This is a genomic window from Saccharopolyspora sp. NPDC049426 (assembly GCF_040676935.1).
Lineage (GTDB): Bacteria > Actinomycetota > Actinomycetes > Mycobacteriales > Pseudonocardiaceae > Saccharopolyspora.
This window is the reverse complement of sequence record NZ_JBFAPZ010000007.1, coordinates 341,094-398,764: the sequence shown is the minus strand read 5'-3', so window position 1 is coordinate 398,764 and position 57,671 is coordinate 341,094. Positions and strand designations below refer to the sequence as shown.

General features: G+C 70.1%; 49 protein-coding genes, 1 tRNA gene, 1 pseudogene and 1 CRISPR repeat array (1 of these 52 only partly in view). Of the genes and pseudogenes, 26 read left to right on the top strand and 25 right to left on the bottom strand.

Annotation, left to right across the window (positions count from 1 at the left end; all coding sequences use genetic code 11):
- Positions 1-653, bottom strand: the 5' portion of a protein-coding gene (locus tag AB0J78_RS18305) for a PspC domain-containing protein (RefSeq protein WP_363790381.1). 550 nt of this gene lie to the left of the window's left edge; the window shows 653 of its 1,203 coding nt (coding positions 1-653); it begins with the start codon at positions 651-653; its stop codon lies beyond the left edge, outside the window.
- 107 nt (positions 654-760) lie between these two features.
- On the opposite strand from AB0J78_RS18305, the gene AB0J78_RS18300 reads away from it, so the two are divergent.
- Together AB0J78_RS18300 and AB0J78_RS18295 are read left to right on the top strand one after the other, a co-directional pair.
- Positions 761-2,098 carry a PspC domain-containing protein gene (locus AB0J78_RS18300; protein WP_363790379.1) on the top strand — a complete coding sequence of 446 codons (1,338 nt, stop codon included), beginning with the start codon at positions 761-763 and terminating at the stop codon, positions 2,096-2,098.
- Positions 2,099-2,138: 40 nt separating this feature from the next.
- On the top strand, positions 2,139-2,825 hold the full coding sequence (locus AB0J78_RS18295; protein WP_363790377.1) for a response regulator transcription factor: 687 nt from the start codon (positions 2,139-2,141) through the stop codon (positions 2,823-2,825).
- Between the two features lie 89 nt (positions 2,826-2,914).
- On the opposite strand, the gene AB0J78_RS18290 is transcribed toward AB0J78_RS18295, so the two are convergent.
- Entirely contained in the window at positions 2,915-3,871 is a 957-nt protein-coding gene (locus tag AB0J78_RS18290; protein ID WP_363790375.1) for a DMT family transporter, read from the bottom strand.
- Between the two features lie 111 nt (positions 3,872-3,982).
- On the opposite strand from AB0J78_RS18290, the gene AB0J78_RS18285 reads away from it, so the two are divergent.
- Complete coding sequence (locus AB0J78_RS18285; protein WP_363790373.1) at positions 3,983-4,882, top strand: LysR family transcriptional regulator; 900 nt, start codon at positions 3,983-3,985, stop codon at positions 4,880-4,882.
- Here AB0J78_RS18285 and AB0J78_RS18280 read toward each other — a convergent pair whose 3' ends face one another.
- From AB0J78_RS18280 to AB0J78_RS18260, 5 genes are all read right to left on the bottom strand, one after another.
- Complete coding sequence (locus tag AB0J78_RS18280) at positions 4,883-6,415, bottom strand: serine/threonine-protein kinase (RefSeq protein WP_363790371.1); 1,533 nt, start codon at positions 6,413-6,415, stop codon at positions 4,883-4,885.
- A gap of 245 nt (positions 6,416-6,660) precedes the next feature.
- Positions 6,661-8,061 (bottom strand): serine/threonine-protein kinase, encoded by a 1,401-nt coding sequence (locus tag AB0J78_RS18275; protein WP_363790369.1) that lies wholly within the window; start codon positions 8,059-8,061, stop codon positions 6,661-6,663.
- A gap of 425 nt (positions 8,062-8,486) precedes the next feature.
- Positions 8,487-9,218: a hypothetical protein gene (locus AB0J78_RS18270; RefSeq protein ID WP_363790367.1), complete on the bottom strand. Its 732-nt coding sequence runs from the start codon at positions 9,216-9,218 to the stop codon at positions 8,487-8,489.
- 109 nt (positions 9,219-9,327) lie between these two features.
- Complete coding sequence (locus AB0J78_RS18265; RefSeq protein WP_363790365.1) at positions 9,328-10,323, bottom strand: hypothetical protein; 996 nt, start codon at positions 10,321-10,323, stop codon at positions 9,328-9,330.
- 265 nt (positions 10,324-10,588) lie between these two features.
- Entirely contained in the window at positions 10,589-10,903 is a 315-nt protein-coding gene (locus tag AB0J78_RS18260) for a hypothetical protein (RefSeq protein ID WP_363790473.1), read from the bottom strand.
- A gap of 131 nt (positions 10,904-11,034) precedes the next feature.
- Here AB0J78_RS18260 and AB0J78_RS18255 point away from each other — a divergent pair, with 131 nt between their 5' ends.
- Entirely contained in the window at positions 11,035-11,796 is a 762-nt protein-coding gene (locus tag AB0J78_RS18255) for a 3-hydroxybutyrate dehydrogenase (RefSeq protein ID WP_363790363.1), read from the top strand.
- Between the two features lie 48 nt (positions 11,797-11,844).
- Positions 11,845-13,161 (top strand): MFS transporter, encoded by a 1,317-nt coding sequence (locus tag AB0J78_RS18250; RefSeq protein ID WP_363790360.1) that lies wholly within the window; start codon positions 11,845-11,847, stop codon positions 13,159-13,161.
- Between the two features lie 48 nt (positions 13,162-13,209).
- Here the strand turns inward: AB0J78_RS18250 and AB0J78_RS18245 are convergent, their stop codons facing one another.
- Entirely contained in the window at positions 13,210-13,515 is a 306-nt protein-coding gene (locus tag AB0J78_RS18245; protein ID WP_363790358.1) for a chorismate mutase, read from the bottom strand.
- Between the two features lie 464 nt (positions 13,516-13,979).
- Here AB0J78_RS18245 and AB0J78_RS18240 point away from each other — a divergent pair, with 464 nt between their 5' ends.
- Positions 13,980-16,454, top strand: a complete 2,475-nt coding sequence (locus AB0J78_RS18240; RefSeq protein WP_363790356.1) for a UvrD-helicase domain-containing protein — start codon at positions 13,980-13,982, stop codon at positions 16,452-16,454.
- A gap of 80 nt (positions 16,455-16,534) precedes the next feature.
- On the opposite strand, the gene kynU is transcribed toward AB0J78_RS18240, so the two are convergent.
- The 3 genes from kynU to AB0J78_RS18225 form a co-directional block, all read right to left on the bottom strand.
- Positions 16,535-17,776, bottom strand: a complete 1,242-nt coding sequence (gene kynU / locus AB0J78_RS18235) for a kynureninase (protein WP_363790354.1) — start codon at positions 17,774-17,776, stop codon at positions 16,535-16,537.
- Between the two features lie 187 nt (positions 17,777-17,963).
- Entirely contained in the window at positions 17,964-19,589 is a 1,626-nt protein-coding gene (locus AB0J78_RS18230; RefSeq protein ID WP_363790352.1) for a class I SAM-dependent methyltransferase, read from the bottom strand.
- 108 nt (positions 19,590-19,697) lie between these two features.
- Complete coding sequence (locus AB0J78_RS18225) at positions 19,698-20,345, bottom strand: M23 family metallopeptidase (protein ID WP_363790471.1); 648 nt, start codon at positions 20,343-20,345, stop codon at positions 19,698-19,700.
- 681 nt (positions 20,346-21,026) lie between these two features.
- Here AB0J78_RS18225 and AB0J78_RS18220 point away from each other — a divergent pair.
- The 7 genes from AB0J78_RS18220 (at position 21,027) to purH (ending at position 30,104) form a co-directional block, all read left to right on the top strand.
- A complete protein-coding gene (locus AB0J78_RS18220; protein WP_363790350.1) occupies positions 21,027-22,748 on the top strand; it encodes a hypothetical protein in 1,722 nt (573 codons plus the stop codon).
- A 255-nt stretch (positions 22,749-23,003) separates the two neighbouring features.
- Positions 23,004-24,170 carry an ADP-forming succinate--CoA ligase subunit beta gene (gene sucC / locus AB0J78_RS18215; protein ID WP_363790348.1) on the top strand — a complete coding sequence of 389 codons (1,167 nt, stop codon included), beginning with the start codon at positions 23,004-23,006 and terminating at the stop codon, positions 24,168-24,170.
- 7 nt (positions 24,171-24,177) lie between these two features.
- Complete coding sequence (gene sucD / locus AB0J78_RS18210; RefSeq protein ID WP_363790346.1) at positions 24,178-25,062, top strand: succinate--CoA ligase subunit alpha; 885 nt, start codon at positions 24,178-24,180, stop codon at positions 25,060-25,062.
- 226 nt (positions 25,063-25,288) lie between these two features.
- Positions 25,289-26,176 carry a DUF5336 domain-containing protein gene (locus AB0J78_RS18205; RefSeq protein ID WP_363790344.1) on the top strand — a complete coding sequence of 296 codons (888 nt, stop codon included), beginning with the start codon at positions 25,289-25,291 and terminating at the stop codon, positions 26,174-26,176.
- 194 nt (positions 26,177-26,370) lie between these two features.
- On the top strand, positions 26,371-27,777 hold the full coding sequence (locus tag AB0J78_RS18200; protein WP_363790342.1) for a DUF6350 family protein: 1,407 nt from the start codon (positions 26,371-26,373) through the stop codon (positions 27,775-27,777).
- Between the two features lie 177 nt (positions 27,778-27,954).
- A complete protein-coding gene (gene purN / locus AB0J78_RS18195) occupies positions 27,955-28,542 on the top strand; it encodes a phosphoribosylglycinamide formyltransferase (protein WP_363790340.1) in 588 nt (195 codons plus the stop codon).
- Positions 28,539-30,104 carry a bifunctional phosphoribosylaminoimidazolecarboxamide formyltransferase/IMP cyclohydrolase gene (gene purH / locus AB0J78_RS18190; RefSeq protein ID WP_363790338.1) on the top strand — a complete coding sequence of 522 codons (1,566 nt, stop codon included), beginning with the start codon at positions 28,539-28,541 and terminating at the stop codon, positions 30,102-30,104. The genes purN and purH overlap by 4 nt, the downstream gene beginning before the upstream one ends.
- Positions 30,105-30,173: 69 nt before the next feature.
- Here the strand turns inward: purH and AB0J78_RS18185 are convergent, their stop codons facing one another.
- Together AB0J78_RS18185 and AB0J78_RS18180 are read right to left on the bottom strand one after the other, a co-directional pair.
- Positions 30,174-31,004: a hypothetical protein gene (locus AB0J78_RS18185; RefSeq protein ID WP_363790336.1), complete on the bottom strand. Its 831-nt coding sequence runs from the start codon at positions 31,002-31,004 to the stop codon at positions 30,174-30,176.
- Positions 31,005-31,006: 2 nt separating this feature from the next.
- Positions 31,007-32,050 carry a helix-turn-helix domain-containing protein gene (locus AB0J78_RS18180; protein ID WP_363790334.1) on the bottom strand — a complete coding sequence of 348 codons (1,044 nt, stop codon included), beginning with the start codon at positions 32,048-32,050 and terminating at the stop codon, positions 31,007-31,009.
- 398 nt (positions 32,051-32,448) lie between these two features.
- On the opposite strand from AB0J78_RS18180, the gene AB0J78_RS18175 reads away from it, so the two are divergent.
- From AB0J78_RS18175 to AB0J78_RS18165, 3 genes are all read left to right on the top strand, one after another.
- The gene (locus tag AB0J78_RS18175; protein ID WP_363790332.1) at positions 32,449-33,156 is read left to right on the top strand and encodes a hypothetical protein; all 708 of its coding nucleotides are present in this window, start codon (positions 32,449-32,451) and stop codon (positions 33,154-33,156) included.
- Complete coding sequence (locus AB0J78_RS18170; protein ID WP_363790330.1) at positions 33,153-34,808, top strand: DNA polymerase Y family protein; 1,656 nt, start codon at positions 33,153-33,155, stop codon at positions 34,806-34,808. Before AB0J78_RS18175 ends, AB0J78_RS18170 begins: the two co-directional genes overlap by 4 nt.
- Positions 34,809-34,884: 76 nt before the next feature.
- Positions 34,885-38,157, top strand: coding sequence for an error-prone DNA polymerase (locus AB0J78_RS18165; RefSeq protein WP_363790328.1), 3,273 nt, complete (start codon positions 34,885-34,887; stop codon positions 38,155-38,157).
- A gap of 209 nt (positions 38,158-38,366) precedes the next feature.
- Here the strand turns inward: AB0J78_RS18165 and AB0J78_RS18160 are convergent, their stop codons facing one another.
- Positions 38,367-39,641 (bottom strand): ArgE/DapE family deacylase, encoded by a 1,275-nt coding sequence (locus tag AB0J78_RS18160; RefSeq protein WP_363790326.1) that lies wholly within the window; start codon positions 39,639-39,641, stop codon positions 38,367-38,369.
- Positions 39,642-39,748: 107 nt separating this feature from the next.
- On the opposite strand from AB0J78_RS18160, the gene AB0J78_RS18155 reads away from it, so the two are divergent.
- Positions 39,749-40,210 (top strand): universal stress protein, encoded by a 462-nt coding sequence (locus tag AB0J78_RS18155; RefSeq protein ID WP_207918820.1) that lies wholly within the window; start codon positions 39,749-39,751, stop codon positions 40,208-40,210.
- 33 nt (positions 40,211-40,243) lie between these two features.
- On the opposite strand, the gene AB0J78_RS18150 is transcribed toward AB0J78_RS18155, so the two are convergent.
- Entirely contained in the window at positions 40,244-40,600 is a 357-nt protein-coding gene (locus AB0J78_RS18150; RefSeq protein WP_363790323.1) for a VOC family protein, read from the bottom strand.
- 42 nt (positions 40,601-40,642) lie between these two features.
- Between AB0J78_RS18150 and AB0J78_RS18145 the strand changes: the two genes are divergently transcribed.
- Complete coding sequence (locus AB0J78_RS18145) at positions 40,643-41,233, top strand: pentapeptide repeat-containing protein (protein ID WP_363790321.1); 591 nt, start codon at positions 40,643-40,645, stop codon at positions 41,231-41,233.
- 65 nt (positions 41,234-41,298) lie between these two features.
- Here the strand turns inward: AB0J78_RS18145 and AB0J78_RS18140 are convergent, their stop codons facing one another.
- Positions 41,299-43,794: a glycohydrolase toxin TNT-related protein gene (locus AB0J78_RS18140; protein WP_363790319.1), complete on the bottom strand. Its 2,496-nt coding sequence runs from the start codon at positions 43,792-43,794 to the stop codon at positions 41,299-41,301.
- Between the two features lie 277 nt (positions 43,795-44,071).
- Between AB0J78_RS18140 and AB0J78_RS18135 the strand changes: the two genes are divergently transcribed.
- Genes AB0J78_RS18135 through AB0J78_RS18125 form a run of 3 tightly spaced genes read left to right on the top strand, consistent with a single transcriptional unit; the run spans position 44,072 to position 46,525 of the window.
- Positions 44,072-45,352, top strand: coding sequence for an MFS transporter (locus AB0J78_RS18135; protein WP_363790317.1), 1,281 nt, complete (start codon positions 44,072-44,074; stop codon positions 45,350-45,352).
- 6 nt (positions 45,353-45,358) lie between these two features.
- Positions 45,359-46,210, top strand: a complete 852-nt coding sequence (locus AB0J78_RS18130; protein ID WP_363790315.1) for a bifunctional methylenetetrahydrofolate dehydrogenase/methenyltetrahydrofolate cyclohydrolase — start codon at positions 45,359-45,361, stop codon at positions 46,208-46,210.
- A 24-nt stretch (positions 46,211-46,234) separates the two neighbouring features.
- Positions 46,235-46,525 (top strand): DUF3017 domain-containing protein, encoded by a 291-nt coding sequence (locus AB0J78_RS18125; protein ID WP_363790313.1) that lies wholly within the window; start codon positions 46,235-46,237, stop codon positions 46,523-46,525.
- Positions 46,526-46,712: 187 nt separating this feature from the next.
- On the opposite strand, the gene AB0J78_RS18120 is transcribed toward AB0J78_RS18125, so the two are convergent.
- From AB0J78_RS18120 to AB0J78_RS18100, 5 genes are all read right to left on the bottom strand, one after another.
- Positions 46,713-47,549 carry a DUF4253 domain-containing protein gene (locus tag AB0J78_RS18120; protein WP_363790311.1) on the bottom strand — a complete coding sequence of 279 codons (837 nt, stop codon included), beginning with the start codon at positions 47,547-47,549 and terminating at the stop codon, positions 46,713-46,715.
- A gap of 82 nt (positions 47,550-47,631) precedes the next feature.
- Complete coding sequence (locus tag AB0J78_RS18115; protein ID WP_363790309.1) at positions 47,632-47,826, bottom strand: hypothetical protein; 195 nt, start codon at positions 47,824-47,826, stop codon at positions 47,632-47,634.
- 159 nt (positions 47,827-47,985) lie between these two features.
- Positions 47,986-48,186 carry a DUF1918 domain-containing protein gene (locus AB0J78_RS18110; RefSeq protein ID WP_132677523.1) on the bottom strand — a complete coding sequence of 67 codons (201 nt, stop codon included), beginning with the start codon at positions 48,184-48,186 and terminating at the stop codon, positions 47,986-47,988.
- 57 nt (positions 48,187-48,243) lie between these two features.
- On the bottom strand, positions 48,244-48,672 hold the full coding sequence (locus AB0J78_RS18105) for a hypothetical protein (protein WP_363790306.1): 429 nt from the start codon (positions 48,670-48,672) through the stop codon (positions 48,244-48,246).
- A 126-nt stretch (positions 48,673-48,798) separates the two neighbouring features.
- Complete coding sequence (locus AB0J78_RS18100; protein ID WP_132684852.1) at positions 48,799-49,632, bottom strand: metal-dependent hydrolase; 834 nt, start codon at positions 49,630-49,632, stop codon at positions 48,799-48,801.
- A gap of 232 nt (positions 49,633-49,864) precedes the next feature.
- Here AB0J78_RS18100 and AB0J78_RS18095 point away from each other — a divergent pair, with 232 nt between their 5' ends.
- From AB0J78_RS18095 to AB0J78_RS18080, 4 genes and pseudogenes are all read left to right on the top strand, one after another.
- Positions 49,865-51,085, top strand: coding sequence for an NADP-dependent isocitrate dehydrogenase (locus AB0J78_RS18095; protein ID WP_363790304.1), 1,221 nt, complete (start codon positions 49,865-49,867; stop codon positions 51,083-51,085).
- 225 nt (positions 51,086-51,310) lie between these two features.
- A tRNA-Val gene (locus AB0J78_RS18090) sits at positions 51,311-51,385 on the top strand.
- 573 nt (positions 51,386-51,958) lie between these two features.
- Positions 51,959-52,039, top strand: a pseudogene (locus AB0J78_RS18085) (phosphohydrolase); the annotation flags it as partial.
- A gap of 49 nt (positions 52,040-52,088) precedes the next feature.
- A complete protein-coding gene (locus tag AB0J78_RS18080; protein WP_363790477.1) occupies positions 52,089-52,481 on the top strand; it encodes a phosphohydrolase in 393 nt (130 codons plus the stop codon).
- Between the two features lie 85 nt (positions 52,482-52,566).
- Here AB0J78_RS18080 and AB0J78_RS18075 read toward each other — a convergent pair whose 3' ends face one another.
- From AB0J78_RS18075 to AB0J78_RS18060, 4 genes are all read right to left on the bottom strand, one after another.
- Positions 52,567-52,704, bottom strand: coding sequence for a hypothetical protein (locus AB0J78_RS18075; protein ID WP_363790302.1), 138 nt, complete (start codon positions 52,702-52,704; stop codon positions 52,567-52,569).
- 68 nt (positions 52,705-52,772) lie between these two features.
- Positions 52,773-53,045: direct repeats of the CRISPR family, unit length 29 nt; unit sequence CGGACCACCTCCACGCGGGTGGAGAGCAC.
- Between the two features lie 66 nt (positions 53,046-53,111).
- On the bottom strand, positions 53,112-53,570 hold the full coding sequence (locus AB0J78_RS18070; protein ID WP_363790300.1) for an NUDIX domain-containing protein: 459 nt from the start codon (positions 53,568-53,570) through the stop codon (positions 53,112-53,114).
- Positions 53,567-54,826 carry a DegT/DnrJ/EryC1/StrS family aminotransferase gene (locus tag AB0J78_RS18065; protein WP_363790298.1) on the bottom strand — a complete coding sequence of 420 codons (1,260 nt, stop codon included), beginning with the start codon at positions 54,824-54,826 and terminating at the stop codon, positions 53,567-53,569. Before AB0J78_RS18065 ends, AB0J78_RS18070 begins: the two co-directional genes overlap by 4 nt.
- Positions 54,823-55,797, bottom strand: a complete 975-nt coding sequence (locus AB0J78_RS18060; RefSeq protein WP_363790296.1) for a Gfo/Idh/MocA family oxidoreductase — start codon at positions 55,795-55,797, stop codon at positions 54,823-54,825. Before AB0J78_RS18060 ends, AB0J78_RS18065 begins: the two co-directional genes overlap by 4 nt.
- Before the next feature lie 204 nt (positions 55,798-56,001).
- Between AB0J78_RS18060 and AB0J78_RS18055 the strand changes: the two genes are divergently transcribed.
- Complete coding sequence (locus AB0J78_RS18055; RefSeq protein ID WP_363790294.1) at positions 56,002-57,552, top strand: peptide deformylase; 1,551 nt, start codon at positions 56,002-56,004, stop codon at positions 57,550-57,552.
- Positions 57,553-57,671: the final 119 nt, after the last annotated feature.

Sequence of the window (57,671 nt, the reverse complement as noted above, 5' to 3'; positions counted from 1 at the left end):
ATGACCGTCGTGCACACGAACGTGACGAGCAGCGCGGCCGGGTTGTACCAGCGGAAGCGCCGGTCCTCGGGTTGCGGTGGTTCGGGCTCGTGCGGTTCCGGGAGGTCCCACGCGAACGGCGCGGCCCCCAGCGGGTCCCACGCGGGCGGGGTCTGCTGCTGCGGGGCCACGCCCGGGTAGACCCAGGTGTTCTCGCCGGTCGGCGTCGCCTGCGGCGGTGGGTTCTCGGTCCCGGTGACCTGGCGGTCGCCCTGGTTCCGGTGCAGGAAGTACAGCGCGATCGGACCCGCGGCCAGCCCCAGCACCGCCATCGAGTTGATCATCCACAGCATCCCGGGGAACAGCAGGACCACCAGCACGGCCGCGATCCAGGTCCGGGTGGGTTCGCGGCGCGGCGTCGTCTGACCGGGCAGCGGCGCGGCCTCCTTCGGGAACAGCAGCCAGCCCAGCATGTACATGACGATCCCGGCGCCGCCGTAGAAGGTGAGCACCACGAAGGAGACGCGCACGAGGATCGGGTCGACGCCGTAGCGCCGCGCGATCGCCGCCGACACACCGGCCGCCTTGCTCCCGGCGGTCGGCCGGACGGGCCTGGTGGCCCAGAAGTCGCGCACGGTGGCCTCGACACCACCGGCTTGCTGCGTGCTGTTCATACCGACCACTATCCGATCCGGCGCGGTTCGCGGGTATCGGGGACGCCCCTGAGTGCGACCCGGAACCGGGCCGTTTCCGGGTTTGTCAGGGCAGTCCCTGATGCCTGGTGGCGCCCGACCGTGTGACCATCGATGACGTGATGGCCCCCGACGAGAAGACTCCGCGCGCTCAGCACAAGGTGAACCCGCTGCGGACCGACCGGCTGAACGTCGTGAGGCCCGGCGACGAGGCGCACCCCGCTCAGCCGCAGTTGCGGCGGACCCGCGACGGGCGGCTGCTGGCCGGGGTGTGCGCGGGCGTGGCCGAGCACCTGGGCGTCCGGGTGCTGTGGGTGCGGATGACCTTCGCGATCCTCTCGGCCCTGGGCGGTGCCGGAATCCTCGCCTACGCCCTGCTGTGGGTGTTCGTGCCGCAGGGCGGCGGCTCGCGCCCGGCGACGAGGCAGGAGTGGCAGCAGGGCTTCGGGATCGTCCTGCTCGGCGTCGGTGCGCTGGTCGCCTTCGGCGCGGTGCTGTCGATGCCGGCCTGGCTGACCGTGCCGCTGGTCGTCGCCCTGGTGGGCGCGGCCGTCGTGTGGCGGGAGGCCGACGACTCGCAACGCCGCCGCTGGCGGCAGGGAGCCCGTTCCGGGGTCGCGGGCGCCCTGCTGGGATCGGGTGCGCGCAGCGCCTGGATCCGCGTCCTGTCCGGTGCGGTGCTCGTGGTGCTCGGCATGGCGCTGCTGGTGGGCAGCACGACCTCGCTGGACGCGCTGCCGACGGGGCTGCTCGCCTCCGGCGCCACGCTGGTCGGGGTCGCCGTGCTCACCGTGCCCTGGTGGGTGCGCCTGGTGCGCGACCTCAACGTGGAGCGGGCCAGCCGCATCCGCTCCCAGGAGCGCGCCGAGATCGCCGCGCACCTGCACGATTCGGTGCTGCAGACGCTGGCGCTGATCCAGAAGCAGGCCGATTCAGAGCGCGAGGTCCGCAGGCTGGCCAGGGGGCAGGAGCGCGAGCTGCGGGGCTGGCTCTACGGCCCGGACGGCTACGGAACCGAGACCGAGGTGGCGAGCAAGGGGACCTTCGCCGCCGAGGTGGCGCGGATCTGCGGTGAGGTGGAGGACCACTTCGCTATCACCGTGCAGCAGGTCGTCGTCGGGGACTGCGAGGTCGACGACCGGCTCAGCGCCCAGCTCAACGCGGCCCGGGAGGCGCTGGTCAACGCCGCCAAGCACGCCGGGGTCAGCGAGGTCAGCGCCTACGCGGAGGTCGAGCCGGAACTGGTGTCGGTGTTCGTGCGCGACCGCGGCGCCGGGTTCGACCCGGACGCCGTTCCCGACGACCGGCACGGGCTGTCCGATTCGATCCGCGGCCGCATGCAGCGGCACGGCGGCAAGGTCAAGGTGCGCACCTCGCCCGGTCAGGGCACCGAGGTGGCCATGGAAATGCCCAGGTCGGCGGCGTGAAGCGTAGCCTGCCAGGGGAAACGACGTTGCGGAGGATGTTGTGACCGGTGAAGCCACCGAGGAGTCCGGCCCGGTCCGGGTGTTCCTCGTCGACGACCACGCGCTGTTCCGCGCCGGGGTGCGCGCCGAGCTCGCCGCCGCCGACGCCGTCGAGGTGGTCGGCGAAGCGGGCTCGGTCGCCGAGGCGGTGGCCGGGATCGGCCACTACCGGCCCGAGGTGGTGCTGCTCGACGTCCACATGCCCGACGGCGGCGGTGCCGAAGTCCTCCGGCAGGTCCGCGCCCAGTCCGGTGACGACAAGAGCGAGATCGTCTTCCTGGCCCTGTCGGTCTCCGACGCGGCCGAGGACGTCATAGCGGTCATCCGGGGCGGCGCCCGCGGTTACGTCACCAAGACCATCTCCGGACGCGAGCTGGTGGACGCGATCTCCCGGGTGAAGGCCGGAGACGCCGTGTTCTCGCCGCGCCTGGCCGGTTTCGTCCTCGACGCCTTCTCCGAGGGCCCGAACGCGGCACCCGTCGGTGACCCCGAGCTGGACCTGCTCACCCGGCGGGAGCGGGAGGTCCTGCGCCTGCTGGCGCGCGGCTACGCCTACAAGGAGATCGCGTCCGAGCTGTTCATCTCGGTCAAGACCGTGGAGACCCACGTCTCCAGCGTCTTGCGCAAGACCCAGCTCTCCAACCGCTACGAGCTCTCCCGCTGGGCCTCGGACCGACGCCTCGTCTGAGGCCTGGGTGATTCGAATTTCGCGCGAAATTCGAACGCGAACTTCGGCACTCGAATTTCGCGCGAAATTCGAATTGAGCGGCGGGAGGGTCACTTCATCGGGTGGTTGGTGGCGAGGTCCGCGTGGAGGCGCGAGGCTCGGTTGAGGGCCGTCCAGAGACGGCCTGCGATCGACGGGCCTGAGCTCTTGCGGTGGGTCAGGGCGACGCCGATCAGGACCACGGCCATGCCGAGCAGGACGCGGAGCGGGAGCTGCTCGCCGAGCAGGAGCCAACCGAGCAGCACCGAGAAGATCGGCATGACGTAGGTGACGGTGGACGCCGTGGTGGCTCCTTCGTCGCCGATCAGCCGGTAGTTCAGCGCGAAGCCGATGCCGGTGCCGACGACGCCGAGGGCGAGGACCGCCAGCAGCGCCACCGGATCCCAGTGCACCATCCGCAGCCCGTCGATCGGCAGCGCGAGCAGCGAGAACCCGATCGCGGCGGTGAGCTGCATGCTCGCCAGGACCAGCGGTGGTGTGCCCCGCCCGGCGATGAACCGTCCTGTGTAGACGAAGCCGATGCCGTAGCTCGCCGACGCGGCGACGCACGCGAGCACGCCCCAGCCGAGCATCGCGCCGCCCTGCCAGGGAGCGAAGATGACCAGCACGCCGAGGAATCCGATCAGCAGCCCCGCGGCGCGACGCGGTGGCAGCGCCTCACGTCCGGCCAGCAGCCCGAAGAGCACCGTCCACAGTGGCGTCGTCGCGTTGAGGACGCCGGCCAGCCCGGACTCGACGCTCTGCTCGCCGATGGCCAGCAGCACCCACGGCAGCGCGTTGGCGAAGACGGCGGCGACGGCGATGTGCCGCCACAGGTTCCGGTCACCCGGGATGCGCAGGCCGCGCACCGCGCAGATCGCCAGCAGGGTCAGCGCGCCCAGGACGATGCGGCCCAGCGCGATCTGGGTCGGCGACATGGCTTCGAGCCCGAGCTTGATCAGCAGGAAGCTCGCTCCCCAGAAGAGCGCGAGCGCGCCCAGTCGCAGATAGCTGGTCGGGTTGTTCATCGCCGCTCCCCAGTGCCGTCGCGTTGTCAGGACCAGCTTGCAAAAGCCGAGGCGTAAGAACAAGCGAATTAATCTCAACGAACCTTTAAGCAATCCTGTAGCATCGGCCTCATGCTCGACGTCAGGCGGATGCAGGTCCTGCGCGCGGTGGTCACCAGCGGTTCGGTGAGCGCCGCCGCGTCCAACCTCGGGTTCACCCCCTCGGCCATCAGCCAGCAGCTGTCCACGCTGGAGAAGGAGGCCGGGACCCCGCTGCTGGAGAAGGTCGGTCGTGGCCTGCGCCCCACCCCGGCGGGCACGCTGCTGGCCGAGCGGGCGGGGCAGATCTCCGAGGTGCTCAACGAGACCGAGGTCGAGCTCGCCGACATCCGCGCGGGCCGGACCGGGCTGCTGCGCGTGCGGTTCTTCACCACCGCGGCGGTCGGCCTGATCCCGCAGGCGGTCGCCAAGTTCCGCGCCGAGCATCCCGAGGTGCAGCTGGACCTGCAGCTGCAGGAGGAGGGCCTGCTCGAGGACGTCGTCGCCGGCGAGGCGGACCTGGCGGTCATCGTGCTCGACGACTCGGTGCCGCAGCGGCACGGCGTGCGGTTGGTGCACCTGGCCGACGACCCGTACCGAGTGGTGCTGCCCCGCTCCCACCCGCAGGTCGAGCAGGACAGCGTCGACATGGCGAGGCTGGCCGACGACTCCTGGATCAACAGCGCGGTGACCAGCGGCGGGATCTGCTCGCGGCTGCTGCGGGACGCCTACGCCAGCGCCGGTTTCACCCCGCGCGTCGCGCTGGAGACCGACAGCACCTACTCCGCGCAGGGTTTCGTCGCGGCGGGTCTGGGCGTCGCCCTGGTGCCGCAGCTGGGCCTGGACGTGGTGCACCCGGACGTGGAGATCCGCGCGGTCACCAACCCGGAGCCGGTCCGCGGCCTCCACGTCGCCGTCCGGGAGGCCGTCGCCGACCTGCCTGCGGCGAGATCCCTGATCGACTGCCTGACCGAGATCGCGGTCGCGGCCTGATCAGCTCCGGTTGTCGGTGTTGATGAGAGCGTCTCCGTCGGTGTTGGCGACCATGCCGAGGACGTGCATCTCGGTGCTTCTCTTGCCGTCCTTGGTGAACTGCAGGGTGACCACGACGTTGGCGCCGGACTGCACCGGCTCACCGATGATCTTGACGTCGTCGATCTGCTTCCAGAACGCCTCGTAGCGGTCCTTGCCCTGCGACTGCAGGCTGGGGCCGAGCAGCTTCCAGGACTCGTCGAGGTTCTCGGGCACCAGCTTGTAGTACCTCTTGACCGTGGAGACCAGCTCTTCCTTGGTCACCTGCTTATTGGTGCTCGTCGGGGCGTGACTGCTCGTCGGTGCCGTCGACTTCGTGGACGTCGGCGTGGCCGAGCTCGTCGGCGCGGGCGGAGCGGCCGGCGGTGGCACGGGGGCGGACGACGGAGCGCCCTGGTTCCGCGAGCCGGAGCCGAAGGCGTTCGCGGCGAGCACGCCCACCAGGATCGCCACCACGATCGCCACGATCCACAGCGCGACCTGCTTGCCACCGCGACGCGGCGGAGCGGCGGCGGCCACCGGACCGGCGGCACCCACGCGGGTGGGCGGGTTCGCGCCGCCGCCCATGCCCTGGTGCGCCATCATCGCTCCGCCGTGCGGCGCGGTCGGCGCGGGAGCCTGCTGCTGGCGCTGCCAGCCCGCACCGGCGCCCGGGGCCGCGTTGGGCACCGGACGACCGTCGAGGACGGCCTGCAGCAGGTCGCGGGTGTGCGCCATCGTCGGCCGGTCGACCGGGTCCGGGCACAGCATCTGCATCAGCACCGGGGTCATCGGCCCGGCCTGGCGCGGCGGCTCGAACTGGCCGCGCGCGACCCGGTGCAGCAGGCTGATCGCGTTCTCGTCGGTGCCGAACGGCGGACCGCCCTCGATCGCCGCGTACAGCGTCGAACCCAGCGAGAACACGTCCGAAGCGGGTGCCGGGTCGCGGCCCAGCGCGACCTCCGGCGCCAGGTAGGCGGGAGTGCCGGCGAGGATGCCGCTCTTGGTGACCGCGACGTCGCCGATGGCGCGCGAGATGCCGAAGTCGGTGATCTTGGCGAGGTCGTTCTCGCCGAGCAGGATGTTGCCCGGCTTGAGGTCGCGGTGGACGATGCCGGCCATGTGCGCGGCGGCGAGCGCCCCGGCCACCTGGACGGCGATGCGGGCCACCCGCATCGGCGGCTGCACGCCCTGCTCGTCGATGACCGCGGCCAGGCTCGTCGAGGGCAGGTACTCCATGACCAGCACCGGCTGGCCCTCGTCCTCGGCCACGTCGAACACCACGATGGCGTTCTGGTGCTGGAGGCGGGCGGCGATGCGACCCTCGCGCATCGACCGCTGACGTGCTTCCTCGGTTTCTTCGGGGGTGTAACCGGGCTGCAGCAGCAGTTGCTTGACGGCGATCGTGCGGTGGAGGCGCTCGTCCACGGCCTTCCACACCACGCCCATGGCGCCGCTACCGATCTTTTGCTGCAAGCGGTACCGGCCCGCGATCAAACGACCTTCGGCGCTCACCGGTGTCTCCTGGTACTGGCTCGCCCGACGGGGCTCGCCTGTCTAAGGACTGCCTGATTTTCGTTTGCACTGAGGACGGAACGACTCCCCGCTGCCGGCTTCACCCGACGGTGTCACGCCCGCGACCACGTTACTGGGCCACGCCTTCCAGGCGGCACCCCGGGGCCGAAATGCGCCTGCGGCCGGGGCGCTCACCTGTCGATGAGCACTCCGGCCGCGGGACGTTGACCTTGATCGGGTCTACCTCACTGCGTGGTGACGCTGCCGCTCGGGCTGGTGCTGGTCCGGGTCGGCCGCTGCGAGGTCGGTTCGCTGCCGGTCGACGTCGGCTCGCTGCCGGTGGACGTCGGCTCCTCGGCGGAGGTGGGGGCCTCCTCGGACGAGCTCTGCGTCTCCCGCGTGGAGGTGCGGGTCTGCTTGGTGGTCGTCTCCTGCTCGCTGGTGGTCTCCGGCGGCGGGACGGGGACCTGCGGGGCCTCCGTCGGCTGGTTGGCGGGCGGCTGCGGCGCCGGTTCCGGGCCGCGCAGCGCCGAGGTGACCAGCACCGCGATCACCGCGACCGCGACCAGCGCGATCGCCGAGATGATCACCGGGCGCTTGCTGCGCCGGGGTTCCTCGTAGGCGGCCGAGTCGGCACGCGTGTCGGCGCCCATGTAGGACGTGGCGTCCTCGTACGGCCGCTCGGAGTACGGGTCGTCCTCGTAGTAGGCGACCGTGGTGCCCGCTGCGGCGCCCGAGCCCATCACGCTCGTCGCGTTGTCCGGGGCCTCCGGCACCAGCGCGGGCGGGATCGGCGCGGCCATCGTGGGGATGGAGTTCACCGAACCGCCGTCGGCCACGGCCTGCAGCATCTCGCGGGACTGCGCCATGTCCGGCCGGTCCTGCACGCGGGCGGCCATCATCGCCATCAGCGGCTGGGCCATCGGACCGGCCTGCTGCGGCGGCTCGATCTTGCCCGCGGCCACCGCGTGCAGCAGCGCCAGCGTGTTCTCGTTGAGACCGAACGGCGGGTGGCCCTCGATGGCGGCGTAGAGCGTGGCTCCGAGGGAGAACACGTCCGAGGCCGGGGTCGGCTCCTGGCCCATCGCCACGTCCGGCGACAGGTAGGCGGGCGTCCCGGCGAGCATGCCGGTCTTGGTGACCTGCACGTCGCCCTGGGCCCGCGAGATGCCGAAGTCGGTGATCTTCACCTGGCCGTTGTCGCCGAGCAGGATGTTGCCCGGCTTGATGTCGCGGTGCACCACACCGGCCGCGTGCGCGGCACCGAGAGCCGATGCGACCTCCGCACCGATCCGCGCGACCTCGCGCGGCGGCAGCGGGCCGTGATCGGACATCATCGCCGCGAGGCTCGTCGACGGCAGGTACTCCATGACGAGGACCGGTTGTCCCTCGTCCTCGGCCACGTCGTACACCGAGATCGCGTTCGAGTGCTGGAGCCGGGCCGCGATCCGGCCCTCTCGCATTGCCCGTTGCCGCGCTTCCTCGGCTTCTCCCGGATCAAGACCGGGCTGCAACAGCAACTGCTTAACCGCAACGGTGCGGTGCAGGCGCTCGTCAACACACTCCCACACCACGCCCATCGCGCCACTGCCGATGCGTCGCTGCACCCGGTAGCGTCCGGCGACCAGGCGACCTTCGTCGCTCACCGACGTCTCCCCGTACTGCTATCGATGCCCAGCGGCGGCCGCCCCCCGGGGATCCCGGACGTTGCCCCACCGAACACCGGCGGATTAGGCGGACCGGCTTTGGCCCCCCACAAGTACACGTTCAAAGCACGACTCGGGTTGCTACCGAACCGCGATACGGCAGCCTAGCCGACGCCGTGTGGGCGTAGGTCCGAAGTCGAAAAGATCGGTAGGACCGGTTTCGAGGTTACGCCGACCGCGCCGGAGGCCACGGTGATCCGGGCCCTTCTCACAGGCGTTTTCGCTGGTGATCGGGTTCCGGGCCGTCGGGCGCTCCGGGTTCGTGACCCTCAGCACCTACCGGCTCACGTCACGGTACCGGCGGTGGCGTTCCCGATGGGAGCCGGTCGGCATGGGTGAGGGTCGTTGCCGCATTGTTGTGCACCTCAGCCCGGCTGGAGCTGCCGTGCGCTGCGCAACTCGGCGGAGACGATGCGCGGCAGCGGGCCCGGCGAGACGTGCAGGTGCTGGTCCAGCAGCACCCCGCGGCCGCCCGGGTAGACCGCCTCCACCTGGGCGTGCACCGAACCGTCCGGCTCCATCCGCAGTTCGATGAGTCGCACCGCGTCGACCGCGCTCCAGGCCCGGGTGAGCTCGGTCGCCTGCCCGAGCTCGGGTGCGAGCAGCTCACCGATCCGGTCCGGGGAGTCCTGCGCGCGACCGTAGAAGTCCTTGACGACGCCCAGGGTGGTGCTCGCGCTGCCCGCCGCGGGGTTGGCCAGGTGGGCGTCGTCCGGTTCGGCGGCGGAGGCGTTGCCGCCGCTCTCCCCGGCCGCGGCGAAGCCGCCGTTGCCCTCGAAGGGCCAGGTGGCTTCGAGCACCAGGTCGGGGCGCAGCGCGGGGACTCCGCTGATCGCGGCGGCGGAGTGGGTGGGACGCGGGGCCTGCGCGGGCTTGGCCATGATCAGCGCGGCGGCCCCGGCGGCGGAGAACAGCAGCAGCACGCCGAGCGCGATGAGGACGACCAGTCCGCCCTGCGGACTGCGGGTGGGCGCGGCGTCGGAGCCGGCGAGCTCGTCGGCAAGGCCGACCTGCTCGGGGGTCTGCGGGCCGCGCCGGATCAGCTCGGCGACCGTGACGGTGTCGTCGAAGGTCGTGCGCTCTCTGGCGTGCTCCACGGCGTGAAGAGGTACTCGCCTCCCGCTCGAATGGGAAGGTTTTTCAGATAGATCACCGGAAGGGATGGCCCCGAAGATCACGAACGGACCAGTGAATCACGGTCCGTGGTCAGGAGATCCGCTCGTCCGACGAGACCATCGGGCTCTCGGCCATCTCGTAGCGCAGCACGCGGCGCTCCTCGCGCTCCGAGCCGTCCGGCAAGGTCAGCCGCAGCGCGTGCGCGGTGCTCGTCGGCGTCACGTAGACCTGCAGGACCTCGATTCGCGTCGCGTAGGAGTAGCGGGCCGCGAAGGACTCGTAGCCCTCGGCGCGCAGCGCGCCGGTGGTCATCGCGTACGCGCCGGGCAGGTCCCCGCTGGAGATCGCGTCGTAGTACTGCTCGCTGGTGCGCTGCATCCCCTCGGTGTCGGTCAGCTGCAGCAGCTGCGGGGCCTCGGTGGTGGGCGGCCTGCTCGTGCCGGGAGGTGTCCCGTCGCCGGGCGATCCACCGCCGGGCGTGCCGGGCTCCTCGTCGTCGCCGGGCTCGTCACCGGCGTGCTCGCCGGGCTCGGCCTGCTCGGGCGTTCCGGTCGGCAGCACCCCCGCGACCAGCTGGTTCGGACTGCGAGGCGGTGTGGCGGTGCTGCTCGCGACCGACGGCCGCGTCGGGTCACCGGTCAGGAAGTAGGGATCGCGGGGCAGCGGCGGGTACGCGCCGCCGCGCGGCATGCTCGGCAGCTCCAGGCCCTCGATGCGGGGCGTGTGGTGGGCCACCAGCGTCGTGGCGAACACCAGGCCACCCAGCGCGGCCACCGATGAGGCGATTGCGAACCACGCCGCGCGGCGCCAGCTCGGAGGCGGGGTGACCGAGGCGGGCACCATGCCGAGGTCGAACTTGTGCAGCCCGCCCACGGGTGCGGTGTCGGTCAGCGGATCGATCACCACGCAGGACGAGGACTCCTCGGGCCCGGTCCGCTGCGGTGGGATCTGCGCCCACGCAGCGCCGGTGGCGGTCCTGCGGTGCCGGCCCGGGGCGGGGTACTGCGCCGCGGACGGTGTGGGTGTCGGTGCCGGCGGCGGCCAATCGAGTCGGCCGCTCCAGCCGATGGTTCTGCCGCTGTGCATCGGAGGTCTCGACTTTCTGCAACCCGCAAGTGGTTCACGGCGAGCTTCGCGTCGGTGTGATCGGTACTCCGAACGGCGCTCTTGATGCACCGAAAGGGTGATATCACCGCGCGACCACTCGAACGAACGTCGCCGAAAGACGGACCGAGGATGCGGAGGCGTCCCCGAGCCGCACGAATCCGTTCGAGCGTGCAGAAGGACCGGCTCCCGGAGCCGGACGGCGGGCCAGGTTTCCGCTACCCGCACCGCCGAGCGAAGCGAGTTGTCAGAAATCGCCCTTGCGGAAGCGGGACTGCGTGCTCTGGAGCGCCTTGAGCGAACCGACACCACCGCCGAGACCGAGCAGGGTCGCGAAGACGTCCGCGCTGACCGACTCGCCATTGCTGATCAGCAGCGCCAGCAGCGTCACGCCGAGGCCGACGCCGGCGATCGGGTAGCGCTTCTTGGCGAAGTCAGCAGCCGGCTGCCCGCCCGGACGCTTCTTCGCAGCAGAGGTCAGCATCGCCAGATAGCCGGCGTGCCCCGCTGCCGCGATCACCGCGGCGAGCGTCACCAGGAGTGCGACCAGACCGATAACCATGCCCATGGCACCAGTCTGCTCCTTGACGAGCCCTGTCCGATATGGGGGATCCCCCTGATTTGCCGATCGGTTCGAAAAGGTTGTGGATCAAGTCTGGTTCGAGACCGTCGTCACGCCTAGGTTCTGTCGCTATGAGCGAGCGAACGGGTCTCGATCTGGACGGCAAGAGGGTCCTGGTCACCGGGGCTGCGAGCGGCATCGGAGCCGCTCTGACCAGGCGATTCGTCGCGGCGGGAGCCGAGGTGATCGCCGCCGACAAGGCCGCCGATGCCGTCACCGCGCTCGCCGACGAGCTGGGCGCGACGGCCCGGGTGGTCGATCTCGGCGAGCCCGACGCCGCCGACGACCTCGGCGAGGGCGCCGACGTCGTAGTGAACAACGCCGGGTTCCAGCACGTCGCGCCGCTGCAGGAGTTCCCGCCGGAGGTCTTCGCCGCGATCCTGCGCGTGATGGTCGAGTCGCCGTTCCGCATCGTGCGGTCCGCGCTGCCGGGCATGTACCAGCGCGGCTGGGGCCGGGTCATCAACATCTCGTCGGTGCACGGGCTGCGCGCCTCGCCCTTCAAGAGCGCCTACGTCACCGCCAAGCACGCGGTCGAGGGCCTGTCCAAGACGATCGCGCTGGAGGGGGCGCCGCACGGCGTCACCTCCAACTGCCTGTGCCCGGGATTCGTGCGCACGCCGCTGCTGGAGCGCCAGGTCGCCGAGCAGGCCCGACTGCACCGGGTGCCCGAGGCGCAGGTCACCGAGGACGTGCTGCTGGCCCGGACCCCGGTGAAGCGGCTGGTCGAACCCGACGAGGTCGCCGAGTTCGCTGCCTGGCTGTGCGGGCCGGGCACCACGTCGATCACCGGAGCGTCGCTGTCCATGGACGGAGGCTGGGCGGCGAACTGATCAGGCAAGTCCCGAGGTGAACACCGGCACGTCAAGGAGGACGCAGCCATGACCACCGAATCCGCTCCCAGCAGATCGTCGACCACCCGCGTGGTGGTGGCGAGCCTCGTCGGCACCACCGTCGAGTGGTACGACTTCTTCCTCTACGGATCGGCTGCCGCGCTGGTGTTCAACCAGCTGTTCTTCCCGGCCGGCGATCCGCTGATGGGCACCCTGCTCGCGTTCATCACCTACGCGGTCGGCTTCGTCGCCCGCCCGTTGGGCGGCCTGGTCTTCGGCCACTACGGCGACCGGATCGGCCGGAAGAAGCTGCTGGTCCTCAGCCTGGTGATGATGGGTGGCGCGACGTTCGCGATCGGCCTGCTGCCCACCTACCAGTCGGTGGGCGTGCTGGCTCCGCTGCTGCTCACCGCGCTGCGTTTGGTCCAGGGCTTCGCGATCGGCGGCGAGTGGGGCGGTGCGGTGCTCATCGTCTCCGAGCACGGCTCCAGCGAGCGCCGCGGCTTCTGGGCGTCGTGGCCGCAGGCCGGGGTGCCGCTGGGCAACGTCTTCGGCACCGCCGTGCTGGCGGTGCTGGCGGCGGTGCAGTCCGACGAGGCGTTCCTGGCCTGGGGCTGGCGGATCGCGTTCCTGCTCTCCGGCGTGCTGGTGCTGATCGGCCTGTGGGTGCGGCTGGCGGTCTCGGAGTCGCCGGTGTTCCTGGAGGCGCAGCGCAAGGCGGCGGAGAGCGGCGCCGAGCAGAAGCCGCCGATCCTGGAGGTGCTGCGCCGCTACCGCAGCGAGGTGCTCACGGCGATGGGCGCCCGGTTCGCCGAGAACGTCGTCTACTACGTGCTGACCTCGTTCGTGCTCACCTACGTGGCCACGTTCCTGGACCTGCCGCGCGGGGTCGCGCTCAACGCGGCGCTGATCGCCTCGGTGCTGCACTTCATCAGCATCCCGATCTGGGGCGCGCTGTCGGACCGGTTCGGCAGGAGGCCGATCTACCTGCTGGGCACGGTCGGCACGGGCGTGTGGGCGTTCTTCTTCTTCACGATGCTCGACACGAAGTCGTTCTGGGTGATCACCTTGGCGACCACCATCGGCCTGGTGTTCCACGGCGCGATGTACGGGCCGCAGGCGGCGTTCTTCGCGGAGCTGTTCGGCACCAGGGTGCGCTACTCGGGTGCTTCGATCGGCTACCAGCTGGCGTCGATCGTGGCGGGTTCGCTGGCGCCGATCATCGCGACCGCGCTGCTGGCCGCGTTCGACTCCTCGCTGCCGATCTCGATCTACGTGGCGCTGTGCTCGGTGGTCACCCTGGTCGCGGTGTTCCGCGCACCGGAGACCCGGGAGCGCGACCTCGCCGCCGACCACGCGGTGTGACGGGACCGCGGGCGCCTTCGACCAGGCCGAAGGCGCCCGCGGCGCACGTCAGGAGTGGCCCAGCCGACCTCGGCCGAGGCGGAGCAGGATCATGGCGATCTCGCGTCCCTCCGGGCCGAGCTCGCGGTAGCGGGCGAGCACGTCCATCTCGCGGTTGTAGACGATGCGCGGGCCGCCCGCGGCCATGCGGGCCTGCCCGACCTGCTGGGAGATCTCGGCCCGGCGCTTGATCAGGCGCAGGATCTCGGCGTCGAGGTAGTCGATCTCTTCGCGGAAGTTGCTGATGGCCTCTGCAGCCCGTTCAGTCGAGGGCTTCTCGGACTGCGGTTGGTCACCGTCCACAGTGGCGTTCATCGGACGTAATCCTCCGGCTCCGGCCCCGTTCCCGTCCCGGAACGCGAAACGCCCCGAGTCCGAGGACCCCGGGGCGTCGTAGTGGTTTTCGAGCTCACGCAGCTACGGGCGCCGGAGTCCCGGGCCCGTAGAAAAACTCGTACTGCTGCGTTCGCACACCACCAGTCTGCCACAACCCCGACCCCCGATCCACTGCCTGGTCACCGCGTCCCACAAGCTGGACGCATTCAACGGCGGAGCCGTTTCTCCTCACCCCACGTGAGCAACTCTCACCGCCGCGGGTTCTGAGACGTCGTCTGGTAAGGACAGCCGTGACGCCGATGTCCACCCCTGGGGTAAGCGGCATACAGAAGGAGCGGATCCCGGAGCCAGACGGCGTCTCAGGTTCCGCTACCCGCACCGCTACGCAAAGTGAGCTCACACAGAAAAGTTCTGTCCGAGGGGTTCGGTAACGTGGTTCGACGATGAGCACCCCTCTCGATCTCGAATGGCAGGGCGACGAGCCCCGGCCCGCGCAGCCCTCCGCACCTCAGGCCCGGTCGGGCCCGGACCCGGAGGCGCTGCTGGCTGGGCTCAACCCGCAGCAGCGCGACGCCGTGACGCACACCGGCTCGCCGCTGCTGGTGGTGGCCGGCGCCGGATCGGGCAAGACCCGGGTGCTGACCAACCGCATCGCCCACCTGCTGGCCAGCGGTGCGCACCCCGGCCAGATCATGGCCATCACCTTCACCAACAAGGCCGCGGCCGAGATGAAGGAGCGCGTCGCCGACCTGGTCGGCCGCCGGGCCAACGTGATGTGGGTGTCGACGTTCCACTCGATGTGCGTGCGGGTGCTGCGGCGCGAGGCCAAGACGCTCGGCATGTCGTCGAACTTCTCGATCTACGACTCCGACGACTCCAAGCGGCTGATCACCATGATCGCCCGCGAGCAGGACCTGGACTCCAAGCGCTACCCGGCGCGGACGCTGTCGATCAACATCTCGAACCTGAAGAACGAGCTCATCACGCCGGAGGACGCGGCGCAGCAGGCGGGCAACGACGTGGAGCGCAAGGTCGCCCAGGTCTACGCCGCCTACCAGCGCAGGCTCGTCGACTCCAACGCGATGGACTTCGACGACCTGATCATGCGCACGGTCGAGCTGCTGCAGCAGCACCCGGCGGTCGCCGAGTACTACCGCCGCCGCTTCCGCCACGTGCTCGTCGACGAGTACCAGGACACCAACCACGCGCAGTACGCGCTGGTCAGGGAGCTGGTCGGCACCGGTCCCACCGAGAGCGGCGTGGACCCGGCCGAGCTGTGCGTGGTCGGTGACGCCGACCAGTCGATCTACGCGTTCCGCGGCGCCACGATCCGCAACATCGAGGAGTTCGAGCGCGACTACCCGCAGGCCCGCAGCATCCTGCTGGAGCAGAACTACCGGTCCACGCAGACGATCCTGTCGGCCGCCAACGCCGTGATCCGGCGCAACCCGAACCGTCGCGACAAGCGGCTGTGGAGCGACGCGGGAGACGGTGAGCCGATCGTCGGTTACGTCGCCGACAACGAGCACGACGAGGCCGCCTTCGTCGCCGGTGAGATCGACAAGCTCGTCGATCAGGGCGACGCCACCTTCAACGACATCGCGGTCTTCTACCGCACCAACAACCAGTCGCGCGTGTTCGAGGAGGTGTTCATCCGCCTCGGCCTGCCGTACCGGGTCGTCGGCGGTGTCCGCTTCTACGAGCGCCGCGAAGTCCGCGACGCCCTCGCCTACCTGCGGGTCCTGGACAACCCGGACGACACGGTGAGCCTGCGCCGCATCCTCAACGTGCCCAAGCGCGGCATCGGCGACCGCGCGGAGGCCGTGGTCGCGGTGCACGCCGAGCAGGAGCGGATCTCCTTCGGCGCCGCCCTGCGCCGGGCCGCCGCCGGTGAGGTCCCGCTGCTCAACACCCGCGCCCGCAACGCGATCTCCGGTTTCGTCGAGCTGCTCGACGAGCTGCACAAGGTCGCCGCGGACCACGACGTCGCCGAAACCCTCGACACGCTTCTGGAGCGCACCGGGTACCGGGGTGAGCTGGAGGCCAGCGACGATCCGCAGGACGCGACGCGGCTGGAGAACCTGACCGAGCTGATCACCGTCGCCCGCGAGTTCACCGAGGCCCGCGCGGGAGCTCCGCTGCCGGTCGACGCCGAGGTCTCGCCGTCGGCGGAGGCCGTGGTGTCCGGTGTGACGCCCGCGGCGGAGGACGACGCGGACGACGTCCTCGAAGACCCGCTGGCCGACGACTCGCTGGCGGCGTTCCTGGAGCGGGTCTCGCTGGTCGCCGACGCCGACTCGCTGCCGGAGACCGGCGACGGCCTGGTCACGCTGATGACCCTGCACACCGCCAAGGGCCTGGAGTTCCCGGTGGTGTTCTCCAGCGGCTGGGAGGACGGCGTCTTCCCGCACAACCGGGCCCTGGGTGATCCGACCGAGCTCGCCGAGGAGCGGCGACTGGCCTACGTCGGCATCACCCGGGCTCGCCAGCGGCTCTACCTGTCGCGCGCCATGATGCGCTCGGCGTGGGGGCAGCCGATGACGAACCCGGCCTCGCGGTTCCTCACCGAGATCCCCGAGGAGCTGATGCACTGGCGCCGCATCGAGCCCGAGCGCGCGGCCCCGCAGGTCCGCAGCACCTGGGGCAGCCGAGGAGGCGGTTTCGACCGCACCGGCGGCGACTCGGCTCAGGCGGGCCTGGCCGAGCGCGGCATGCGCAGCACCAGCATGAAGGGCTGGAAGGACACGGTCGCGCTCAAGCTCGAAGCGGGCGACAAGGTCACCCACGACAAGTACGGCCTCGGCACGGTGGTCGCCACCGACGGCGAAGGCCCCCGAGCCACGGCCACCATCGACTTCGGCACGGCAGGCACGGTCAAGCTCATGCTCATCGGCACCGTCCCCCTCACCAAGCTCTGACCAGCTGCGGGAGGTGCTGCGGATCAGGTTCCGCAGCCCTTCCTCCACACCCTCACCGGAGTTCCGGGCCCCGCCCCGGATCAGGTCACGGTGCCCGGTTCCTGGGGCGCCGGGTCGTAATCGCCTGCGGCGGTGGTGCGTTGGAGGCGAGTGGCGGCGGCGAGGACGTCGTGGTGCGAGGTGTAGAGGGCGTTGACGCCGAAGCGGAGGATGTCGGGCGCCCGCATGTCAGCGACGACGCCGTGCGCCGCGAGGGCCTGGATCAGACCGTAGGCGTGCGGGTGGCGCAGCGACACCTGGCTGGCGCGGGCCTCGGGTTCCGCCGGGGTGATCGGCTCGAAGCCCTCCGCGGCCAGCAGCTGCTCGGCGCAGCGGAGGAAGAACCCGGTCAGCGACAGGCTCTTCGCGCGGACCTGCGCGAGGTCGACGCCGTCGAAGGCGGTCAGCGCCGCCTCCAGGGCCAGCAGCGACAGGATCGGCGGCGTGCCGATGCGGGCGCGGGCGATGCCGGGCGCGGGAACGTAGTCGGTCTGCAGGCCGAAGGGCTCGGCGTGGCCGGTCCAGCCGTGGAGCGGTGTGCGCCAGGAATCGTGGTGCCGCTCGGCGGCGTACAGGAAGGCCGGGGCGCCGGGCCCGCCGGAGAGGAACTTGTAGCCGCAGCCGACCGCGAAGTCCACCCCGAGGTCGTCGAGGTGCACCGGCATCGCCCCGGCCGCGTGGCACAGGTCCCACAGCGCCAGCGCGCCCACCCGGTGTGCGGCCCGCGTCAGCGCGGCCATGTCGTGCAGTTCGCCGCTGCGGAAGTCGACGGGTGAGTAGCTGATCACCGCCACCTGGTCGCCGTGCTCGTCGAGGAACGCCGGCAGGTCGGCGGGAGCCACCCGGCGGACCTGCCGCCCGTGCGCTCGGGCGACCGAGTCGGCCAGGTAGCGGTCGGTGGGGAAGTGCTCCGGGTCGGTGACCAGCAGCGGGCGGTCCGGGCGCAGCTCCGCCGCGGCGCTGAGCGCGGTGAACAGCTGCACGCTGGTGGAATCACCGGCGACCGTCCGCCCAGGCGCGGCACCGATCAGAGCGCCGATGGTGTCGCCGACCCGCAGCGGGGCCTGCCACCAGTCGTGGGTGTTCCAGGAGCGGATCAGGTCGGTGCCCCACTGGCGGTGCACCACGTCCTCCAGCACCGGCGGCACTGCGGCGGGCAACGGGCCGAGGGAGTTCCCGTCGAGGTAGACCACGCCCTCCGGCAGTAGAAAGCGCTCCCGGACGTGCGCGAGCGGGTCGGTGGCGTCGAGGTGGTCGGCGAGGTCGGTGAGGTGTTGTGTCATCGCGAGCACTCTCCCGCAGAGTTGTCGTCCCACTCGCCGCACAACCGCCGCAGCACGGCGGCCACGGCCAGGGTGTCCGGTCCCGGGATCCCTGCGCCTGCCGGTGGGCACGGCCCGCTCCCGCATCCACCGAGCCCGCCGCTGCTTCCAGGAGGCCTGGTACCCGTCCGCGGCCTGACGCCGGAGGTCAGAAGCGGTAGTGCAGGAGGCGGCCGAGTCGGTTGAAGGTGGGGACCTTGGCGGCTGCGCGGAAGGCGAGCCTGGCGGGCAGCGGGTACCTCGCCAGTTCCGGCGCGTCCAGGAACGAGATCTCCGAGACCAGCTGGAGGCCGGGGATTCCCAGCCCGTTCGGGTCGTCGATGCCCCAGTGCAGGCGCGAGCCCGAGCGCGTCACCGCGGGGTTGGCGACGTTGTTGAGGTGGATGCTCGGCGTGTTGAACGCGTCGAACAGCAGCTCGCCGCTGGGGAAGTGCGCGACGATCCGGCGCAGCAGCGACAGGCCGTCCGGCTCGGTCAGATACATCGTCAGGCCCTCGGCGACCACGAGAACGGGCCGGTCGGAGGGGATTCCGGTCAGCAGGTCCGGATCCGTGACGGAGCGGCCGGTGGTGTGCCGGTTGCTCGACGACGGGAACAGCTGCTCGCGCAGTGCGATGACCTCGGGCTGGTCGACGTCGTACCACTCGACGTCCGCCGGCGGGTTCACCCGCTCGAAGCGGCTGTCCAGCCCGCAACCCAGGTGCAGCACGGTCATCCCCGGGCGCAGCGCGGCGCGCACCCGGTCGTCGAGGGCCTTGGCGCGGACGGCCACCGAGATCGCGTTGTTCGCGCGCATTCCCAGCCTGGTGAAGTCGTAGTCGAGCCTTCGCACGGCATCGTCGGCCCACCGGTCGTGCAGCAGCGGCTCCGCTGACCGGTTGTCCAGGGCCCGCAGGTGCAGCGTGGCGAGCATGGTCGCCGCCGGTCCGGTCAGCTCGACCGGGATGCGGCTCTCGCGCTCGAAACCGAAGCGCACCACCCGCATCGCGTCGCGCACCGGCGGCACGGCGTTCATGGCGCGGGCGATGAAGCGGTCGCGCGGCGCGACCTTCGCCACCCCGGGCAGCGTGGTGACCGGCACCGCCCCGCGCAGGTGCAGGCCCGGGACCTTGATCTCCAGGTCGTGCGGGTCACCGACTCCCCAGTGGAAGCTCGCTCCGGTGGTGCGGAGGAAGCCCGAGAACTTCGCGGCCCGCACGGTCCACGGCGCGACCACGTCGAAGAGCATCTCGCCGTAGCCGAAGCGCTCGACGAGCCTGCGCAGCAACGCGATCCCGTCCGCCTCCGACAGGTAGGGGGTCAGCCCCTCGGCGATGACCAGCGTCGGCCGACCGGTCGGGATGTCGTCCAGCCAACCGGTTTCGGTCACCGAGGACGCGATCGTGCGGTGGTTGTCCGGAACTCGCGGGTAGAGCCGGTCGCGCAGCTCGACGACGTCGGGCAGGTCCACGTCGAACCACCGCGCCTCGGCGGGCAGGTCGAGCCGGAACGCCCGGGAGTCCAGACCGCACGCCAGGTGCAGCACGACCGCGTCCGGGTGCTCGGCGAGGAACTCCCCGGCCCGGTCGTCGATCTCCTTGGCGCGCAGCACCACTGCCATCATGTCGCCGGAATCGAGCCGGAGGCCCGAGAAGTCGAAGTCGATGCGCGACGCCAGCTGAGCGGCGGCGTCGTCGCCCAGCACCGGGTCGGTGCGGCGGCTGTCGAGGGCGCGTGCGTGGAGCGGACCGAGGAGCGTCTGCTGCGCTCCGGTCAAGCGGATCTGTTCGGCCACGGGCGCCACGCTACTGCGAGCCGGCGCCGGAAGTGCGCTAACGACGCGTAAAGAAATGGGTTCGGCGACCACGGTATGGTCGCCGAACCCGGTGCGAAGAGTCGGGGATCAGGTCGGCGAGATGCCGCGCTCGCGCATCCACGGCAGCGGGTTGATCTTCTTGCCGCCGGCGTTCCACACCTCGAAGTGCAGGTGGGTGCCGGTGGAGAAGCCGCGGTTGCCCATGGTCGCGATCTGGTCGCCCGCCTTGACCTTGTCGCCCTCGTCAGCGGTGATGGTGTTGACGTGGCCGTAGACGGTGATGGTGCCGTCCTCGTGCTGGACCCGGACCCACATGCCGAAACCGCTGGCCGGACCGGCTTCGATGACCACGCCGTCGGCGACCGCCATGATCGGCGTGCCCTTGGCGTTGGCGATGTCGATGCCGTAGTGGGTGGTGCCCCAGCGGCCACCGAAGCCGGAGGTGAAGTTGCCCAGCGCCGGAACGTGGAACTTCGGCTGCTTGGCGGCTTCTTCGGCCGCGCGCTGAGCCGCTTCGCGGGCCTCGGTGATCCGCTCGCTCTTGGTCAGCTTCTCCATCTCGGAGCTGACGTCGGAGCTCTTGGCGACCGGGAGCATGGCGGGCGCTGGAGCGCTGCCGCCCATGCCCTTGTAGGAGGTGGTGTCCCCGGACATCGCGGTGTTGTACGAACCCGCGGCGTCGGAGGCGTTGAAGTCATCGCTGTCGGGGGAGGCGTTTCCCTCGCCCGCTGCCAGCGACTGACCGGCCGCTGCGAATGCGCCCGCCGCTACTGCTGCGACGACGACGCGGCCGCGCCAGGCCGATGCTGCTGATGCACCCCGGCTCCGATCCCGATTGCTGGAGGAGTCGTCGGGGGACACCTCCGGATAACCGGGAAAGGGTCGTTCGCCGCCGGGGGAGCGGTGGTGAGCCAATGCCTGCCCTTCCGTCTCGGGGAGCCTGATCTCCGCGGGCCCGGAACGGGGATTTCCGGGTGGCCGGTCGGGGAACCGGTCGAAGGTTGTCCTTCGTGATCAGACCGTGACAACGGACCGGGGGACAGTAACCAAGCTGATCCCCTAGGGGCAAATCCCGATCTGTTACGCGTCGGCCACCGCGTGTGGTCGAAAGAACCTTCGTCAGGCGGATCGTCGGGCCTTCGCCGATACTGCGCGTGGTCGTCGCACAGCGGAGCCACCTGCGGCTTCGTGATCGGAACCAGCGGTTCCGAACGGACCAGCGCCCCGGGTCTTCGGAACCGATCCGGACACCCCGGAGTGTTGCTCTGTGCTGCAAGTCACACTCCAAGAGCGTCTTGTCGGCGCGTCGAAAATGCTCCGTTCGGGCGCTCCTCGGGCGTGTCGGCGCGCACGGACCCCCGAACAGCGCTGCGGGTGGTGTCCGGAAACGGTCACCCGGTTGCTAGCGTCTGCGCGGTGACTGCGCGGCCCGACCTTCCGTCCGGTTCGTCTGCCTCGGCGGCTTCCGCCAGGGCCACGGACCCGCAGCCAACGCTCGGCACGTCGGCCCGCCTGCGTGCCGCGATCGTGCTCGCAGCCCTCGGTGCCGTGCTCACCGGCGCAGGCCCGCTGCTGGGGTTGACCAGCCCGGCCGTTCCCGCCGCGTACCCGGGTTGGCCGCTGCTGCTGGTGCTCGCGCTGCTCGCGCCGGTGGCCGCCGCGCTGTTCGCGCGGGCCGGAAAGCCGCTGGCCGCCGCCGCGGTGCTCGTCGGCCCGGCCGCCTTCGCGCCCGGAAGGCTCGGGCAGGACGTCCAGTTCGCCGTCGAAGCGGGCATGGCCGCCCGCCCGGAACTCCTCCGCGCCTCCTCGCTGATCAACTTCGCACCCGCCGTCGGCTGGTGGCTGCTCGCGGCCGGTCACGTGATCGTGCTGGTCGCGGGGATCCTGGCCACCTGGGGAACCCGCGAGTCCGGCGCCGGAACGCAGCGGCAGGGCCTGCTCACCTCGGCGCTGTGCGCCGGAGTGCTGGGCGGCGTCGCAGTGCTCATGGCGCCGTTCTCCTCCGACGACCCCTACCTGCCCGCCGAAACCGCGCTGGACGGGCCGCTGCCGGTGCTCATCGGCAGCGCGCTCCTGGCCGTCGCGGTGCCCTGCGCCGCCGGTCTGCTCGCCGGTTCGACCGACCTGGAGTTCGCGCGCGGCGGGCTGCTGGGCGTGGCGCTCTCGCTGGTCGCGGTCGTCGTGCCGCCGCTGGTTTCGGTGCTGGTGCTCGACGAGGTGATCTTCGCCTGGGGGCCGCTGCTCGGACTGCTGGCCGCCGTGGTGCTGCTCGTGCTCGCGGCGCGGGCCGGTCGCGGCGAGCAGGCCGAAGACGTCGGCGAACTGCGGCTTCCCGCGCTGACCCGACTGCTCACCCTCGCCGGTGCGTTCGCGCTGCTGGCGGGTGCCGTCGCGGTGCTGGCCGCGCTGGCCCCGCACGTGTCCATGCCCTACGGGCTGCGCGATCCGTCGGAGTACCCGGCGCGGATGCTGCTGCCCGCCGGAATCCTGCTGGCCCTGGTCGGTGCGGGCATGCTGCTGCCGAAGTTCGCGCTGCTGCTGCGGCTGGTGCTGACCGTGCTCTGGGCGGCGGTTCCGCTGGCCGCGGCCGGATCGCTGGACGCGGTGTTCACCGCCGTGCAGGCCGCCGGTGCCGGTGCCGGTCTCGGAGCCTGGGCGGCCGGTGCGTCCGTGCTGCTCGCCGCGATCGCGGCGGTGCTCGCGGTGATCGCCGGAGCCGTGGAGCGCGACGACGTCGACCTGACCGAGATGGCGATGCGCCGCCTGGTCCTGATCCCGTCCCTGGTCGCGCTCGTCCTCGGCGCCGGTGCGTTCTCGCTGCCGGTGCTGACCGCCCCCGGCTACAGCGCTCCGGGCGTGTTCGCCGACTTCGGCACCACCTCGTGGGGTCTGGTGCTCGCGCTCGCCGCGGTGGTCGGCGCGACCGCGCTGGCCCCGATGTGCCGTCCCGGTCAGGCGGCCGCGCTGCTGTGCGGTGCCGCGCTGCTGGTGGGCGTGCGCGCGCTGGAGTTCCCGCTGACAGCCGAGCGCCTGCCCGGCACCGCTCCCGGACTCGGCCTGTGGTTCGGGCTCGGGTGCGTCGTGGTCCTGCTCGGCACGGCGCTGGCCGCCCGCACCACCGCTGAACCGACCAACTGAGTTCACTCGCCCGGACGTCTTGTGGGCGGCGTTCCGGTGCCCGAACATGGGCGCAGCGCCGTCACGGCGTCTGTTCCGTTCGTCACGCGAACGCAGATATCGCTCCTGCCGCACAAGGCGATTCCCCGTGTTGGACGGGTCGACCCAGGCAGACGCCCTACCTCAGGTGAGGCAGTTCACCAGGTGCGCCGCCCCATGCGTCATCGCAGGTCGATATCGTCACCGAGTCCGACACCGACGTCGCAGGAGAGTCGAGTGGACCTGTACGAGTACCAGGCGAAGGAGCTCTTCGCCTCCCACGACGTGCCGACGCTGCCCGGCACCGTGGCGACCGATCCGCAAGGGGCCAAGGCAGCAGCCGAAGAACTCGGCGGGCCCGTAGTCATCAAAGCCCAGGTCATGACCGGTGGCCGGGGCAAGGCCGGCGGCGTGAAGCTGGCTGAGAACCCGGATGAGGCCCAGACCAAGGCCGAGGCCATCCTCGGTCTGGACATCAAGGGCCACATCACCAACAAGGTGCTGGTCACGACCGCCTCCGACATCGCGGAGGAGTACTACTTCTCCTTCCTCCTCGACCGCGCGAATCGCAACTTCCTCGCGATGGCCTCGGTCGAGGGCGGCATGGAGATCGAAGAGGTCGCGGCCACCAAGCCCGAGGCTCTGGCGAAGATCGCGATCGACCCGATCGAGGGCGTCGACCTGGACAAGGCGAAGGAGATCGTTTCCGCCGCCAAGTTCCCGGCCGAGGTCGCCGACCAGGTCGCCGACGTGATCGTCAAGCTGTGGGAGACCTTCGTCGCCGAAGACGCCACTCTGGTGGAGGTCAACCCGCTGGTGAAGGACCCCGAGGGCAAGATCATCGCCCTCGACGGGAAGGTCACCCTCGACGAGAACGCCGCGTTCCGCCAGGCCAAGCAGGCCGAGCTGGTGGACAAGGACGCGGAGAACCCGCTCGAGGCCAAGGCCAAGGAGAAGGGCCTCAACTACGTCAAGCTGGACGGCGAGGTCGGCATCATCGGTAACGGTGCCGGGCTGGTCATGTCCACGCTGGACGTCGTGGCCTACGCCGGCGAGAAGCACAGCAACGTCAAGCCGGCGAACTTCCTCGACATCGGCGGCGGCGCCTCCGCCGAGGTCATGGCCGCCGGTCTGGACGTCATCCTGGGCGACTCGGACGTCAAGTCGGTGTTCGTCAACGTCTTCGGTGGAATCACCGCCTGCGACGCCGTGGCCAACGGCATCGTGCAGGCGCTGGAGATCCTCGGTGACGAGGCCACCAAGCCGCTGATCGTCCGCCTCGACGGCAACAACGTCGACGAGGGCCGCCGCATCCTGGCCGAGGCCAACCACCCGGTCGTCACCGTGGTGGACACGATGGACGGTGCGGCCGACAAGGCCGCCGAGCTGGCAGCGGGGGCGTGAGGCGATCATGGCTATCTTCCTCAACGAGAACAGCAAGGTGATCGTTCAGGGCATCACCGGCTCTGAAGGCACCAAGCACACCGCTCGCATGCTGCGCTCCGGCACGAACATCGTCGGCGGTGTCAACGCCCGCAAGGCCGGGCAGACCGTCGAGATCGAGGGCAAGGAGCTCGCGGTCTACGGCAGCGTTCAGGAGGCGATGAAGGAGACCGGCGCCGACGTGTCGGTCGTCTTCGTGCCGCCGAAGTTCGCCAAGGACGCCGTGATCGAGGCCATCGACGCCGAGATCGGCCTGGCCGTGGTCATCACCGAGGGCATCCCGGTGCACGACTCGGCCTACTTCTGGGCGCACGCGAACGCCACGGGCAACAAGACCCGGATCATCGGGCCGAACTGCCCCGGCATCATCTCGCCCGGCAAGTCCAACGCGGGCATCATCCCGGCCGACATCACCGGCGCGGGCAAGATCGGTCTCGTGTCGAAGTCGGGCACGCTGACCTACCAGATGATGTACGAGCTGCGGGACATCGGTTTCTCCAGCGCCGTCGGCATCGGTGGTGACCCGATCATCGGTACCACCCACATCGACGCGCTGCAGGCCTTCGAAGAAGACCCGGAGACCGAGGCCATCGTGATGATCGGTGAGATCGGTGGCGACGCCGAGGAGCGCGCGGCCGACTTCATCAAGGCCAACATCACCAAGCCGGTGGTCGGCTACGTCGCGGGTTTCACCGCGCCGGAGGGCAAGACCATGGGTCACGCGGGCGCCATCGTCTCCGGTTCGTCGGGCACCGCCTCGGCGAAGAAGGAGGCCCTGGAGGCCGCGGGCGTCAAGGTCGGCAAGACGCCGAGCGAGACCGCCAAGCTGATGCGCGAGATCGTCAAGGGCTGAGACCCGCACCGACCTCGTTCGTTCGGGGCCGGGTTCCCCCAGGGGAATCCGGCCCCGACGGCTTTTGCGGGACTCGGTCCGCACCGCTGGGGCTCCGCGACTCCTGCCACCGAACAAGGTGATTCCCGAACAACTCCTAGCCGGGCGGGCCGCCCTGCTGATGGCTCGTATTCGGTACCGTCGATCAGCAGCCCGATCGAGTGCCTTCGAGGAGTCCGATCAAGTCATGTCCGCCCCGTATCCGCAACAGCCGAACACCGACGGGGGCCGTCGGTCGTTCGAGCTGAAAGAAGTCCTCGCGATGGTGGCGGCCGGCGCCGGCGTTGTCGGCTACCTGCTCGGGTTCTTCGACGACGGCGTCGGCGCCCTGATGGGCAGCATGGCCGGTTTCGGCCTCGTCGCCTCCGCGGCGCTCGCGGGCCTGCGTTTCCTGCCGAAGACGCCGGACGCGCTGTTCGCGGCCGTCCCGCTGGCGGCCTACTCCGCGCTGGCGCTGCTGCAGGACGTCATCCGCAACACCGCATCCGGCCTGGTCTCTGTGCTGATGGTGCTGGCGCTCGCGCAGCTGGCCGCCGTCGTGGGCGTGCTGCTGCTCGAGGGCGGCGTGATCAAGGCCGGTGGCGCCTCCGGCCCGGCGAGCAGCCCCAAGTCCCAGTCGTACGGGCAGCCGTTCCCGCAAGGCCCCGGCCCGCGCGGTCCAGGTCCGGGTGGTCCGGCTGGTCCCGGTGGCGCGCGCCCCGGCCCCGGTCCCTCCGGCCCCGGCTGGGGCCCGCAGGGGCAGCCCGCTCCCGGCGCCCAGTTCGGCGGCCCGCCGCCGTGGAACCCGGCCAGCGGCGGTCAGCCCGCCCAGCAGCCGGGAAGCCGGAACCCGTCGTCCGACGGGTTCGCCACGCCCAACCTGGACTCCAGCGGCCCCCAGCCGAGCCGGCCCGCGAACCAGTCCGGTCCGATCTCGCAGCCCGGCCAGCAGCAGAACGGCCAAGCCGCGCCGCAGCCACCAGCCCAGCCCGCGCAACAGCCGCAGACCCCGCAGCCGAAGTCGGAACAGGACAGCGGCGGCCCCCAGGGCACCCGCCAGATGCCCCACCCGGGCGCGAACCCACCCACCTTCTGACCCGCCCCCATCACGCCAGCCATGACGTGGCCGTGACTTGGGCGGTTCTGGTCCGAACCGTCCATGATCATCGCCCGTTATGTCCGGTCGGTTCGGGCCAAAACCGCCCAATGCCTCAGGCGCGTCGCCCGATGGGCGGAGGCGCTGGCGTGTTCGGGGCCGTTCGGAGCAGTGGCGGTGCGACATTCGGTCGCGTGTCTGCGCTGGATTCGATCCCCCATGCCGTGGCCGCCGGCCATTCCGACCGGAAGCAGGGTTTGCGCCGGTGGTTGTTCATCGCCGTCGTCGGCGCGGTGCCGCTGATCGGGTTCTTCGCCGTCGCCGCCCTGGTCGCGCTGATCGTGGGCATCGCCAGCGGGGCGAGCCTCAACCCGCTGCTGGTCCTGATGGCCGCGATGCCCGGATGGCTGGTGCTCTACCAGTCGCCGCTGGTGATCTCGGGCGCTCCGCTGACCGTGCTGCCGATGCTGCCCACGATCGGCGTGGTGCTGCTGGTGGCCGCGGCGTCGGCGTTCGTCGCTCGCCGCTGCCGGCTGCGCCGTCCCGACCAGGCCTGGCCGGTGATCGCGACGATGGGGCTGGTGCACGCGTTCGTGGGCGCGCTGTTCGCGCTGCTGCTGACCGATCCGTTCAGCGCGGTCCCGGTCGAAGCGTTCCTGAGCTGCGGCCTGACCGCCGCGATCGCGGCGACCGCCGGGGTCGCGAACCGCTGCGGCCTGTTCTACCTGGTGTGGGAGCGCACCGACGCCTACGTCTGGACTGGCTTGCGGATCGGGTTGCTGACCATCGCCACCGTGGTCGCCGCCGGCGCGGGCGTGCTGCTGGTCGCGATCGCGCTTTCGGCGCCGGAGATGGTCACCTCGATGTCGCGGATGGGCGGTGCGGGAGACGCCGTCGGCGCCACGTTGTTCTCGCTGCTCTACCTGCCGAACGCGGTGCTGGCCGGCTGGTCCTTCGCCGCAGGCAGCGGGTTCTCCCTCGGCTCCCAGGTCGTCCAGCCGTTGGAGCACGCGCAGGGGCCGATGCCGGACCTGCCGCTGCTGGCGGTGCTGCCGGACGACGGGCCGTCCGTGTGGTGGTCGGCGGTGCTGCTGCTCCCGCTGCTGGTCGGAATGCTGATGGGGCTGGTCGCCAGGCGCGTTCCCGGCCCGCTCGTCCGTCGCCTGGTGGTGGTGCTGGTCGCGGCCGGGGTGGCGGCGCTGGCGGTGCTGGTGCTGGCGGCGGTCGCCGGTGGCAAGCTCGGCAACGGTCCGATCGGGGTGGTGTCGTTCCACCCGGTCGCTCTCGCGCTGGCGACGTCGTGCTGGCTGGCGATCCCGGCACTGGTGATGACCTGGCTGGGCGGCGTGGAGGAGCCCGACGACCCGGCGCTGAACGCCTTCGGCACCGACGAGTTCGACGAGGACATCGATCCAGAACCGGCCGAGGACACCGAGCAGGACGAGGACTTCGACTACACCGACCTCGACGACCTGATCGCCGAAATCCCGTCCGCCCGCCCAGAATCCGACGCTGAAGCCGATTCCGCCGCGCACGTCACCGCCGAGGAGTTCGACGCTGAGCCGGACGAGGAGGAGCCCGCACCGCGCGACCGGCGGTGAGCGCTGCGCCACTCGCCCGGGCCCTGCCGGAGCCGACCCCGCAACCAGGTCTTACGCTGCGGGGGAGATCGTGCCGAGGCATGTCAGGAGCGAACGCTGAACCCGAGTACGCCCGACCAGCCGAGCACCGCCGCGCACCCGAACCGGATCACGACCGCCGCTCCGGCGCGGGTGGTCGTGCTCGTCTCCGGTTCCGGCACCCTGCTGCAGGCCCTGCTCGACGCCACCAGCGAACCCGACTACCCGGTCGAGGTGGTCGCGGTGGGCGCCGACCGCGACGGCATCGAGGGGCTGGCCCGCGCCGAGCGCGCCGGCATCCCCACGTTCGTCCGCAAGGTCGGTGACCACACCTCCCGCGAGGAGTGGGACCGCGCGCTGACCGAGGCCTGCGCCGAGCACGAGCCGGACCTGGTGGTCTCCGCCGGGTTCATGAAGCTCGTCGGCGCCGACTTCCTGGCCCGCTTCGACGGCCGATACCTCAACAGCCACCCGGCGCTGCTTCCCTCGTTCCCCGGCATGCACGGGGTGCGGGATGCGCTGGAGTATGGAGTCCGCGTCACCGGTTGCACCCTGTTCGTGGTGGACGCCGGTGTGGACACCGGGCCGATCCTGGCCCAGGAAGCCGTCGAGGTGCTGCCCGATGACGACGAGGCGAGCCTCCACGAGCGGATCAAGGCCGTCGAGCGGCGGCTGCTGGTCGGCACTCTTCAAAAGCTGGCGTTGCACGGGTGGACCGTGCAGGGACGGAAGGTGAGTATCCCGTGACCGCGAACTCCCAGGAGCGGCGCCCGATTCGTCGCGCGCTGATCGGCGTGTCGGACAAGTCTGGCCTGCTGGAGCTGGCCACCGGGCTGCACGCCGCCGGGGTGGAGATCGTTTCCACCGGTGGCACGGCGCGCGCGATCGCCGATGCCGGCGTGCCGGTCACGCCCGTCGAGGAGCTCACCGGGTTCCCGGAGGCGCTGGACGGCCGGGTCAAGACGCTGCACCCGAGGGTGCACGCCGGTCTGCTCGCCGACCTGCGCCGCGAGCAGCACGCCAAGCAGCTCCGCGACCTCGACATCGCCCCGTTCGACCTGCTGGTGGTCAACCTCTACCCGTTCGTGCAGACGGTGGCCTCGGGCGCCGCGCAGGACGAGGTGATCGAGCAGATCGACATCGGCGGTCCGGCGATGGTGCGCGCGTCGGCGAAGAACCACGCCAACGTGGCGGTCGTCGTCGACCCGAGCCGCTACGAGTGGGTCCTCGAGGAGGTCCGCGAGGGCGGTTTCACCATGACCGACCGGGTCGAGCTGGCCGCCGAGGCGTTCCGGCACACCGCGTCCTACGACGTGGCGGTGGCGTCCTGGATGAGCAGGGTTCCCACCGGTGACGACGCCACGTTCCCGGGCTGGATCGGTGAGACCTGGCAGCGCCGCTCCGCGCTGCGCTACGGCGAGAACCCGCACCAGCCGGCCGCGCTGTACGTCTCGGGCGGGCAGGCCACCGGACTGGCCGCGGCGGCGCAGCTGCACGGCAAGGAGATGTCCTACAACAACTACGTCGACGCCGACGCCGCGTGGCGTTCTGCGCACGACCACGACGAGCCGTGCGTGGCGATCATCAAGCACGCCAACCCGTGCGGTATCGCGGTCGCCGAGGACATCGCCGCCGCGCACCGCAAGGCGAACGAGTGCGACCCGGTGAGCGCCTTCGGCGGTGTGATCGCGACCAACCGCGAGGTGTCGGTGGCGATGGCCGAGCAGGTCGCGGAGATCTTCACCGAGGTCGTGGTGGCCCCCGGCTACGCCGAGGGCGCGGTGGACGTGCTGAACAAGAAGAAGAACATCCGCCTGCTGACCGCTCAGCCGCCGCAGAGCGGCCGGGTCGAGATGCGCGCGATCTCCGGCGGCCTGCTGGTGCAGGGTTCGGACGCGATCGACGCCGAGGGCGACGACCCGGCGAACTGGACGCTGGCGACAGGTTCCCCGGTGGACGAGGCGACGCTGGCGGACCTGAAGTTCGCCTGGCGGGCCTGCCGCGCGGTGAAGTCCAACGCGATCCTGCTGGCCGACGGCGGCGGGACCGTGGGCGTGGGCATGGGCCAGGTGAACCGGGTCGACTCGGCGCGCCTGGCGGTGTCCCGCGCCGGTGACCGGGCCAAGGGTTCGGTCGCCGCGTCGGACGCGTTCTTCCCGTTCCCTGACGGTCTGCAGGTCCTGCTGGACGCGGGTGTGCGCGCCGTGGTCCAGCCGGGCGGTTCGGTCCGGGACGGCGAGGTCATCGCCGCGGCCGAGGCCGCGGGCGTCCCGGTCTACCTGACGGGCACGCGCCACTTCGCCCACTGACGACGAGCAGTTCCGACGAGCCCCGGACTCGAGGTCCGGGGCTCGTCGCGTTGTTGCGGATGCCCAGGCCTACGTGGTGCTGGACGAATTCACAGCGGTGAGCAGGTCGTTCACGAGGGCGGCGAAGGAGGGGGCGACGACTGGATCGCCCTGGGACGCAGTGGCAGCGAGCTGCGCGAGCAGCCCTTGGGAAGTCGCCCCGTGCTCGTGGAAGAGGCTGAGCGCCTGGTTGGTCGCGGAGGCGGCATGCTCGTCCTCCCGGTGCTTCGCGAATCCACGCACGAGGTCAGGGACCTCAATGGCTTGGAGCACTCGGAACACGTCGAGGGCGTCTTTTTCTCTGAGGCGATCAGGCTGCCGGCCCGCTTGCCCCAACCGCTCCCCGATCTTGATGGCCTTCGCCGTCAGCAGCGCTGCCGGTCCAGCCACCCGGAGATCGCATGTCCTGGCGTCACCGGGTTCGAGTCCAGCGATGGTGACGATCTCGTTGTCGAGCAAGGCGGGTTCGAGCCCAGGAGCAATCCGGGCGGTCAACTTCTCGTGCGGAGCGATCCGCGCTGCCCGCGCCGAGGCTTTGGTCGTGCCCGCCTGGTACGGCACCACCATCAGATCGACGGAAACGCCGTTCATCGCCAACCAATGCCCAGGATTCGATCCGGGATTGAATCCGGCAGCCCGCATCAGCCCGCCGATCTCCGGTGCGTCAGCGAGCTCGTGGGTGTTGACGGCCAGATCCGCGTCCGTGGTCATCAATGGCACGTTGAGATCAGCTGATCCACTGTGGTGGTAGACGGCCTGGGCACCGACGAGCACGAGATTGTCGAGGTGGCCCTCAAGGGCGGTGAGCGCGTCGAGCAGCACCCTCCGCGCGGACACGTATTCCGGAGCAAGATCGTTCACCATCACTCCTCCCGCTCCTCGTCGGCCGCCAAGAACGTGTCCATGAGCTGCTCTGCCTCCGCATCGGACCGGCCGGCCAAGGTGAGCAAATCCGCCATCACGAGTGGGAGAGGTGCCGTTGCGAGGTCGTCTTCGTCGGGTGGAGTCAAGATCTCGGGGTCCAACGGCTTTGCGATGACGACATTCGCAGTCGTCGGATCTGCGTCGATCAGTCCGAGCGCGCTGACAAGCTCCGCCGGACGTGCGGCGTAGATCGCCAGCAGGCGCATCGGAACCACGGAGGTCACCGACTCTGGCAGCAACCGTCGCGCGGCAGCTGAACCCGTGATGGCCACGTCGTCCTGATCGGCCAGGCGAACGAGGGTTCTGTCCAGACCGCGCGGCGCGATGAAGTGGCCCACCGAGGAATTGGCTGTCGCGAAGGAGTAGTCAGCCGCCCAACGCCTCAGCAGTGCTCGCCGGCGCACCGCGACAACGCCGCCGTTCTTGTCGCGGTCGATGATGCTTTCCGAGGCCAAGGTGTTCAGGAGTTTGGAGACCGACCCTGGCGAGACTCCCGCGAGGTTGGCCAAGCCGCGGACACCCACGGGAAGGTCCGCAGTTGCCAAGGCACGGATGATCCGGCTCGCGGCGATCCCGTTGAGCCTGGTGATAGCGCTCGTCCGCGGTGCGCGCGGCGAACGTGCAGCACCTTGTCCTGTGAGGAGAACGAGAGGCTCGGCAGAGGTCAACCGCACCCAGCCGGTGGCGTCGGCGAAGCTGAAACCTTCGGAAGTCAGCGCGTCACGCAACACCGGCCCGATGTAGTCCGACAGGTACAGCACAGGCAGGCCGCTCGCTCGGTTCATCTCACGGAGTGCCGAAATGAGCAGGGACGTCGGCACCGCTCCGGAACGCTTGACCTCCGCGGCGAACGGAACCTTCGTTTCGTTCGGGCCGACGAGTTCAACGACCGCGTCGAAGCGGCTGTCCAACTCGCTTGGGCGCTCTTCGAGACGCCATGAGGCGGGCAGCAGCTCGGCGATGGGCTCGAGCGCTTCGCTCATCAGGGTTGTTTCTCTGAATCCAGTGTTTCCCATGTCAGGAAACAATGTAATTGGAGAAACATAGCTTGCAAACTACGCACCCCGGTGGATCGCGGCAACAAGATCAAGAGTATCGGCGACCAGCGCAAATGCCCAAGCTTCGAACGAATGTTCACCCAATCCGGCCACGGTCCTTGACGGGGGGTGGGGGCTGGGGGTTGAATAAAGGTATTCGAACTGAGGTTCGAGATCGGAAACGGCCGGTGTCGGGGTCGGCCGCTCCGATGGAGTTCGGCGCTGTGATCCGGGTGCAGGCGCAGTGCTGACTCCACCGCTGCCTTCCCCGCAGCGGCTGTGTTCGTGGGTGCCCGCGCCGGGGTCGGGCACCCACCGCGGTCACGTATGTGGGGAGGGCGGCGATGTCCGCGACGGTGTCTTCGGCGGCGTTGAGCGCGCCCACGGCTGACGGGGTGTCCGTGGGTGTGCCGCACGTCGAGGCGGGCGGTGTCCCGGGTGCGGGCCGGGTGCTGCCGACGCGGGCGGAACTCGCCGCCGTGCTGCCATGGCCAGGTTTGCGCCGTGGCAGCACGGTGGCGGTGCACGGATCGGTGTCGCTGCTCTTCGCGCTGCTGTCCGAAGCGACGGCGAACGGTTCCTGGGCGACCGTGGTGGGCCTGCCCGGGATCAACCTGGCCGCCGCCGCTGAGGCCGGGGTCTCGCTGGAACGGTTCGCGGTGGTGCCGCGGCCGGGTTCCGACCCGGCGGGCGTGATCGCCGCGCTGCTGGACGGTGTCGACCTGGTCGTGGTCGGCGGAACCGGGCAGGTGCTCGATGCCGATGCCCGCAGGCTCTCCGCGCGGGCGCGCAACCGTGGCTCGGTGCTGCTGCCGTTCGGTCGCTGGCCGGGTGCGGAGGTGCAGCTGCGCTGTTCCGGCGCGCGCTGGCGGGGACTGGGTCATGGCCACGGTCACCTGCGGGAACGCGATGTCACGGTGAGCGCGGAAGGGCGTGGCGCGGCGTCGAAACCGCGTTCCTGCCGATTGCTGCTGCCGTCTCGCGACGGCTCGCTCGCCGGTGTCGAAGAGCGCCCCGCCGCACGGGCGCACCTGCGCGCGGTGGCCGGGTGAGCGACGTGCCCGCCCGCAGAATCGTCGTGTGGTGCCCGGACTGGCCGGTGGTGGCCGCTTCGCGCGCCGCCGAACTCGAACCACTCGTCCCCGCAGCGGTTTTCGCCGCGAACCGGGTCGTCGCCTGCTCGGCGACCGCCAGGGACAGCGGCGTGCGCAGGGGGATGCGCCGCCGCGAAGCGCAGGGCCGCTGCCCGGAACTCGTCGTCTGCGAACACGATCCAGCGCGAGACGTGCGGTTCTTCGAGCCGGTCGTGATCGCCGTCGAGGAGCTGGTGCCCGGAGTCGAGGTCGTCCGGCCGGGGCTGGTCGCCGTTCCCGCCAGAGGACCCGCCCGCTACTTCGGCGGGGAGGAGGCCGCCGCGGAGAAGCTCGTCGACGAGATCGACGCGCAGACCGGTGTCGAGTGCCGGATCGGTGTCGCCGACGGGCTGTTCGCCGCGATCCTCGCCGCTCGTCACGCGCGGCACGTCGAACCCGGTGGTAGCCGGGAGTTCCTGGCACCGCTGCCGATCGAGGAGATCGAGCAGCTCGCCGACCGCCTCGGTCAGAAGCAGGCGGCGGCGCAGCCGGAACTCGTGGACCTGTTGCGCCGGCTGGGGATCGGCACCCTCGGCGAGTTCGCGGCGCTCGGGTCCTCGGACGTGGCGACCCGGTTCGGCCCTGCCGCCCTGCTGGCCCACCGGTCGGCGGGAGGTCAGGAGGAGCGCCCGGTCAAGCGGCGGCAGCCACCGCCCGAGCTGGTCGTCACCGAGGAGCTCGACCCGCCGGTGGACCGGGTGGACCGGGCCGCGTTCGTGGCCAAGGTGCTCGCCGACGAACTGCACGCCAAGCTGGGCGATCTCGGCCTCGCCTGCACTCGGCTGGGCATCTCGGCGCGCACCGGCAACGGCGAGGAGCTGCACCGGGTCTGGCGCTGCGCGGAACCGCTGACTCCGGCGGCCACCGCCGACCGGGTCCGCTGGCAGCTCGACGGCTGGCTCAACGGCCGCAGCCGCAAGGGCAAGCCCACCGCCGGGCTCGACGAGCTGAGCCTGCGCCCCGAAGAGGTGGTCGGCGCTGGAGGTCTGCAGCTGGACCTGCTCAGCGCGGCCACCGGCGAGGCCGCGGCCAGAGCGGGCCGGGCTTTCGCGCGCGTGCAGGGCATGCTCGGTCCGGAGGCCGTGCTGACCGGTGTTCTCGGCGGCGGCCGGGACCCGCGCGACCAGGTGCGATTCGTGCCGTGGGGCGACGAGCGACGGGCCGCGCTGCCCGTCGAGCCGCCGTGGCCGGGCCGGCTCCCGGCTCCGTCGCCGACGGTGGTGCCGGGCGATCCGTGGCCGGCCCGGGTGCTCGACGCTTCGGGCGAGCCCGTGTGGATCACCGGCCGGTTGGGGCTGTCCGCCGCGCCGCAGACGGTCGAGGTCGGTGGCGGCAGGTCTCGCGCGGTGGCGGGCTGGGCCGGGCCGTGGCCGGTGACCGAGCGGTGGTGGGTGGACTTGCTGGCCGGTGGTTCCGGCCAGACCGCGCCGGATTCGCAGGTCCCGCCGCGTGCGCTGGTCCGGCTCCAGGTCGTGCTGGTCCCGGAGGTCCTGGACGGGGAATCCGACGAGGTGGCGCTGCTCCTGGTGCACGAGCGCGGGGACTGGTGGGTTCAGGGAGCCTACCGCTGATCTGACGAACACTCGTTCGAGTGGAAGCCCGGCTGTTCGGTAGCGCTGACCGTTCGAACAGGAGTTCACTAGGTCCATGAGCTGGTTCAACCCTCCCCAGAGCTGGTCGGAGCTGGAGAAGGCCCTCTCCGGCGAGGCACTGCCGCGCCCCGACGACGGTCCGCCGTCGCGCCCGCGCGCCGGGCATCGCGCGGTCGGAAGAGGCCCGGCACCACCCGGCGACCGGGTGCCCTACGCAGAGCTGCACGCGCACTCCAACTTCAGCTTCCTCGACGGTGCCGCCCACCCCGAGGAGCTGATCGAGGAGGCCGCGCGGCTCGGCCTGGAGACGATCGCGCTCACCGACCACGACGGGCTCTACGGCGTGGTGCGGTTCGCCGAGGCGGCCAAGGAGCACGACGTGCGCACGGCGTTCGGCGCCGAGCTGAGCCTGGGGCTCACCCAACCGCAGAACGGCATCCCCGACCCCGAGGGCGGGCACCTGCTGGTGCTGGCCCGCGACCTCGACGGTTACGCCTCGCTGTGCCGCGCGATCAGCACCGCTCAGCTGCGCGGTGAGGAGAAGGGACGCCCGGAGTACCGGTTGGAGGAGCTGGCGGCCGAGGCGGCCGGGCACTGGCAGGTGCTCACCGGCTGCCGCAAGGGTGCGGTGCGGTCGGCGCTGGCGACCGGCGGGATGGACGCGGCGGCGGTCGAGCTCGACCGGCTGGTCGGGCTCTTCGGCCGCGAGCACGTCACCGTCGAGCTCACCGACCACGGGCTGCCCACCGACTCGGTGCGCAACGACGCGCTCGCGGAGCTCGCCGATCGCGCCGGACTGTCCACGGTGGCCTCCACCGGTGCGCACCTGGCGGGGCCGGATCGGGCGCGGCTGGCGAGCGTCGTCGCGGCCGTCCGCGCGCGGCGGAGCCTGGACGACATGGACGGGTGGCTGCCGGCCTGGGCGGGCAACCACCTGCGCTCCGGTGCCGAGATGGCCGAGCGCTTCGCCCGCTACCCGGGCGCGGTGCAGCGGGCCGCCGAGCTGGGCAAGTCCTTCGCCTTCGACCTGAGCCTGGTGGTCCCGCAGCTGCCGCCGTTCGACGTGCCGCCCGGCCACACCGAGGTCAGCCACCTGCGGGAGCTGGCCTACCTCGGCGCGCTCGATCGCTACGGGCCGCCGCAGGCGGCACCGGAGGCGTACCGGCAGATCGAGCACGAGCTGGCCGTGATCGAGGAGCTGGAGTTCCCCGGTTACTTCCTGGTGGTGCACGACATCGTCGACTTCTGCCGCCGGCAGGACATCCTCTGCCAGGGCAGGGGATCGGCGGCGAACTCGGCGGTGTGCTTCGCGCTGCGCATCACCAACGCCGACCCGGTGCGCTACCAGCTGCTGTTCGAGCGGTTCCTCGCGCCGGCACGCGACGGGCCGCCGGACATCGACATCGACATCGAGTCCGACCGGCGCGAGGAGGTCATCCAGTACGTCTACGCCAAGTACGGCCGCACGCACGCCGCGCAGGTCGCCAACGTCATCGGCTACCGGCCGAAGTCCGCGGTGCGCGACGTCGCCCGCGCGCTCGGCTACTCGCCCGGTCAGCAGGACGCCTGGAGCAAGGAGATCGAGCACTGGGGCCCGCTTCCCGAGGACTCCGAGATCCCCGGCGCGGTGCGCGAACTCGCCGACGAGCTGATGGGTTTCCCGCGCCACCTGGGGATTCACTCCGGCGGCATGGTGATCTGCCATCAGCCGGTCAGCGAGGTGTGCCCGGTGGAGTGGGCCCGGATGCCCGGCCGGACCGTGCTGCAGTGGGACAAGGACGACTGCGCCACCGTCGGGCTGGTCAAGTTCGACCTGCTCGGCCTGGGCATGCTCTCGGCGCTGCACTACGCCATCGACATGACGCGCGAGCACCACGGCCGCGACGTCGACCTCGGCGAGCTGGACCTGTCCGACCCCGAGGTGTACGAGATGCTGTGCAAGGCCGACGCGATCGGGGTGTTCCAGGTGGAGAGCCGCGCGCAGCTGGCCACGCTGCCCCGGCTGAAACCTCGCGAGTTCTACGACCTGGTGGTCGAGGTCGCGCTGATCAGGCCCGGCCCGATCCAGGGCGGATCGGTGCACCCCTACATCCGGCGCCGCAACGACGAGGAGGACTGGGATTACGACCACCCCCTGATGAAGGGTGCGCTGAAGAAGACCCTGGGGGTCCCGCTGTTCCAGGAGCAGCTGATGCAGCTGGCCGTCGACGTCGCCGGGTTCAGCCCGTCCGAAGCCGACCAGCTGCGCCGGGCCATGGGCGCCAAGCGCTCAGCGGAACGCATGGAACGCCTGCGGGACAGGCTCTTCGAGGGCATGGCCGCCAACGGCATCGACGAAGACCTGGCCGAGCACATCTACCGCCGCATGCTGGCCTTCGCCAACTACGGCTTCCCGGAGAGCCACGCGCTGAGCTTCGCGCTGCTGGTGTTCGCCAGCGCCTGGTTCAAGCGCTACTACCCGGCGGCGTTCTGCGCGGCACTGCTCAAGGCGCAGCCGATGGGCTTCTACTCGCCGCAGTCGCTGGTCGCCGACGCGCGCAGGCACGGAGTCGTGGTGCGCGGGCCGGACATCAACGCCAGCCGGGTGCACGCCGACCTGGAACCGGACGCGACCAGCACCGGGCGCCAGGCCGTCCGCATCGGCCTGTCGTCGGTGCGCAAGCTCGGTGAGGACCTCGCCGAGAAGCTGACCGCCGAACGCGCCGCGCACGGGCCGTTCGCCGACATGGCCGACGTGGCGCGGCGGGTGCGGCTGAACGCACCGCAGATGGAGGCGCTGGCCACCGGCGGGGCGTTCGACTGCTTCGGCCTGACCCGGCGCGAAGCGCTGTGGAACGCCGCGGCGGCGGCCCGCGAACGACCAGACCGGCTACCCGGCACCACCGTCTCGTCGGACGCCCCCGCCCTGCCCGGCATGGACGGCGTCGAGAAGGCAGCGGCCGACGTGTGGGCGACAGGGGTGTCGCCGGACAGCTTCCCGCTGCAGTTCGTCCGAGCCCGGCTCGACGAGCTCGGCGCACTGCCGGCCGCGCGTCTGTCCGAAGTGGAGCACGGCACCCGGGTGCTGGTGGGCGGAGCCGTGACGCACCGGCAACGCCCGTCGACCGCCGGCGGCATCACCTTCCTGAACCTGGAGGACGAAACCGGAACGGTCAACGTCGTCTGCTCACCAGGGCTGTGGGGCCGCTACCGGAAGGTCGGACGCACCAGCGCCGCGTTGTTGGTGCGCGGCGTGATCGAACGAACCGAGGAGGTGATCAACCTGCGTGCTGATCGGCTTCAAAAACTGAACATCCGCGTGCCCTCGGAATCGCGCGACTTCCACTGAGCATTACAGTGACAACTACTCCGTGGTCGTTGTGCAGCGGTGCGGGGGGCGGAACCTGACACGCCTTCTTGCTCCGGGATCCGAGACTTGTGAATGTCCGATCCACGGCGCTACGGCTGTCCTCCCCAGAAGACGTGTCAGAACCCGCGGCGGTGCGAGTTGCTTTGGTGGGCACGGAGAAAGCGCCTTCGGCACTTGCCTGACGGGGGTTACGCGATTCCGCACCTGCGGATGGCCAGCAGCGCGAAGGTGCGGGCGCACTGCTCCAGGTCGGCGATGCTGACGTGCTCGTCGTCGGCGTGCGCGTAGCGCACGTCGCCCGGGCCGTACTGCAGCGTCGGCATGCCGGTGGCGGCGTACTGGCGCAGGTCCGAGCCGTAGGGCGCGCCCACGACCTCCGGGACCGGACCACCGGCGGCGGTGATCGCCTCGCGGGTCTCGTCGAGCAGCGGGTGCCCTTCGGGGAACCGGCCGCTGGCGAAGATGCCGCCCGGCCAGGTGACCCGGACCGGGTGCTCGGCCAGCCACGGGTCGGCCGCGCAGGCTTCGGCGACGGCGGCGGCGAACTCGGCCTTGGCCTGCTCGACGGACTCGCCCAGCCGCACGCCGTAGCGGCCCTCGGCGACCGCGAGGTCCGGGACGGTGCTGGCCCAGTCGCCGACGCGGGCCGTGCCGACCGACAGCGGGTACGGGATCTCCAGGTGTTCCACCAGCGGGTCGGGATCGACGTTGCGCCCGGTCTCCAGCTCGCGCAGCACCGGCAGCAGCTCGGCGAGCTTGTCGAGGGCGTTGACGCCCCGGTAGCGGGTGGAACCGTGCGTGCTCTGCCCGGGGATCTCCAGCCGGAACGTCAGCGAACCGCCGTTGGCCGCCACGACGGTGTTCTGGGTCGGTTCGGCGATGACGCACGCCTCTCCGAGGTGGCCGCGCTGCAGCGTGGCGAACGCGCCGAGACCGCCGTCCTCCTCGGCGACGACCGCGTGCACCGCGACCGGCCTGGCCAGCTCGACACCAGCGGTGCGCAGCGCCGTCAGGGCGCCGAGGAAGGCGACCACGCCGCCCTTCATGTCGCATGTGCCGCGACCGGCGGCGATGCCGTCGGAGATGCGCAGCGCGTACGGGTCGCGGTTCGGCCAGCGGTCCAGGTCGCCGGGCGGCACCACGTCGGTGTGCCCGCAGAACACCAGCGCCGGGTCGCCCTCGCCGCTGACGCCGACGCAGCCGTAGGCCTCGTCGCGGTGAGCCTCCTGGCCGGGGAAGTCGGGGTGCTCGGCGAGTTCGCGGACGTCGATGCGCCAGTGGTCGACCCGGTGGCCGAGCGCGGAAAGGCGGTCCGCGCACCACTGCTGGGCGTCGTGCTCGGCGGAGCTGCCTCCGACGCTGGGGATGGCCACCAGGTCGCGGAGGTCGTCGACGATGGCGTCGATGTCCACGGCGTCCAGGGCGCGCTGTTCGGCTTCGGTGCGGGGCTCCACTGCGGTCACGCAGCAGAACCTAACGCGGCGTCCCCGGCCTGCGGGAGACCCGTCGGCAAATCGCCTCGGGCCCGGCGAAGGGACCACGACCGCCGGGCACTGAGTACCATTCCGGCGTGGCCGAAGGCGACAGCACCAAGCGTGAATTCGAGATCGGCAAGGACGGTCTGGGCGGCATCGTCGTCGGCATGGACGGCAGCCCGGCCAGCTTCCACGCCGCGGCGTGGGCGGCGGGTCTCGCCCGGCGGGAGCGCGCGCGTCTCGTGCTGGTCTACGTGGAGGCCGTGGGCGGCGTCGCCTACTGGTCGCCGATGGGCGTCGCGGTGGCGAGCGAAGCTGCTGAGTCCCTGGTGGAGGAGCTCAAGCAGGAGGTCGTCTCGCACCTCAAGTGGGTGGACATCGACTGGGACTTCGTGCACCACCGGGGTGACCCGGCGGTGGGCCTTGAGCAGGTCGCCGAGCAGTACCGCGCCGACCTGATCGTCGTCGGCCGTTCGCGCAGGAGAGGCGGCCTGCTCGGCACGGTTCCGGCGACCCTGGTGGTCGAAGCGGTCCGCCCGGTCGTCGTCGTCCCCTGATGCGGAAGGCGAACAGCTCCTGGCCGCGAGGTCTCAGGCGGACCGGTGGGACAGGGTGTTGACGACGGTGCCGCTCGGGTCGCGGTGGAAGAACCTCCGCACGCCCCACGGCTCGTCGGTCAGCGGGTGCACGATCTCGACGCCCCGCTCCACCGCGGCCGCGTGGGCGGCGTCGACGTCGTCGACCTCGACGGAGATGTCCGGGTGCTCCGGAGCGCTGGCGTCCTCGGTGATCAGGGCGAGCTGGCGCTTCCGGTCGTCCGGGGCGCAGAGCGTGACGATCCAGCCCATGTCCATCACCACCTCGAAACCGAGCACCTGCACGTAGTGATCACGCGTGGCGGCGATGTTGGTGGCCCTGATGTTGGGAACAACTCGGTGGATTCGCATGGTGCCTCCGGTGTCGTCGGGCGCTCGTGCCAGGGTGTGGCCATGACGAGCGCGGTCGGTGAGGACTTCCAGGACGCGATCTTGCCGGATCAGGAGTGGTCCGGCCGGGTCTTCGAGCGATGCGTGTTCACCGACGCCGACCTGACCGGTCTGAAGACCCGCAACTGCGTGTTCACCGACTGCGATTTCACCGGCGCCGACCTCAACACCTCCTCGCACGTCGCCAGCGCGTTCCGGTCCTGCAAGTTCGAGCGCACGGTGTTCGGCAAGAGCAGCTTCGACGGGTGCAGCCTGCTCGGCTCCAGCTTCGTCGACTGCCGGCTGCGGTCGCTGACTGTCCGCGAGACCGACCTGACCCTGGTCGCGATGGGCCGTTGCGACCTGCGCGAAGTCGACCTGCACGGCGTCCGCTTCCGGGAGGCCAACCTCACCGAGTGCGATCTGCGCGGCTGCGACCTCAGCGAAGCGGACTTCAGCGGCGCCCGAATGCTCGGCGCGCGCCTCAACAACGCCGACCTCCGCGACGCCCGCCTCGACGCCGACGCCCTGGTCCAGGCGAACCTCCGGGGCGCCCGGGTCGACACCGCCCTGGCCCTGTCCTTCGCGGCGGCCCACGGCCTGCACCTGGACTGAACGGCCTGCAGCGCGAGAAGAGGGCCCTCCCCCGAGCTGGGGAAGGGCCCTCTTCTCAACCGGTTTCACTCCATGGGCGGACGTTCGCCCGACGGCATCTCGGCGAGGGTGCCGTCGGCGATGAGGTCGCTGACCGAGGCCGGGAGCACGAACGCGGTGCCGCCACCGGGCTGCTCGAACCACGCGACCGCGGTTCCCCGCAGCGCCTGGATCGGGCGCTGCACCCGGTAGGCCGAGTAGGTCCGGTTGGACCACTGCGGCGGCAGCGAGCGGTGCGTGTACGGCGTGCGCACGGTGTACATCACGTTGCCGTTGGGCTCACCGAAGCGGTCGAGCTCGGTGCCCGGCTGCAGCATGACGATCCGGCGGTCCCGGTACAGCGTCAGCGGCGGTTCGCCGTTGAGCGGCTGGATCTGCTGACCCTGCGGGGCCTGGCCGTTGGCGGGCTGTCCGTTGGGCGCGGCCTGCGGCTGGCCCTGCGGGGGCTGCTGACCCTGCTGCGGACGCGGCGGTCCGGGCGGCGGGCCCTGTCGCTGCGGACCGGCCATGCCGGGGCCACCGGGCCCGGGACGACGCTCGGCGCCACCGACCGGACCCTGCTGCGCGGCGGGGTTGCCGGCCGGGGGAACCGGGGCGTTGCTGTCCCGGCGCGGCTGGCGCTTGGGCAGCGGGTTGGACCCCGGCGCCCCACCGGCCTGCGGCTGCACCGGGTTCCCCGCGGGCGGGGACGGCGGAGCCTGCGGCGGAAGCGGGCGGTCCATCGACGGAGCCGGCTGGAACCGGGTCGGCTCCTCAGCGGGCGGTGCCGGCGGGGCCGGCTCCTGGGACGCCTGCGGCGCCTCCTGGTTGGCGGTGAACAGCGGGTTCCCACCGGTACTCGGGCCTGACTGCTCCGGCTCGCGCGCGGCGCGCTGGGGCAGTTCCGACGCCTGCGGCGTGCGCTGCGGCAGATCGGCCGACGGCTCCGGGGTGCGCTTGGGCAGCTCGGAGGCCGGTTCCGGGGTCCGCTGCGGGAGGTCGGCGGGCTCCTGACCGCGCTGCGGCAGGTCGGCCGGTTCCGGCGTGCGCTGCGGGAGCTCGCTGGCGGGCTCCGGCGTGCGCTGCGGAAGATCGGCCGGTTCCTGCGGCGTGCGCTGCGGGAGTTCGGGTTCCGGCGCGCCGCGCTGCGGCAGGTCGGCGATCTCGGGAACGGCCGGTGCCGGAGCGGCCGACGCCGTCGGCTGCTCCAGCAGCAGCTTGCCGAGCAGGTACGCGGCGGCGTGGTCGACGCGGGCGAACCGGACGTCCTCGTTGCCGGTGACGACCCAGTCGTCGCCGTCCTGCACCAGGCAGTGGGCGTCCGCGCTGCGGCTGCCCAATCGGTAGGCGTCGCTGTCCACCTGGAAGTCGGACAGCCGGTCGTGCAGCTGCGCCAGCACTTCCTGGGCGTCGGGCGCGTCGTCGTCCTCGTCGAGGACGTGCCGCGAACCGGAGGCCGACGGTGCGTCGTCCTCGATGAGCTCGTCGGCCGGCTCGGGAACCTCGTCGACCTCGGGCTCACCAGAGGTGGAGCCGATCGCGGCGGCGCCGGCGGCGACAGCTCCCGCTCCGGCGGCCACCCCGGTGCCCAGGCCGAGGGGGTCGTCCCCGGAGTTCGACTCGGGTTCGCCGACCGCCTCGTCGGGCTGGTCCACCAGCTCGCTGACGGCTGCTTCGCGGGTCTCGTCGTCGACGTCGCCGACGGTGAAACCGCGGCTGCGAACGTGCTCGACCAGCGCCGATTCCGGCGGCATGCCGTACTGGGCGAGGTAGTAGGCCACCGAGCCCGGCCACAGCCAGGTGCCGTCGGTGTGCCAGGTGCCCGGGACGGACTGGGCGCGCTCGGGGTCGAAGTGGTCCTCTTCGTTCTCCCGGGAGGCCAGCACGACCGGGGCGTTCTCCAGGTACTGCCGCAGCGCGCCGACCTCGTCGGCGGGCACCGGGCGGCGCTCGGAGACCACCGGGCGACCTTCGTCGTCGACGTCGTCGAAGACGTTGGTGATCCGGAAGCGGCCGGAGCCGATGGTGGCGGAGGAGAACGCGGCCTCGTCCTCGAGCCCCGCGACCGTGTCCGGCACCACGGGGGTGTCCTCGGCCTGCGAGGATGCGGTGCCGTCGACCCGTTCCTGCATCCAGTCCGGGATGTTGTCCTCGGACCGCGGGTAGCGGCGAAGTTCGTCGACGTAGGCCGCGCGGGGCAGCGGGCGCTGCCACTGCGGCTCGGTGTCGAAGTTGATATCGATTCGATAACTGGACGGGCGCTCGACCACGTAGAGCGCGCTCAACCAGGTGCCCACGTCGGGGCGGTACATGCCCTCCCGGAGGCGCTCGAAGATCTCGCGCAGCTCGACCGGCGGCTCCAACGAGCGTGAACTGCCGTCCTGCGCGGTGAGCTCACCCAGCAGGTCGGTGTATTCGCCGGTGGCGCGGTACTCCACCGTGATCTCCTGCCAGTCCTCAGGAGCGCCTTGTAAAAGCAGAACACCGATCTTGCGGGCGATCTGCTCCTGCTCTTCCGGACTGATCGCTGTCGGACGCGACATGGGTGACATCCTCCCCCTCTCGACGAGGCAACCCGACTCCACCCCGTCGAAACGCTACTCGACGCGGGCCCGGCGTTGTGCGCTGTGTGTGACATCCGCGCCGCCGTTGATCGTCTTGTGGCGGTTTTCAAGATCACCCTGGGTGAGACCGATGATCTCGCCCCAGAGCTTGCCTGCTGAAAGTTCGCATGAACATCACACCACCAGGTGTATTGGATCAGCGAGGGGGCCCGAAAACCAGTAGCGGTACGCCCGTGCCGAACGACACAGTTATCACGTGCTGCGTCCCTACCGACTACTGGCCGCTGTCCCACACGCTCCGTCACTGATGGGCTTCGGCCTGCTCGCGCGCCTCTACACCCCGGCTCAGGTGATGGTCCTGACGTTCCTGATCGCCGAGTGGACCGGTTCCTACGCGATCGGCGGCGCGGTCTGCACCGCCATGACCATCGGCCAAGCGATCGCCGGACCGGTGCGCGGCCGTGCGGCCGACCGCACCTCGGTGGCGAAAGTGCTGGTGGTGAGCGGGTTCTTCCAGTCGGCCGGGTTCGCGGCGATGATCGTGACCACGCACCGGCTGGACGGGGAGCACTGGTGGCTGATGCTGCTGGTCGGGCTCGCCACGGGCCTGGCGTCGCCGCCGTTGGGGCAGGTGGCGCGTTCGATGTGGCCGCGGATCGCCGAGGGCGAGGCGCGCGAGGCCGCCTACGCGGTCGAGGCGACGCTGCAGGAGCTGCTCTACGTGGTGGCGCCGATGCTGGCGACGTTCGTGGTGGCGGCGTGGAGCCCGTCGGCGGCGCTGGTGGTGCTGGCCGCCTGGGCGCTGATCGGACCCGGTCTGTTCGCCTCGGCGTTGTGGCGGGCCGGGATTCGCGGCGGGCTGGGCAGCGGTGCGCAGCGGGGACGCTCGGTCGGCCTGGTGCGGGTGCGGGGGTTCACGTCGATGATGTGCTTCTTCAGCCTGTCGGTCGGCGCGCTGGTCTCGGTGGACCTGGTGCTCGTCGGCTGGGCCCGCGAGCGGGGCGAGCCCGGCTTGGCGGGAGTCATGGCGATGATGTGGGCGCTGGGGTCGCTGGTGGGCGGTCTGGTGATGGGTGGTTTCCCGCGCTACCGCTTGGGAGTTCGGTCCGGGCTGGCCGCGCTCGGCCTGTGCGCGCTGGTCCCGGCGCTGCCGCCGGTGTCCAGCGGATCGCCGTGGGTGATCGGGGCGATCCTGGCGGTCGGCGGTGCGGCGATCGCGCCGCTGCTGGCGGCCTCCAACGGTCGGCTGGCCGATCTGGCACCACCGGAACGCCGGGGCGAGGCGTTCGGCTGGACGACCACCGCGAGCACGATGGGGATCGCGATGGCCAACCCGCTGGTGGGCTCGATGATGGACCGCGGCGGGCCGGCCCTGGCCGGGGTGACGTGCGCCGCGCTGGCCGTCGCCGCGTTCGGCGTGGTGCTGGTGCACCTCCGCCGCTCCGGTCCGCTGCGGCCCGCCGCGGAAGTGGTCGGAGAAGTCGCGGAGAAAACTGCGGACCGGCGAGGTCAAGCCGCGACCGATCTGCCACGATGAGAAGCTGTGAGCGCGACGATTCTCGACGGCAAGGCCACCAAGGACGCGATCTTCGAGGAGCTGCGACCCCGCGTCGCCCGGCTCGTCGAGCGAGGGCAGGCCCCGGGCCTGGCAACGGTGCTGGTCGGAGACGACCCGGGTTCGCAGTCCTACGTGCGCGCCAAGCACAACGACTGCGCGAAGGTCGGCATCAAGTCGATCCGCAAGGACCTGCCCGCCGACGTCAGCCAGGCTGACGTGGAGGCGGTGATCGACGAACTCAACGCCGATCCCGAGTGCACCGGATACATCGTGCAGCTGCCGCTGCCCAAGCACCTCGATGCCGGACCGCTGCTGGAGCGCATGGCACCGGCCAAGGACGCCGACGGCCTGCACCCGATCAGCCTCGGCCGGCTGGTTCTGGGCGAGGAGGCTCCGCTGCCGTGCACCCCGCGCGGCATCATCGAGCTGCTGCGCCGTCACGACGTCGAGCTCAACGGTGCGCGCGTGGCGGTCGTCGGTCGCGGCATCACCGTCGGCCGTCCGATCGGCCTGCTGCTGACCCGCCGCAGCGAGAACTCCACGGTGACCCTGTGCCACACCGGCACCAAGGACGTGGCCTCGGAGGTCTCCCGCGCGGACGTGGTGGTCGCAGCCGCGGGCGTGCCGCACCTGATCACCGCGGACATGGTCAAGCCGGGCGCGGCGGTGCTCGACGTGGGTGTCACGCGCACTGAGGACGGGCTGGCCGGTGACGTGCACCCGGACGTCGCCGAGGTCGCCGGTTTCCTGTCGCCGAACCCCGGCGGCGTCGGCCCGATGACCCGCGCGATGCTGCTGACCAACGTCGTCGAGGCGGCCGAGCGCAACCTGGGCTGAATTCGGCGCGGGGACTGGAGGAACGTGAGCGACTGGATCCCGGACAGGTACCGCCTGTCCGTCCACGTGCCGTTCGGCCTGGTGTGCGGCATCGGGCTGATCGGGTTTCTGCTGGTGGCTCTGCAGCACTGGCGTCGCGGCACGGTCGTGCTCGGTCTGGCTCTGCTGGTGGCGGCGGGGCTGCGCGCGATGATCCCGTACGAGCGCGCCGGTCTGCTGGCCATCCGCAGCCGCGTGGTGGACATGCTGCTCTACAGCGGTTTCGGCGTGGTCATCATCTCCATCGCCATGACCATCCGAGGCCTGTTCGGCTGACGAGAACCCCAAGAGGCAGGCGCCCCACCAGGGACGCCTGCCTCTTTCACGTCCACAAGAGACAGTCCGCGAAAGACCACGAGCTCCAAGCAGACGGTTCTCGCTGACAGCCTGGTTCCCCGATTTCAGTGGAAGTCGGGTCCGGGGTTTCAGTGGAAATCGGGGTTCTGATTTCCACTGAAATCGTTCAGTCCCACCAGAAGGACCAGGTGCGGCGGCCTCGGATCTCGCCTGCGTAGGCCGAGATCGAGCCGGTCTCCTGCAGGATCCGGTCGGGGCAGAAGGTCCAGTGCTCGGCGGCGACCTGGGCGGCGTGCTCGGACGTTTGCGGCGGGGCGGCGACGCTCATGTCCAGGCGGTCCGGGCCGAGCCGCAGGATGCGGGCGCCGAAGCGCTCCTCCCAGCTGCGCACCATCGCCGACAGCCCGGCGGTGCGCGAGACGTGGTTGGCGGCACCGGACCAGCCGAGCACCGTCAGGACGTCGGCACCGCGCTTGACCGGCACGAGGGCCAGCCGGGTGTCGCCGTCGACGAGCTTCGGGAGTTGCTGGTTGGCCAGCACGTCCGGATCGGCCAGCAGGTTGCCCGCCTTGGCGGGGCCCGGGCAGGTGTAGTCGAAGGGCGTCAGGACGTCGAGGTCGTAGGCGGGGCCGAGTTCGTCGTCGGCCTGCACCAGGCCGTCCCAGATCCGCACCATGACGTCGTAGACGCGCCAGCGGTCGATGTGCTCCAGCGGTTCGGGGGCCGTCACTCCGACGGTGCAGCGCTCGCCGAAGGTCTCGTCGCTGTCGCACAGCAGCAGCGGCCACAGCCCGCTGCGCCGGTGCTCGGCGCGCAGCGCGGCGGCCAGTTGGGGCCTCGGGGTGTCCAGGCTGATCCAGCACAGCGGTGTCGGGTAGGCGGCCATCGACATCCGCTCGGTGAGGATCTCGCCAGGTGGCAGCTCGGTGGAAAGCCCTGAACTGATGCCGAAAACCGCAGAAAGATCGGCCGGTGCCCCCGCGTCCCGGTCGTCTTGCAACACTTCACAGCCTCCTCGCGATTCCCGTTGGAACCACCTTAAGGACGTGGGGCGTTTCGTGGGAGCCCGGGATGGTGCAAACCAGCTAACATTTCGGGTTTTCCGCCCGTCGGGTGCCGGGCAGCAGCACGACGCGGCCGGTCTTCTTCCCGGATTGGTGCAGGTCGAGCGCCTGCTCGTCGTCCTGGAGCGGCATTCGTCCGGCCGTTCCGATGGCGCGGATCTCGTCGGCGACGGCCGGCTGCGCGAGCAGCGTTCCGACTCCGCCGTGCACCGGCACCGTTCGTCCTCTTCGGACGTTCGCGGCGTGCTGAGCCTCGAGGTGACCGGTCAGTTCGCAGGGAGGAGGTCGGCCCGGAACCGCCGTTCCGGGCCGAGGTGGATTCGGTCCTCGCCGAACCGCGGGAGTGAGGCCGGCCGCTGGGAGCGACCGGCCGTGCTACTCGCCTCGGCGAGGGGAAGGGGCTTCGACCACGCAGTCGGAACCCGGGAACACCAGGCCGACGTGGCCGTCGGTGTAGCGGACCCTGTACGGCGGTTCGCCGTCCGGTCCGAGGACCTCCAGGATCTCCCCGTACTTCTCGGCCTCGTCGACGTGCTTGCTGTGCACGTGAAGCTGATCGCCCACGACTGCTCTCATCGCACATCACCTCCGCTGCTCCAGGCTAAGTGACATGCGACACGGTCCGCATGGTCGTCAGCCGCCCAGGCGGGAACAGGTCGTGGTGACGGCCTGGTACTTGTCCAGCTGGGCGGAGGTCCACTCGGCGCTGGCCTCGATGTCGATCTGACCGTCGGCCACCTGCTGAACCGACTCCTGCACGTCGAGCAGGTTCTGCTTCAGCGTTGCGTCCGCGGTCTTGTCGGCGAGCTGCTGCAGCTCGGTGACCTTGGCCTGCGCGTCGGCTTGAGCCTTCTGCGGGTCGGCGAAATTCGGCACGAAGTTCGCGGCGTTGATCGCCTGCAGGCACGCCTGCGCTGTGTCCAGGCTCTGCTGGGCGCCCTGGAGCTGCTGGTTGGCCTGCTGCAGTCCCTGTTGGGCCTCCTGGATCTCGCCGCACGCGGCGAGGCCGGCCAGCAGTGGCAGCGACACGACCGCCGCTGCGATCCGCATTCGAGCTCGCATCTTCCCTCCGGGGACAAGGAGCGGTGCCCACATGGCACCGCAGGTGCACCTTATCGGTCAGACCAGAGGGATTGTGCCGTTTGTCTTGTTTTACGTGCTAATGGTCTAAACCCTACTCCGGGTGGCTCAGGGGCTTGCCTCGATCCAGGCCATCAATCCCGGTGGCAGGTCCAGTCCGGCCAGCCACGGGGCCACGCCGAGGCGGTAGAGCACCACGCAGGTCAGCGCCGCCGCCGCGAGGGTCAGGCCGGGTCCGATGATGGCGAGTTCGACGGCGCCGCCGGTGCGCATGCGCAGCTTCTTCGGCGGCGCGACCGGGTACCAGGTCTTGCCGCCCAGCGGTACCGGCCACAGCATCGGGCAGCCCTGCTCGGTGATCGCGTCGCCGATGAAGTGGGCGACGCAGCCGATCATCACGGCGAGCCCGAACGCGGCCGCGTCGGTCGGTTGGTCGCCCGCCCAGGCCCAGCAGGCCACCGTGAGCAGCAACGATGTGACCGCGATGAGCAGCGCGTCCTGCCGCGAGCTCCAGGTGTGCATCAGCCCGCGCACCGCGAGTCCGGCGAAGAAGAACATCAGCACGCCGAGCGCGCTGCCCTCGCTGGTCTGCACGATCGCGGTGGTGATCAGCCCGGCGAGGACGGCGAAGACGACGGTGTGCGTGAAGCCGCGGTGGGTGCCCTCGCGATCGCTGTCCCTCTTGGTGCGGGTCAGCCGGTACAGGAAGCCGCTGAAGCCGCTGATGCCCGCGGAGAAGCCCTTGGATATGGCGCCGAAGGTGGCCGCGACGGTGGACGACGGGTGATCGATGTCGGGCAGCAGGGCCGCGCCTGCGGAAAGAGTGGCTCCGACCACCCAGGTCTTGGGGGATAATTGCCCTATCGCGTGCGTGTCGGCCAGGGCGGTCACCGCTGCCCATGCGGCCAACCCGCTCATCGCGTGCGTCGGTCCTGTCGCCATGTCTCTCCTGCTCGCCTGCGCCGAACACCTGCTCGACAAGATCACTCGTCCGTGAGTTCGAGAGTAGAAGAAGATCGCGGTGCAGCTCGGCATTGCCCGGGGAGTGGCAGCTGTGAATCTGGCTTCGGATGTGCCGTGACCCTGGTGGCGGCCGACGGGGGCAAGGCACAATCGAAGGCGCTAGCAGTACGCTTGTACCGCTTGCATTCTCGCGAGAGGAGCACCCCGCCACATGAGCAAGATCAAGGTCCAGGGCACGGTCGCCGAACTGGACGGCGACGAGATGACCCGGATCATCTGGTCCTTCATCAAGGACAAGCTGATCCACCCCTACCTGGACATCAACCTCGACTACTACGACCTCGGCATCGAGCACCGGGATGCCACCGACGACCAGGTGACCGTCGACGCGGCGAACGCCATCGCCAAGCACGGCGTAGGCGTCAAGTGCGCCACCATCACGCCTGATGAGGCGCGCGTGGAGGAGTTCGGCCTGAAGAAGATGTGGCGGAGCCCGAACGGGACCGTCCGCAACATCCTCGGTGGCGTCATCTTCCGCGAGCCGATCGTCATCTCCAACATCCCGCGGTACGTGCCGACGTGGACCAAGCCGATCGTCATCGGCCGTCACGCCCACGGCGACCAGTACAAGGCCAGCGACTTCAAGGTCCCGGGCCCGGGCACCGTCACCATCACCTACACCCCCGAAGACGGCTCCGAGCCGATCGAGATGGAGGTGGCCAAGTTCGGTGAAGACGGTGGCGTGGCGATGGCCATGTACAACTACCGCAAGTCGATCGAGGAGTTCGCGCACGCGTCCTTCCGGTACGGCCTGGAGCGCGGCTACCCGGTCTACATGTCGACCAAGAACACGATCCTGAAGGCCTACGACGGCATGTTCAAGGACGTGTTCGAGGAGATCTACGAGGCCGAGTACAAGGCCCAGTTCGAGGCCAAGGGCATCACCTACGAGCACCGGCTGATCGACGACATGGTCGCCACCGCCCTGAAGTGGGAGGGCGGCTACGTCTGGGCCTGCAAGAACTACGACGGTGACGTGCAGTCGGACACCGTCGCGCAGGGATTCGGCTCGCTGGGTCTGATGACCTCGGTGCTGATGACCGCTGACGGCAAGGTGGAGGCCGAGGCCGCGCACGGCACGGTGACCCGCCACTACCGCCAGCACCAGCAGGGCAAGCCCACCTCGACCAACCCGATCGCGTCGATCTACGCCTGGACCCGCGGCCTGCAGGCCCGCGGCAAGATGGACTCGACGCCGGAGGTCATCGGCTTCGCCAACGCGTTGGAGCAGGTCGTCATCGAGACCGTCGAGAGCGGCAAGATGACCAAGGACCTGGCGCTGCTGGTCGGCAACGACCAGGCGTTCCAGACCACCGAGGAGTTCCTCGCGACGCTGGACGAGAACCTGCAGAAGAAGATGGCCGACCGCTGATCTTCGGCTGACGCGAAGCGCCGCTACCACCCCGGGTGGAGCGGCGTTTTTGCGTTCCCGGGCCACGGCGAGCACCTGCCGGGGATCTGCGTCGAGGGCGGCACCGGAGCCGAAATCGCACCTCGCCGCCGGGTGCCGCCGACGTCCCGCGAAGGCCAGGGGTGGGTGCGAACGGCCGAAACCCGCTGGGCTAAACTCTTCACCGCTGGCGGAGAGATCCGCCGAGCGCGATTAGCTCAGTGGGAGAGCGCTACCTTGACACGGTAGAGGTCACTGGTTCAATCCCAGTATCGCGCACCAATTGTATTCCCAGGTGAGAGCCCCAACTGATGGTTTCCATTGGTTGGGGCTCCAACTGTTTTGGGAGCATTTTGGGAGCAGTTGATCTTGGCTTACTGTGTTCATCCCATCTGTGTTCAGAGTTTCAACGTGACAGCGTCCGGACTGTCGTGGCAGTGCGGGGCGCGCGATCACCTAATCGGTGGCAGGGTTTCGTGAGCGGGCCGGTGGTTCGGAGCGATCGGTCGTGTGACATGTCCCGGTGTCGGTGTGATTTCACCTCTGAGTCGGTCAGCCCGGTCGTCGGCATGGTTTGGGCTGGGTTGGCGCAGTCGGTGTCGCGACCGGCAAGCAGGAGTTCAGGTCCAGCGAGGGAACTGTCGTCAGCCAACGTTTCCTTCGTCGGTTGTCTCTTGGCATCGGTGGCCCGGATTAGGGGTTCCGTTAGGTGTGGGAGCAGCTAGGGATTACGGACGCGTTGTTCTCACGCCCATGCGCAACTTCCACATGTCGATCACGTTTTTGAGGCGGTGAAAGGTAGTGTGAGCGCACACGGAGCTGGTCCAGCAAGCCGCCGAGACTGCCGAACGCTTCGTGGCCCCGCTCGGGCGCCGTTGGGAGCATGTTCAGGCAGTCGCCGCACGAGCGTCCGAGCTCAGCGACGCCGTGCCACAACAGGACCAAGGCACCTTGGTCGCCGCGGCTTGGCTCCACGACATCGGATATGCCCCAAGAGATCGGCCACACCAAGTTCCACCCGCTCGACGGTGCCCGGTACCTCCGGGAACAGGGGTGGTCGGAGGTGATCGTGAACCTCGTTGCGCACCACTCGGGGGCACGGTTCGAGGCAGCCGAGCGCGGGATGTCCGACGAGCTGGCCGAGTTCCCGTTCGAGGACTCCGCTTTGTTGGACGCCGTGGTCACGGCCGACCTCACCACGGGGCCGGCTGGGCAGCGCTTGACCTACGACGAGCGAGTCGAGGAGATCTTCAGCCGCTACGCCCCGGAGGACCCGGTTCACCGCACGTGGGTCAAGGCGCGTCCAGTGCTCGCCGAAGCCGTCTTGCGCACCGAACAGCGCTTGACTGTTCAGAGGTTGGCGCCTAATCCCAGGTAGTGCTGCGTGCGGGGCGCGCCCAGTGCGTGATCGATGCGCAGGCGCATCGAGGCGCGAACGTTCAGCTGATCGAGATCTGTTGGGACTACCCGGCGACTTCTTCTGTTTTCGCTGCCGCCTTTGTGCGGCTGACATGGCTTCGAACAGGCGAGAACGGCTGGATCAATCCTGCATCGCCGGGGTTGGTATCGGCGCCGATCAGGCGCACGACCTTGACGTCCACACCGGTTTGCTCATTGATCTCACGGGTGCGGATTCGCCAGCGTCATGGCCGCTGACGGTACGCACTTGCGGATCACCTCCACGCAGGTGGAGAGCACATGGGTTTGCGGCCATCGGCCGGAGCCTGCTGCGGACCACCTCCATGCGGGTGGAGAGCACGGTTACGTGGTCGAGGTCGGGGAGTGGTGGTTCGGACCACCTCCACGCGGGTGGAGAGCACTCGAGCCGACGGTGGAGGAGATGATCTCACCGCGGACCACCTCCACGCGGGTGGAGAGCACGTCGTGATCGGTGGCAGCCCCTGCTCGAACTCCGGACCACCTCCACGCGGGTGGAGAGCACACTTCGTGAACTGGGGTTTTTGGAGGTTGCCTGTTCGTTTGGTGCTGGCGTTGTCTGGCTTATGGGTCAGCTGATTACGGCGGTGAAGTGGGTGTCGATGAGGTGCTGGACCTCGCTGCTGACTGGGTGCGCACTGGTGTTGGTCACCCAAGCCTGGTCGTCGTGTTCGGTGAGTACGACATCTTGTCGGGGATCGACGCTTCGCTGGGTTGTTGACCACGTGTGCTGACGTGTGTGTTTGCCGGAGCCGGAGGTGTAGTCGAATGCGCCGAGGTATCCGGTGATGTCCGCGATGATCAGGCCGGTTTCCTCGCTGACTTCCCGGCGCAGTGCAGCGTAGAGGTCGGCGTCGTGGCTTTCGACCTTGCCGGACGGTAGTTCCCACGTGCCGCCACGGAAGTCATCGACGGGGCGCTTGAGCAGAAGGACCTCGCCTTGGTAGTCAATGACGGCGCCGACGACTTGCTGTTCGATGCCGTCGTTGGCGTCCTGTGTGTTGAGTTCTGTGAGAGTGGGCATGTTCATGCGGTCGGGTCTTCCTTCAGTTCGTGACGGTGTGTCCAGATCTTGGTGAACGCGGTCAGGTAGTCCTCGGTGAGCGCGTCATCGTCGTGGGGCACAGGGAGTTTGAGAGTGTGCCGATGCAGCGCGTCAGCGATGGGGAACTGTCCGGGACGATAGCGCGGCCAGCCTTCGGGCAGGTTCGGAAACGCTGGGTTGGGCGCGTTGAACAGTGGGTGATCGCTCAGTGGTCGTGTGGACCCCGGCTGGTCGACGTCGACTCCCTCGGCTTGGAGTGCTTCGACCACACGATGAGTGGGGATGCCGTCGCACTGTTCGGGATGGTGCTGAATGGCCAGTGCATACCACGAGGGGGCCACGTCGTTGGGAGGCTCAGGCACGGTCAGGCCGGCAAGGCCGCGCAGCCTGGCTCGCATCTTTTCGGCGAGCGTCCGGCGCCCGGCAAGGTAGTCGTCCAGCCGGGGCAGCTGCTCGGCCGCTAGCGCGGCGGCCAAGGGGTGGATGCGCAGCTTCAGGCCGGTCCCGGTGACCGCGTAGCGGTGTAGTGGGTGCTCGGCGGGGATTTCGGCACGGCACCGTTTGTTGTACTGGCCGTGCAAAAGCACCCGGTAGTAGAGCTCGTCATCGTTGGTCAGCACGATGCCGCCTTCACCGGCTGAGAGAGGTTTCGGGCCGTTCATGCTGATCGCGGCGAGGTCGCCGAAGGAGCCGACCTTGCGGCCGGACACAGTCGCGCCGGCGGCGTGGGAGGCGTCCTCGATCAGCGCCAGGCCGTAGCGGTCGGCGAGAGCACGGAGCCGCTCGATCTGGGCGGGCACGCCCCACAGGTGTGTCACCGCGATTGCGCGGGTGCGCGGGGTGATGGCTGCTTCGGCGGCATCGGGGTCGAGGTTGCCCAGTGGATCGCAGTCGACAAGTACAGGAGAGGCCCGCAGGTGGAACAGGGGGCTGGCCGTGGCGTGGAAGGTGTAGGCGGGTGCGAGGACTTCGTGCCCGTCATGCAAACCGAGGGCTGCGTAGGCGCTGTGCAGCGCTGCGGTGCCGGAACTGGTCAGCACCGCGTGCCGCACACCGAAGTACGCCGCAAGCTTGTCTTCCAGTTCAGCGATGATCCCGGAGCGATCCGGGATGGACACCGTGGTGGCCAGCTGCGCGATCACGGCGGCCGTGGTTGCGGGTTTGATGGGTGGCCAGGCCAGGTGCGGTAGCGGGCGGTTGAGTACCGGGGTCGCGCCATTCAAGGCGAGTTGTGGGCTCATTCCATGACCTTTCGGGGGTCGATGAAGCGACCTTCGGCCGCGGAGGTGTAGGCGGCGTGGATCAGTGCGGCGTGGGCGAGATGAGACTCGGGGCCTGCGGTGTTAGCGCGAGTCCCGGCCAGCACGCGGCAGAAATGGTTGACCTGGGCTACTGCGGCGGTGGGCCAGGACTGTTCGCGGGTCAGCGACTCCACCACGGTTCCGGTGCGGTCGAGGCGCCGGATCTGGCCGCGTTCGAGCTGCACCGCGCCGTCGGTGCCGGTCACGCGCAAGATCTCGGTTTTCGGGGCCATGCAGCGCGAGAGCAGTACGGTGCCGACCATGCCGGAGTTGTAGCCGAGGGTGAGTGTGGCGGTGTCCTCGGCGTCGTAGTCGTATTCGGGGCGAGCTGTCGCTGAGCAGTGGGCGAGTACCTGGCTGGGCATCCCGAAGTACCACAGGAGCATGTCCACGACGTGGTAGCCCATGTCCAGCAGGCAGCCGCCGCCAGCAAGCCGCGTGTGCCCGCGCCACCCCTCAGCAGGGTCGACCGACAGGGTGTAGGTGGCTTGGAGGTGGTACAGGCGGCCGATGCGTTCAGCCAGGTCATCGAAGGCGGCGTAGATCGGGTTGAACCTGCGTTGCATGGTCACCATGACCTCGATGCCTGCTTCGGCACAGCAGGCTGCCAGTGCGCGTGCCTCGGGCAGGCTGGTGGCCAGGGGTTTTTCTTTGAGCACGTGTACTCCGTGCTCGGCGGCGGTGCGAATGATCGGCGCACCGGCGTGGTGCGGTACGGCTACGACAACGAAGTCCAGGTTCTGCTCGGCAAACATCGCGGCCGCGTCGCGGTAGGAAGGCACGGTGTACTCGCGCCCCACGCTTGCCAGGGCGACGGGGTCGGTGTCGCAGATGGCGACGAGTTCGGCGTGGTCGCTGGCCGTCACGGCAGGCAGGTGGTCGGTACAGGCTTGGTGACCGAGTCCGATCACGCCAACCCGTGACCGGTGCGGCCGCGCAGTCCTGCTGAGGGTGGTTGAGGGAGCAGCGGTGTGGTTTGTCAGGGAAAACATGGGCGCCTCCGGCGATAGACGCGGGTAGGACGCTGCACAGTGCATCTCTGCTCGGTGGGGTGCGGTTAGGGTGAATTGCACGCACGGTGCACTCACGCACACGCACGGTGGAGAGTGACGAGGATGAACGACGAGGCTGCCGAGACGTCAGCCGACCAGGACGAGTTCGTTGCCGAATTCCGGCGCTGGCGCGAAGTACGCGGCCTGTCCCGCACAGCCTTGGGCAAGCTCATGGGCTACCACCGCTCCTACGTGTCCAAAGTGGAAAGCGGAGATGAACCCGGTTCCGCCGACTTCGCCTACGCTGCCGATTCCGCACTCAACAGTGGGGGAACGTTGCGGCGTGCTTGGCGAGGTCGGTACACCGATGCTTCCCCGGTCGCGAAGCGGCCTGAGCCCGAACCGCAGTTGGCGACCGAGGCACATGGGGAGCTGGTCGTAGACCACGACCAAGCCGATCTGGTCTACGACCACGGCGTCTACCGCGCCACCATGCGTCGCAGGCTGGTCAACCAGGGTTCGCAACCGGTCACCCGATATCTGATCCGCATCTCCGTGGACCGCTACCCCGACGATCCGCAGCGCTCGAACCAGCTCTACCGTGATGACCCGCTGACCTGGGATGAGCTCGGCCTGCGCGCCTGGTACGGCCCGGATCGCGACGAGGAACTGCGCTGGACAGTGCAGCACGACCGTGATGCGTTCAAGGAGGTCTGGCTGCTGCTGTCCGGCGAAGCAGGACACTTCCCGCTGTATCCCGGCCGGACGGCCTGGATCGAGTACAGCTACACCGTGCCCGTGGCTAAGTGGGGCAACTGGTTCCGGCGCGCCGTGCGCCTGCCCACCCGCACGCTCTCGGTGAGCCTGGATTTCCCTACTGCACTGGAGCCGACGGTGTGGGGGCTGCACACCTCGTTGGCCGCGGAATCCCTGCCATTTCCTACTGCCATCGCCGACCACCACAGCGGGGACCGCACCCGCTACTCCTGGTCCACCGACAACCCACCGCTTCACTCCCGCTACAAGCTGGAATGGCACTTCCGCCACGACCCGCACACCACGCCGGTCGCCGACGCCCGCCCCGGCGAGGTGATGAGCGCGTTGGGCATCGTCCAGGACGGCGATCCCGCGCTGCGGCGGGAAGCGACCCACCTCAACCTTCCGGAAGAAGCCGACGACGCCCAGCGTGTGGTCGCCGAAATGCATGCCGCCGCCGACCGGGTGGCCACCGCGCATACCTTCGGTAAGGGCATGGGTCTGGCCGCACCTCAGATCGGTATCGACCGAGCGGCCGCGCTGGTACGTCCACCAGACGGTGGTGAGGCAATCGTGCTGTTCAACCCGCGCGTGATCGAAACAAGCGCCGACACCGACGAGCAGTACGAAGGATGCCTGAGCTTCTTCGACGTCCGCTGCCGTATCCCGCGACCGCTGGCCATCCACGTCGAACACCAGGACCTCGACGGCACTCGACGCATCACCCGTTTCGACCGCGGCCTGGGACGCCTCGTCGCCCATGAAGTCGACCACCTCTACGGCATCCTCTGCCGAGACCACCTACCCGACGGGCGCGAACCGACCCCAGTCGAGCAGTATCGCGGCACCGGCAGCGGTTGGCACTACCCCGCCAGCACCCGTGAGCAGCCGCATGGCAGCGCGATCGACGAGAGCTGAGCAACCGAACCAGCTACGAACCCACCTCCACGCGGGTGGAGAGCACTGAGGCGACCATGTGCAGCCGGCTGCCGTGCACGGACCACCTCCACGCGGGTGGAGAGCACATCGGGAAGCCC

Bases quoted from the DNA above. Each gene is read 5' to 3' on its own strand.
- AB0J78_RS18080 (WP_363790477.1), top strand. From the start codon at position 52,089: ATGCCCCAAGAGATCGGCCACACCAAGTTCCACCCGCTCGACGGTGCC.
- AB0J78_RS18285 (WP_363790373.1), top strand. From the start codon at position 3,983: ATGCTCGACGTCAGGCGGATGCAGGTCCTGCGCGCGGTGGTCACCAGC.
- AB0J78_RS18165 (WP_363790328.1), top strand. From the start codon at position 34,885: ATGAGCTGGTTCAACCCTCCCCAGAGCTGGTCGGAGCTGGAGAAGGCC.
- AB0J78_RS18255 (WP_363790363.1), top strand. From the start codon at position 11,035: ATGAGCGAGCGAACGGGTCTCGATCTGGACGGCAAGAGGGTCCTGGTC.
- sucD (WP_363790346.1), top strand. From the start codon at position 24,178: ATGGCTATCTTCCTCAACGAGAACAGCAAGGTGATCGTTCAGGGCATC.
- AB0J78_RS18065 (WP_363790298.1), bottom strand. From the start codon at position 54,826: ATGAGCCCACAACTCGCCTTGAATGGCGCGACCCCGGTACTCAACCGC.
- AB0J78_RS18240 (WP_363790356.1), top strand. From the start codon at position 13,980: ATGAGCACCCCTCTCGATCTCGAATGGCAGGGCGACGAGCCCCGGCCC.
- AB0J78_RS18105 (WP_363790306.1), bottom strand. From the start codon at position 48,672: ATGCGAGCTCGAATGCGGATCGCAGCGGCGGTCGTGTCGCTGCCACTG.
- AB0J78_RS18175 (WP_363790332.1), top strand. From the start codon at position 32,449: ATGTCCGCGACGGTGTCTTCGGCGGCGTTGAGCGCGCCCACGGCTGAC.
- AB0J78_RS18055 (WP_363790294.1), top strand. From the start codon at position 56,002: ATGAACGACGAGGCTGCCGAGACGTCAGCCGACCAGGACGAGTTCGTT.
- AB0J78_RS18250 (WP_363790360.1), top strand. From the start codon at position 11,845: ATGACCACCGAATCCGCTCCCAGCAGATCGTCGACCACCCGCGTGGTG.
- AB0J78_RS18245 (WP_363790358.1), bottom strand. From the start codon at position 13,515: ATGAACGCCACTGTGGACGGTGACCAACCGCAGTCCGAGAAGCCCTCG.
- AB0J78_RS18260 (WP_363790473.1), bottom strand. From the start codon at position 10,903: ATGGTTATCGGTCTGGTCGCACTCCTGGTGACGCTCGCCGCGGTGATC.
- AB0J78_RS18265 (WP_363790365.1), bottom strand. From the start codon at position 10,323: ATGCACAGCGGCAGAACCATCGGCTGGAGCGGCCGACTCGATTGGCCG.
- AB0J78_RS18140 (WP_363790319.1), bottom strand. From the start codon at position 43,794: ATGTCGCGTCCGACAGCGATCAGTCCGGAAGAGCAGGAGCAGATCGCC.
- AB0J78_RS18095 (WP_363790304.1), top strand. From the start codon at position 49,865: ATGAGCAAGATCAAGGTCCAGGGCACGGTCGCCGAACTGGACGGCGAC.
- AB0J78_RS18150 (WP_363790323.1), bottom strand. From the start codon at position 40,600: ATGCGAATCCACCGAGTTGTTCCCAACATCAGGGCCACCAACATCGCC.
- kynU (WP_363790354.1), bottom strand. From the start codon at position 17,776: ATGACACAACACCTCACCGACCTCGCCGACCACCTCGACGCCACCGAC.
- AB0J78_RS18145 (WP_363790321.1), top strand. From the start codon at position 40,643: ATGACGAGCGCGGTCGGTGAGGACTTCCAGGACGCGATCTTGCCGGAT.
- AB0J78_RS18100 (WP_132684852.1), bottom strand. From the start codon at position 49,632: ATGGCGACAGGACCGACGCACGCGATGAGCGGGTTGGCCGCATGGGCA.
- AB0J78_RS18205 (WP_363790344.1), top strand. From the start codon at position 25,289: ATGTCCGCCCCGTATCCGCAACAGCCGAACACCGACGGGGGCCGTCGG.
- AB0J78_RS18180 (WP_363790334.1), bottom strand. From the start codon at position 32,050: ATGAGCGAAGCGCTCGAGCCCATCGCCGAGCTGCTGCCCGCCTCATGG.
- AB0J78_RS18290 (WP_363790375.1), bottom strand. From the start codon at position 3,871: ATGAACAACCCGACCAGCTATCTGCGACTGGGCGCGCTCGCGCTCTTC.
- AB0J78_RS18110 (WP_132677523.1), bottom strand. From the start codon at position 48,186: ATGAGAGCAGTCGTGGGCGATCAGCTTCACGTGCACAGCAAGCACGTC.
- AB0J78_RS18070 (WP_363790300.1), bottom strand. From the start codon at position 53,570: ATGAACATGCCCACTCTCACAGAACTCAACACACAGGACGCCAACGAC.